The 57,671-nt window shown below is 55.1% G+C and carries 57 protein-coding genes (1 of these 57 running past the window's edge); 22 read left to right on the top strand and 35 right to left on the bottom strand.

The features are described 5' to 3' along the window. Both FHI25_RS09190 and FHI25_RS09185 read right to left on the bottom strand, forming a co-directional pair. On the bottom strand, positions 1-529 hold the 5' portion of the coding sequence (locus tag FHI25_RS09190) for an alpha/beta hydrolase (RefSeq protein ID WP_210517029.1). It extends 233 nt beyond the left edge of the window; the window shows 529 of its 762 coding nt (coding positions 1-529); its start codon is at positions 527-529; its stop codon lies beyond the left edge, outside the window. Next, positions 526-1,086: a hydrolase gene (locus tag FHI25_RS09185; protein WP_210518245.1), complete on the bottom strand. Its 561-nt coding sequence runs from the start codon at positions 1,084-1,086 to the stop codon at positions 526-528. Before FHI25_RS09185 ends, FHI25_RS09190 begins: the two co-directional genes overlap by 4 nt. Positions 1,087-1,297: 211 nt before the next feature. Here FHI25_RS09185 and FHI25_RS09180 point away from each other — a divergent pair, with 211 nt between their 5' ends. Beyond that, entirely contained in the window at positions 1,298-3,172 is a 1,875-nt protein-coding gene (locus FHI25_RS09180) for a DEAD/DEAH box helicase (RefSeq protein WP_210517027.1), read from the top strand. Positions 3,173-3,263: 91 nt separating this feature from the next. Here FHI25_RS09180 and FHI25_RS09175 read toward each other — a convergent pair whose 3' ends face one another. Continuing rightward, complete coding sequence (locus FHI25_RS09175; protein ID WP_008891472.1) at positions 3,264-3,710, bottom strand: Rrf2 family transcriptional regulator; 447 nt, start codon at positions 3,708-3,710, stop codon at positions 3,264-3,266. A 4-nt stretch (positions 3,711-3,714) separates the two neighbouring features. Further along, entirely contained in the window at positions 3,715-4,215 is a 501-nt protein-coding gene (locus FHI25_RS09170; protein ID WP_063087257.1) for a GNAT family N-acetyltransferase, read from the bottom strand. A gap of 473 nt (positions 4,216-4,688) precedes the next feature. Here FHI25_RS09170 and FHI25_RS09165 point away from each other — a divergent pair, with 473 nt between their 5' ends. Next, complete coding sequence (locus FHI25_RS09165; RefSeq protein WP_008891470.1) at positions 4,689-5,168, top strand: Lrp/AsnC family transcriptional regulator; 480 nt, start codon at positions 4,689-4,691, stop codon at positions 5,166-5,168. 113 nt (positions 5,169-5,281) lie between these two features. Here the strand turns inward: FHI25_RS09165 and FHI25_RS09160 are convergent, their stop codons facing one another. Next, complete coding sequence (locus FHI25_RS09160; RefSeq protein ID WP_210517025.1) at positions 5,282-6,619, bottom strand: MATE family efflux transporter; 1,338 nt, start codon at positions 6,617-6,619, stop codon at positions 5,282-5,284. 540 nt (positions 6,620-7,159) lie between these two features. Here FHI25_RS09160 and FHI25_RS09155 point away from each other — a divergent pair. From FHI25_RS09155 to FHI25_RS09145, 3 genes are all read left to right on the top strand, one after another. After that, positions 7,160-7,858 carry an alpha/beta fold hydrolase gene (locus tag FHI25_RS09155; RefSeq protein ID WP_210517023.1) on the top strand — a complete coding sequence of 233 codons (699 nt, stop codon included), beginning with the start codon at positions 7,160-7,162 and terminating at the stop codon, positions 7,856-7,858. Between the two features lie 299 nt (positions 7,859-8,157). Further along, positions 8,158-9,858: a cache domain-containing protein gene (locus FHI25_RS09150; RefSeq protein ID WP_064790433.1), complete on the top strand. Its 1,701-nt coding sequence runs from the start codon at positions 8,158-8,160 to the stop codon at positions 9,856-9,858. 253 nt (positions 9,859-10,111) lie between these two features. Continuing rightward, complete coding sequence (locus FHI25_RS09145; protein ID WP_210517021.1) at positions 10,112-11,812, top strand: cache domain-containing protein; 1,701 nt, start codon at positions 10,112-10,114, stop codon at positions 11,810-11,812. Between the two features lie 96 nt (positions 11,813-11,908). Here FHI25_RS09145 and FHI25_RS09140 read toward each other — a convergent pair whose 3' ends face one another. The 7 genes from FHI25_RS09140 to FHI25_RS09110 all read right to left on the bottom strand — a co-directional run bounded on the left by FHI25_RS09140 (position 11,909) and on the right by FHI25_RS09110 (position 16,145). Then, positions 11,909-12,487 carry a YceI family protein gene (locus FHI25_RS09140; protein ID WP_210517019.1) on the bottom strand — a complete coding sequence of 193 codons (579 nt, stop codon included), beginning with the start codon at positions 12,485-12,487 and terminating at the stop codon, positions 11,909-11,911. A gap of 1 nt (position 12,488) precedes the next feature. Beyond that, on the bottom strand, positions 12,489-13,043 hold the full coding sequence (locus FHI25_RS09135) for a cytochrome b (protein WP_210517017.1): 555 nt from the start codon (positions 13,041-13,043) through the stop codon (positions 12,489-12,491). Positions 13,044-13,148: 105 nt separating this feature from the next. Beyond that, positions 13,149-13,742 (bottom strand): YceI family protein, encoded by a 594-nt coding sequence (locus FHI25_RS09130; protein ID WP_210517015.1) that lies wholly within the window; start codon positions 13,740-13,742, stop codon positions 13,149-13,151. A 302-nt stretch (positions 13,743-14,044) separates the two neighbouring features. Further along, the gene (locus FHI25_RS09125; RefSeq protein ID WP_064790408.1) at positions 14,045-14,494 is read right to left on the bottom strand and encodes a DUF2155 domain-containing protein; all 450 of its coding nucleotides are present in this window, start codon (positions 14,492-14,494) and stop codon (positions 14,045-14,047) included. Positions 14,495-14,502: 8 nt separating this feature from the next. After that, entirely contained in the window at positions 14,503-14,745 is a 243-nt protein-coding gene (locus FHI25_RS09120; protein WP_008891461.1) for a hypothetical protein, read from the bottom strand. A gap of 132 nt (positions 14,746-14,877) precedes the next feature. Continuing rightward, on the bottom strand, positions 14,878-15,330 hold the full coding sequence (mlaD, locus tag FHI25_RS09115; RefSeq protein ID WP_210517013.1) for an outer membrane lipid asymmetry maintenance protein MlaD: 453 nt from the start codon (positions 15,328-15,330) through the stop codon (positions 14,878-14,880). Positions 15,331-15,782: 452 nt separating this feature from the next. Beyond that, on the bottom strand, positions 15,783-16,145 hold the full coding sequence (locus tag FHI25_RS09110; protein ID WP_210517011.1) for an NADH:ubiquinone oxidoreductase subunit NDUFA12: 363 nt from the start codon (positions 16,143-16,145) through the stop codon (positions 15,783-15,785). A gap of 952 nt (positions 16,146-17,097) precedes the next feature. Here FHI25_RS09110 and FHI25_RS09105 point away from each other — a divergent pair. The 3 genes from FHI25_RS09105 (at position 17,098) to FHI25_RS09095 (ending at position 21,807) form a co-directional block, all read left to right on the top strand. Beyond that, positions 17,098-20,802, top strand: coding sequence for a vitamin B12-dependent ribonucleotide reductase (locus tag FHI25_RS09105; RefSeq protein WP_210517009.1), 3,705 nt, complete (start codon positions 17,098-17,100; stop codon positions 20,800-20,802). Positions 20,803-20,897: 95 nt separating this feature from the next. Beyond that, positions 20,898-21,467: an isochorismatase family protein gene (locus FHI25_RS09100; RefSeq protein WP_210517007.1), complete on the top strand. Its 570-nt coding sequence runs from the start codon at positions 20,898-20,900 to the stop codon at positions 21,465-21,467. A gap of 130 nt (positions 21,468-21,597) precedes the next feature. Further along, a complete protein-coding gene (locus FHI25_RS09095) occupies positions 21,598-21,807 on the top strand; it encodes a DUF3185 family protein (RefSeq protein WP_210517005.1) in 210 nt (69 codons plus the stop codon). Positions 21,808-21,894: 87 nt separating this feature from the next. On the opposite strand, the gene FHI25_RS09090 is transcribed toward FHI25_RS09095, so the two are convergent. After that, a complete protein-coding gene (locus FHI25_RS09090) occupies positions 21,895-22,947 on the bottom strand; it encodes a helix-turn-helix domain-containing protein (protein WP_210517003.1) in 1,053 nt (350 codons plus the stop codon). Positions 22,948-23,247: 300 nt separating this feature from the next. On the opposite strand from FHI25_RS09090, the gene FHI25_RS09085 reads away from it, so the two are divergent. Then, entirely contained in the window at positions 23,248-24,075 is an 828-nt protein-coding gene (locus tag FHI25_RS09085; RefSeq protein WP_210517001.1) for a class III extradiol ring-cleavage dioxygenase, read from the top strand. A 56-nt stretch (positions 24,076-24,131) separates the two neighbouring features. Here the strand turns inward: FHI25_RS09085 and FHI25_RS09080 are convergent, their stop codons facing one another. The 4 genes from FHI25_RS09080 to FHI25_RS09065 form a co-directional block, all read right to left on the bottom strand. Next, the gene (locus FHI25_RS09080) at positions 24,132-24,857 is read right to left on the bottom strand and encodes a copper resistance protein B (protein WP_210516999.1); all 726 of its coding nucleotides are present in this window, start codon (positions 24,855-24,857) and stop codon (positions 24,132-24,134) included. Positions 24,858-24,863: 6 nt separating this feature from the next. Continuing rightward, positions 24,864-26,651, bottom strand: a complete 1,788-nt coding sequence (locus FHI25_RS09075) for a copper resistance system multicopper oxidase (protein ID WP_210516997.1) — start codon at positions 26,649-26,651, stop codon at positions 24,864-24,866. Positions 26,652-26,730: 79 nt separating this feature from the next. Continuing rightward, positions 26,731-27,312, bottom strand: a complete 582-nt coding sequence (locus FHI25_RS09070; protein ID WP_210516995.1) for a plastocyanin/azurin family copper-binding protein — start codon at positions 27,310-27,312, stop codon at positions 26,731-26,733. 132 nt (positions 27,313-27,444) lie between these two features. Further along, positions 27,445-27,786: a hypothetical protein gene (locus FHI25_RS09065; protein WP_210516993.1), complete on the bottom strand. Its 342-nt coding sequence runs from the start codon at positions 27,784-27,786 to the stop codon at positions 27,445-27,447. A gap of 170 nt (positions 27,787-27,956) precedes the next feature. Between FHI25_RS09065 and FHI25_RS09060 the strand changes: the two genes are divergently transcribed. Then, positions 27,957-28,379 carry a secondary thiamine-phosphate synthase enzyme YjbQ gene (locus tag FHI25_RS09060; RefSeq protein WP_210516991.1) on the top strand — a complete coding sequence of 141 codons (423 nt, stop codon included), beginning with the start codon at positions 27,957-27,959 and terminating at the stop codon, positions 28,377-28,379. Positions 28,380-28,396: 17 nt separating this feature from the next. On the opposite strand, the gene FHI25_RS09055 is transcribed toward FHI25_RS09060, so the two are convergent. The 3 genes from FHI25_RS09055 to FHI25_RS09045 form a co-directional block, all read right to left on the bottom strand. Further along, positions 28,397-29,017 (bottom strand): TetR/AcrR family transcriptional regulator, encoded by a 621-nt coding sequence (locus tag FHI25_RS09055; protein WP_210516980.1) that lies wholly within the window; start codon positions 29,015-29,017, stop codon positions 28,397-28,399. 66 nt (positions 29,018-29,083) lie between these two features. Beyond that, the gene (locus FHI25_RS09050; RefSeq protein ID WP_210516977.1) at positions 29,084-30,772 is read right to left on the bottom strand and encodes a phosphoethanolamine--lipid A transferase; all 1,689 of its coding nucleotides are present in this window, start codon (positions 30,770-30,772) and stop codon (positions 29,084-29,086) included. 99 nt (positions 30,773-30,871) lie between these two features. After that, positions 30,872-31,777, bottom strand: a complete 906-nt coding sequence (locus FHI25_RS09045) for a DMT family transporter (RefSeq protein ID WP_210516974.1) — start codon at positions 31,775-31,777, stop codon at positions 30,872-30,874. 269 nt (positions 31,778-32,046) lie between these two features. On the opposite strand from FHI25_RS09045, the gene FHI25_RS09040 reads away from it, so the two are divergent. Next, positions 32,047-32,511 carry a RidA family protein gene (locus FHI25_RS09040; RefSeq protein WP_210516972.1) on the top strand — a complete coding sequence of 155 codons (465 nt, stop codon included), beginning with the start codon at positions 32,047-32,049 and terminating at the stop codon, positions 32,509-32,511. Positions 32,512-32,576: 65 nt separating this feature from the next. On the opposite strand, the gene FHI25_RS09035 is transcribed toward FHI25_RS09040, so the two are convergent. Beyond that, positions 32,577-33,431, bottom strand: coding sequence for a LysR family transcriptional regulator (locus tag FHI25_RS09035; RefSeq protein ID WP_210516970.1), 855 nt, complete (start codon positions 33,429-33,431; stop codon positions 32,577-32,579). 139 nt (positions 33,432-33,570) lie between these two features. Here FHI25_RS09035 and FHI25_RS09030 point away from each other — a divergent pair, with 139 nt between their 5' ends. Both FHI25_RS09030 and FHI25_RS09025 read left to right on the top strand, forming a co-directional pair. Then, positions 33,571-34,185, top strand: a complete 615-nt coding sequence (locus FHI25_RS09030; protein ID WP_210516967.1) for a LysE family translocator — start codon at positions 33,571-33,573, stop codon at positions 34,183-34,185. A 63-nt stretch (positions 34,186-34,248) separates the two neighbouring features. Beyond that, positions 34,249-35,166: an NAD-dependent epimerase/dehydratase family protein gene (locus FHI25_RS09025; protein WP_210516965.1), complete on the top strand. Its 918-nt coding sequence runs from the start codon at positions 34,249-34,251 to the stop codon at positions 35,164-35,166. A 5-nt stretch (positions 35,167-35,171) separates the two neighbouring features. Here FHI25_RS09025 and FHI25_RS09020 read toward each other — a convergent pair whose 3' ends face one another. Beyond that, positions 35,172-35,498: a multidrug efflux SMR transporter gene (locus FHI25_RS09020; protein ID WP_062957772.1), complete on the bottom strand. Its 327-nt coding sequence runs from the start codon at positions 35,496-35,498 to the stop codon at positions 35,172-35,174. 246 nt (positions 35,499-35,744) lie between these two features. Between FHI25_RS09020 and FHI25_RS09015 the strand changes: the two genes are divergently transcribed. Beyond that, positions 35,745-36,935, top strand: a complete 1,191-nt coding sequence (locus FHI25_RS09015; protein ID WP_210516963.1) for an FAD-dependent oxidoreductase — start codon at positions 35,745-35,747, stop codon at positions 36,933-36,935. A 16-nt stretch (positions 36,936-36,951) separates the two neighbouring features. On the opposite strand, the gene FHI25_RS09010 is transcribed toward FHI25_RS09015, so the two are convergent. From FHI25_RS09010 to FHI25_RS08975, 8 genes are all read right to left on the bottom strand, one after another. Next, positions 36,952-37,782 carry a phosphodiesterase gene (locus FHI25_RS09010; protein ID WP_210516960.1) on the bottom strand — a complete coding sequence of 277 codons (831 nt, stop codon included), beginning with the start codon at positions 37,780-37,782 and terminating at the stop codon, positions 36,952-36,954. A 49-nt stretch (positions 37,783-37,831) separates the two neighbouring features. Then, the gene (locus FHI25_RS09005) at positions 37,832-38,926 is read right to left on the bottom strand and encodes an ABC transporter ATP-binding protein (protein WP_210516958.1); all 1,095 of its coding nucleotides are present in this window, start codon (positions 38,924-38,926) and stop codon (positions 37,832-37,834) included. Beyond that, on the bottom strand, positions 38,926-39,735 hold the full coding sequence (locus FHI25_RS09000; protein ID WP_210516956.1) for an ABC transporter permease subunit: 810 nt from the start codon (positions 39,733-39,735) through the stop codon (positions 38,926-38,928). Before FHI25_RS09000 ends, FHI25_RS09005 begins: the two co-directional genes overlap by 1 nt. A gap of 1 nt (position 39,736) precedes the next feature. Continuing rightward, positions 39,737-40,642, bottom strand: coding sequence for an ABC transporter permease (locus FHI25_RS08995; protein WP_349237991.1), 906 nt, complete (start codon positions 40,640-40,642; stop codon positions 39,737-39,739). Continuing rightward, positions 40,643-41,653 (bottom strand): ABC transporter substrate-binding protein, encoded by a 1,011-nt coding sequence (locus FHI25_RS08990; protein ID WP_349237990.1) that lies wholly within the window; start codon positions 41,651-41,653, stop codon positions 40,643-40,645. It lies immediately after the preceding gene. 11 nt (positions 41,654-41,664) lie between these two features. Then, positions 41,665-42,711, bottom strand: a complete 1,047-nt coding sequence (locus tag FHI25_RS08985; RefSeq protein WP_210516954.1) for a LacI family DNA-binding transcriptional regulator — start codon at positions 42,709-42,711, stop codon at positions 41,665-41,667. Between the two features lie 236 nt (positions 42,712-42,947). Continuing rightward, on the bottom strand, positions 42,948-44,360 hold the full coding sequence (locus FHI25_RS08980) for an ATP-binding protein (RefSeq protein ID WP_210516952.1): 1,413 nt from the start codon (positions 44,358-44,360) through the stop codon (positions 42,948-42,950). Further along, on the bottom strand, positions 44,360-45,019 hold the full coding sequence (locus FHI25_RS08975; protein WP_210518237.1) for a response regulator transcription factor: 660 nt from the start codon (positions 45,017-45,019) through the stop codon (positions 44,360-44,362). Before FHI25_RS08975 ends, FHI25_RS08980 begins: the two co-directional genes overlap by 1 nt. A gap of 162 nt (positions 45,020-45,181) precedes the next feature. Here FHI25_RS08975 and FHI25_RS08970 point away from each other — a divergent pair, with 162 nt between their 5' ends. Both FHI25_RS08970 and FHI25_RS08965 read left to right on the top strand, forming a co-directional pair. Further along, positions 45,182-45,484 carry a PepSY domain-containing protein gene (locus FHI25_RS08970; RefSeq protein ID WP_210516950.1) on the top strand — a complete coding sequence of 101 codons (303 nt, stop codon included), beginning with the start codon at positions 45,182-45,184 and terminating at the stop codon, positions 45,482-45,484. Between the two features lie 146 nt (positions 45,485-45,630). Continuing rightward, a complete protein-coding gene (locus tag FHI25_RS08965; protein ID WP_210516948.1) occupies positions 45,631-46,164 on the top strand; it encodes a cytochrome b/b6 domain-containing protein in 534 nt (177 codons plus the stop codon). A gap of 120 nt (positions 46,165-46,284) precedes the next feature. Here FHI25_RS08965 and FHI25_RS08960 read toward each other — a convergent pair whose 3' ends face one another. Then, positions 46,285-46,839, bottom strand: coding sequence for a sugar O-acetyltransferase (locus FHI25_RS08960; protein ID WP_210516946.1), 555 nt, complete (start codon positions 46,837-46,839; stop codon positions 46,285-46,287). Positions 46,840-46,977: 138 nt separating this feature from the next. Next, positions 46,978-47,946, bottom strand: a complete 969-nt coding sequence (locus FHI25_RS08955; protein ID WP_210516944.1) for an alpha/beta fold hydrolase — start codon at positions 47,944-47,946, stop codon at positions 46,978-46,980. A gap of 179 nt (positions 47,947-48,125) precedes the next feature. On the opposite strand from FHI25_RS08955, the gene FHI25_RS08950 reads away from it, so the two are divergent. Next, positions 48,126-48,725: a TetR/AcrR family transcriptional regulator gene (locus FHI25_RS08950; protein WP_210516942.1), complete on the top strand. Its 600-nt coding sequence runs from the start codon at positions 48,126-48,128 to the stop codon at positions 48,723-48,725. Positions 48,726-48,737: 12 nt separating this feature from the next. Here the strand turns inward: FHI25_RS08950 and FHI25_RS08945 are convergent, their stop codons facing one another. Both FHI25_RS08945 and FHI25_RS08940 read right to left on the bottom strand, forming a co-directional pair. Continuing rightward, a complete protein-coding gene (locus FHI25_RS08945) occupies positions 48,738-49,784 on the bottom strand; it encodes a patatin-like phospholipase family protein (RefSeq protein ID WP_210516940.1) in 1,047 nt (348 codons plus the stop codon). 106 nt (positions 49,785-49,890) lie between these two features. Beyond that, positions 49,891-51,024 carry a LysR family transcriptional regulator gene (locus FHI25_RS08940; RefSeq protein WP_210516938.1) on the bottom strand — a complete coding sequence of 378 codons (1,134 nt, stop codon included), beginning with the start codon at positions 51,022-51,024 and terminating at the stop codon, positions 49,891-49,893. A gap of 161 nt (positions 51,025-51,185) precedes the next feature. On the opposite strand from FHI25_RS08940, the gene FHI25_RS08935 reads away from it, so the two are divergent. Continuing rightward, entirely contained in the window at positions 51,186-52,808 is a 1,623-nt protein-coding gene (locus tag FHI25_RS08935; RefSeq protein ID WP_210516936.1) for a hypothetical protein, read from the top strand. Between the two features lies 1 nt (position 52,809). On the opposite strand, the gene FHI25_RS08930 is transcribed toward FHI25_RS08935, so the two are convergent. Continuing rightward, complete coding sequence (locus FHI25_RS08930) at positions 52,810-53,763, bottom strand: LysR family transcriptional regulator (RefSeq protein WP_210516934.1); 954 nt, start codon at positions 53,761-53,763, stop codon at positions 52,810-52,812. Between the two features lie 147 nt (positions 53,764-53,910). Between FHI25_RS08930 and speB the strand changes: the two genes are divergently transcribed. The 4 genes from speB to FHI25_RS08910 are packed head-to-tail and all read left to right on the top strand — an operon-like array spanning position 53,911 to position 57,603. After that, positions 53,911-54,927, top strand: a complete 1,017-nt coding sequence (gene speB / locus FHI25_RS08925) for an agmatinase (RefSeq protein WP_210516932.1) — start codon at positions 53,911-53,913, stop codon at positions 54,925-54,927. Between the two features lie 57 nt (positions 54,928-54,984). Continuing rightward, a complete protein-coding gene (locus FHI25_RS08920; protein ID WP_210516930.1) occupies positions 54,985-55,962 on the top strand; it encodes an ABC transporter substrate-binding protein in 978 nt (325 codons plus the stop codon). A 31-nt stretch (positions 55,963-55,993) separates the two neighbouring features. Next, positions 55,994-56,788 carry an ABC transporter permease gene (locus FHI25_RS08915; RefSeq protein ID WP_210516928.1) on the top strand — a complete coding sequence of 265 codons (795 nt, stop codon included), beginning with the start codon at positions 55,994-55,996 and terminating at the stop codon, positions 56,786-56,788. A gap of 14 nt (positions 56,789-56,802) precedes the next feature. Beyond that, entirely contained in the window at positions 56,803-57,603 is an 801-nt protein-coding gene (locus FHI25_RS08910; RefSeq protein WP_210516925.1) for an ABC transporter ATP-binding protein, read from the top strand. Positions 57,604-57,671 lie beyond the last annotated feature (68 nt).

Raw genomic sequence — 57,671 nt, 5'->3', positions numbered from 1 at the left:
TTTGGCGTTCAAACACGCCTCCCCCGCATGCGTCACCCATTGCGGTCAACAGGGAAACCAACCCACCATCATTGCGGTTATCGGGATGTAGCATCTCATCAAGCATGCCGTCATTGACCGCGACAAACGGCGTTTTGCCCGCGACAATGCGCGACAGCAACAACCGTCGACGTCGAACCGCCTCACTGTCGGCCGTTGCCCTTGTATTGACCAGCATCAGGTGACTGACACGTTCCGGGGCCTGACGCAGGATTTCAAACGCGGCATACCCGCCCATCGACATCCCCACCAGCGCAAAGCGATCCGGCGCAGTTTCCAGAACCGCACGCGCCATATCTGCAACCGTATCCTGATCAAACAATTCACAGAATACCGGCTTAAGTGCGGGCTTGGCCGGATCGTCAAGTTCGTCATATGCGGCAACTGCGGGATGCCACATACGCTGATCGGCCAGCATGCCTGACAAAAACACACCGGGCACGCCATCACCATCGGCGTGCCCGGTGTCTTTCTTTGAGATCGAACTCATTTAATCAGCGCGCTCAGTTCCTTGAACTCCGGCGTGCCTGCCACCCGCAGCCATTCAAACATCACACTTTCGCGGGTTACGATTTTGGCGCCAGCATCGCGCATGCGCTCAAGACCGAAAATCTTGTCATGCTGGCTGCGCGATGTCACCGCATCGGAGACGACATAGACCTCCCGACCGCGTTCGATCAGGTCCATCACCGTTTGCAGCACACAGACATGGGTTTCCATGCCCGCAACCACCACCTGATCACGACCCTGATTTTCTTCCATCTTCTCGATAAAGCCATTGGCCGGAACGGCGGAAAATGCCACCTTGGAAACGACATTGCCGCCCTCAGCAGCATCACCCGGCTTTTCAAGCAGATCGACAATCGGTTTGGCCGTATGCCCAAGACCCTTGGGATACTGTTCGGTAACGATCACCGGCACCTCAAGGCGATTGGCGCATTTGATCAGAAAACAGCAATTGGCGATGATCTGATCCGGTTCCAGACAGGCCGGATAGAGTTTTTCCTGAACGTCGATTATCAGCAAACTTGAACGGGTTGCGTCCATCAGCACTGTTTTTCTCCCCGAGTATGAGCTGTTGTGGCAGATTACGCTGTCAAATTGTTGCAAACAAGCCTCTCAAAGCCTGCCGAATGGGTTTTCCAAGGCAATTAAGCGGCGTTTTTCTTGACTTAATTAAGGGTTGGCTTTACGACGCAATCAGATTTCTAGCGATCCGCTTAACCTTAACGCATTTCTTTGCGGGAAAACGAACCATATGAATTTCGCCGATCTCGGTCTGAGCGAAGATATCCTCAAAGCCGTCGCAGACGCCGGCTACGACACCCCAACCCCGATCCAGGCCCAAGCTATTCCGTCGGTGCTGATGGCACGTGACATTCTGGGCTGTGCGCAAACGGGTACGGGCAAAACGGCCAGCTTCACCCTGCCGATGCTTGATATTCTCCATCATGGTCGGGCCCGCATGCGGATGCCGCGTTCCATCATTCTGGAGCCGACCCGCGAACTGGCCACCCAGGTTGCTGCAAACTTTGACACCTATGGCAAATATATCTCGCTGTCCAAGGCGTTAATTATTGGTGGCGAATCTGCTGCCGAGCAAGGTAAGGTCCTTGAAAAAGGTGCCGATGTCATCATCGCGACCCCGGGCCGCCTGATTGATACGTTTGAGCGCGGCAAGCTGCTGTTGTCTGATTGCAAACTGCTTGTGATCGACGAAGCCGACCGCATGCTCGACATGGGCTTCATCCCCGACATCGAAAAGATCGTCAACATGCTGCCCAAGCAGCGTCAGACGCTTTTCTTCTCGGCGACCATGCCCAAGGAAATCAAACGCCTTGCCGACAAGTTCCTGTCCAATCCCAAGGAAATCACCGTATCGCCACCTTCGACGATGGCAACCACGGTTGAACACAAGCTCCTTGTCCTGGATGATTTCGACAAGCGCGAAGCCCTACGTCGCCTGATCCGCGCCGAAGATGTCCGCAACGCCTTTGTGTTCTGTAACCGCAAAAAAGACGTCGACATTCTCTATAAATCGCTGACCAAGCACGGCTTCAATGCCGGTCGCATGCATGGGGATCTGGCGCAAAGCGAACGTACCGAAACGCTGGCAAAGTTCAAAACTGGCGAGATCACCTTGCTCGTCTGCTCGGACGTGGCCGCACGCGGTATTGACGTCGCCGATGTTTCGCACGTCTTTAACTTTGACGTGCCGTTCAATGCCGAGGATTATGTCCACCGTACCGGTCGTACCGGTCGCGCAGGCCGTGATGGCAAGGCCTTTACCCTGGCCGTTCCAGAGGATGGCAAACTTGTTGCTGCGATCAACAAGTCCATCAATATGGACATCCCGCTGACCGAACTTGAAGGCATCGAGACGCTGGAGCTGGACTTTACCGGCAAGAAGCGTCGCAACAAGAAAAGCCGCAAGCCCACCAATACGCGTGACGACAAACCCGCCCGTCCGGCAAGATCGGATAAAAAGGAAGCGGTTGCTGACACCCCGTCACCGGCCAAATCCGACGCGCAACCGCAAAACGACGCCGATGCCCCCAAGGCACCGGCACGCGACGCGCGCAACAACGCGGGCAATACTGATCGCAACCGCGCTGAGCGGCCGGATCGGACCGAGCGTAATGATCGAAACGATCGCAATGATCGGAATGACCGTAACAACCGCAACAATCGCCGTGACCGTGACGACCGCGATGACAAAACAGTCATCGGCTTTGGCGATCACGTTCCAAGCTTCCTTCTGACCGAAGTGCCGGCCTCAAGCCTTGGCAAAAAGCCTTCTGACGACGAAGAAGAAGCACCGAAAAAGACCACCACGGCCAAGCGCAAGCCTGCTGCTGAAAAGTCGAAATCAACGTCGGCCAGAAAGCCGCGCCGTTCGACCAAAAAGGCCAGCGACGAAGCACCGGCAGAGGATGCTGCACCAGTAGCAACCGAGGCACCGGCTGAAACCGCAAGCGACGCAAAGTCTGACGCCGCACCGGCCAAGGAAGTCAAAAAACGCGCACCGCGCCGTCCGCGCAAGAAGGCTGCCCCAAAGGCAGAAACGGCTGACAAGGCTGCGGATACCGCCCAGGCATCAGCAGAACCGGCCCCGGCAGAAAGCGAGAGCTAAGCCCGCCGCGCGTTCGAAAATCAAAAAGGCCGTCAGAGCAATCTGACGGCCTTTTGTGTATATGGTAGGTATTTGTGCCTGGATCTGTGCGTTAAACCGCGCGGAACAATCCGGTAGATGTCGGTTTTTCCGGGCGACGTTTGCGCATCAGTTTCAGCATCGTCTCGATCGTGATCGACAGCAATGTGGCATGGGTGATCTCTTCGATCTCATCCATCACCATCGAAAGCGCCGCACCGGCATTGGTATTCTGCACAATGCTGTTGGACGGGCTTGTGCCGACCTCTTCAAACAACTGCACAACATCCAAAAGTGTCGTGCGCTTGGCATTGCCGCAGAAACGATAACCGCCACCCGCACCACGGACCGATTCAACCAGCCCCGCCCGGCCCAGATCACGCAGGACCTTTGCCAGATGGTTGGTCGAAATATTGTAACGTTCGGCAATTTCCGATGCCGAAAGCTGGCGGTCGGTATCTTCGGCCAGTTCCAGCACGGCATAGAGGGCAAACAGCGTCGCCTTTTGCAAGGACATCATCGGCTTATTCCCCCTCTTCCATATCTGTTTCCAGCTGGATGAACGGCCCGGCCATCATGCCCTGCGCGCGGAAGAACGACATCAAGTCGGTTGCATCGCGCGGGATCATGGTCCGGATTTTGGTCACCCCGGCCTTGCGGAAACAGCGGCAGATTTCGTTATAAAGGATGGTACCGATCCCGCCCATGCGCAGGTCCGGTTCGACACTAACGGTGCCAACCCAGCCGCACGGCACGGAATTGAATTCCCACGACCGGACTTCACCAAAAATGCAACCCAGAAGCGTGCCGTTTTCTTCGGCAATCAGGAAAAAACGGGAATCCTTGCGGTTGCCATAGCGGGTAAACAGATCGTCCCAATAATCCGGCTTGCGCAGTCCCGTGGTCCGGTCATCAAGATCGACAACATTGGCGAGATCTGCCTGAACCGCCGGACGAATATTGATTTTATGCTCGCCAATTGTAACCAGGTTATATCCCGGCGTGTTTTGCGCAGCGTCCACCATACGTGCCTTTCAGTATATCGGCTGCCAATGTCAGACGAGTGTCAGACAGTGCCAACCTCCCCCGGGCTCCCGGCAGGAGAATAATCACAATCGAAATAAGTAAATTGGTACGATTATACTACACTGCCCGGATGGCACACGGCAACGATAACTTCCGCTGCAGATGCTCACAACTGCAGGCGTTCCAAGGAATTGAAGGTCATACTTGCATTGCTTGCCTGTTGCAAGTCTTTGGCATGCATCATGCGGTTAAGATCTGTTGCACCGCATTGCGATCATATACAGGATTTAGACGTAAAAATTGCATCGTTTGGCGACGCAAAGATTGACAGAAACGCGAAGTCATGGCTTATCGCGCAGCAGAAATTATGTACGCCCGGTCGGGAATTTGGCAAAATCCACCCTTCCGAAAGTACGGTTCTCCGGGCGAATTTCAGCCCGTTATCTTATCGTCCAAAGGAGTGTGGCACGCTATGGCGCGCAACGGTTTCGACGCAATTGATCGCAAAATTCTTCGTGAAATTCAGGAAGACGGTCGAATCTCCATGGTCGAACTGGCTGACAAGGTCGGCCTGTCCGTTTCCCCCTGCCTGCGGCGTCTGCGCAAGCTCGAGGAAAGTGGCGTCATCCGCAAATATGTCGCCCTGCTGGACCCGGCCCATCTTCGCCTCGGTGTGAATGTCTTCGTCACCGTATCGCTGACCCAGCATGACGAACCGTCGCTGCGCCGCTTTGAAACGGCCGTGCAGGAACACCCGGAAATCGTTGATTGCTATGCCATGGTCGGCAATCAGGATTATATGATGCGCATCGTTGTGCCAGACCCGGCAGCCTATCAGCGCTTCCTGTCCGAAGTCATGATGAAGTTGCCCGGCGTCGCCAACATGAAATCAAGCTTTACGTTGCACGAAGTCAAAAACAGCACCACCCTGCCGGTTGCTGACGCTGACTAATATCGGATCAATGCCTGCCATCGCGATGTGACAGCGAAACAAGCCAATCTGCCACCGTCATCCCCGCGAAGGCGAGGACCTCTATCAGCAAGTGCCGAACCTGAAATAGCGCTCTACGCCACCGCCTGACGCTGCTTGGGAATGATCGTCGGGAACAGCACCGCCAGTGTCAGCCCGCGCAGCAGGAAGAAGCCGTTAAACGCAGCCCAAAGAAAATGGTTGCTGCCCATCACCACGGCCCACCAGGCAAAACCGGCATAGATCGCGACTGACAGCAACATCATGTTGCGCCAATGCTTGGTTTGCATCGCGCCCAGAAACACCCCGTCAAACTGAAAGCCCAAGACCCCGGTAATCGGCAATACCACCGCCCACATCAGATATTCATAGGATGCGCTGCGGACCTCGGGAATGCTGGTCAGGGCATCAATGATCCACGGTCCCGATGCGGCAAACAGGGCTGCCATCACCACGGCTGAAACAATCCCCCAAACGGTTGTCTTGCGCACCGCCCACAGGAACTGCTTGCGCTTTTCCGCGCCATAGGCCTGCCCGACAAGGGTTTCTGCCGCATGGGCAAAACCATCAAGGGCAAATGACCCAAACATCAGGAAGTTTTGCAAAACCGCATTGGCGGCAAGCGTCACCTCGCCAAACCGGGCGGAGAAACTGGTAAACAGTGCAAACGCTGATGTCAGCGCCATGGTGCGGATAAAGATATCGCCATTAATCTTCATCAGCCGGGCCATCTGCGCGCGATCAAAAAGACCAATCCCGCGCCAGGTCCCACCCAGTCTTTTCAGATGCGGCTGCATCAGGAACCAGCCCAACACCACACCCGAATAATCGGCAATCACCGTGGCACCAGCCACCCCGCGCACATCCCAACCGAACCCTTGCACAAACAGGATATCAAGGATGATGTTCAGCGAATTTAGGGCCACCTGAAAAATAAACACTGCCCGGCTGTCACGCATGGCCAGCAACCAGCCCAGCATGCAATATTGCATCAGCGTCGCAGGCGACGCCCAGATCCGGACATGGAAATAATCGCGTGCGGCGGCCTCGACCGCCGGTGTCGGCGCAATCAGGCTCATCGCCAGTTCAATGATCGGCCATTGCAACACCATCACCGCCAAACCGGCAACCACCGCAATCAGGGCCGCGCGGGCAAATACCGCACGCACGCCATTTGGATCGCGACGTCCATAGGCTTGTGCCGCAAGCCCCGTGGTGGCCATGCGCAAAAAGCCAAAGCTCCAGAACACGTAGGAAAAAATAAGCGCGCCAACCGCAACCGCCCCGATATAATGCGGGCTATCGAGATGTCCGACCACAGCCGTATCGACCGCGCCAAGCAACGGAACAGTCGCATTGGAAAGAATAATCGGCAGGGTCAGCGCCAGAACGCGTCGATCACCCTTGCCGAACCAGCGGCGCGTGCGGTTCATTTGGACCTCGGTCTATGGATCATGCTGTGGGGCATCCGGGCGAACCGGAAGAATTCTTGTGGCACAGATTACCAGGCGGCAAAAGGCACCTTTTAATGACCGGCTGTCCAAAAAATCCACATCGTTAACTTTTTGTCCCGCCTCATGCAGCTTGTGCGCGAATTGTCTTCGCAAATCGGACTCCGTAATCGGCTGCCTGCCACAGGACGTCCAAACATCAAAAACAGGGAAATCAAATAACTATTTGTTTTTATTTACTAAAATTAACTACAGAACATCTGTATCTTTTAAATTAGAAAAATCAAAAAATCTATACTGAGGAATAAGCACTCAAGACCAAAACTGCTGTTTTTGACATTTTACAGGATAATTTTCCCCAAACCTGCTTTTCCATCCACAAAGTTATCCACAGGCCATGACGGCTTGTGGGTTTCCTGTAATCACGGCAGTCCGGGAACCTTTGGTTTTGTGACAAAAAATGCTGGTGGTCAGTCGACTGCATTGCTAAGCAGGTGCAAAGGGAAATTCAGGAAAGCACGCATGAGCACCGACACATTGTTATCTGGTCCGGCCAAACCGGCTGCCTCGGGCACCACCAAAAGCGTTGTTATCTTTCTGCATGGCTATGGCGCGGATGGAAATGACCTGATCGGTTTGGCGCCGCATCTGGCACGCGCCCTGCCCGACACCACCTTTTATTCACCAAACGCGCCCTTCCCGTGCGAAATGTCGCCGTTCGGACGCCAGTGGTTCAGTCTGGCCGAATATGATCCAGAATTCCTGCGTCGTGCACCGGAAACCATGTCTGGCGCGCTTGCTGCCATGGCCGAAGGCGCACGCAAAAGTGCTGCCTATGTCGATGACTTCATCGATCACGTCATGGAAACCCATGGCGTGTCTGCGGATAAGGTCGCACTGGTCGGCTTTTCGCAAGGAACCATGATGTCCCTGCAAACTGCCCCCCGACGTGATCACGAAATTGCCGGCGTTGTCGGCTTTTCAGGTGCATTGCTGGGCGAACAGACGTTTGGTGCTGAAATCAAGTCCCGTCCGCCAATGGTGCTTGTCCATGGTACCGCCGATCCTGTCGTACCGATCGAGGCATCGCGTCTTGCCAAGGAAACGCTTGCTGCCAATGGCATTGAAGTCAGCCTTCATGAAAGGCCCGGTCTGCAACATGGCATTGACGAAGAAGGCCTTGGCATTGCCGCAGGATTTTTGACAAAGGTACTTGCCTGACCCCACGAGTTTGATCCGTCGCAAGACATTTAAAAAGGACATCTGCAATAATCGCAGATGTCCTTTTTTGATTCCTGACCGCCCCCTGTGCAACGCCGCTTGTCTGCGTCTGCGCAGGTCCGTGTTGCCGCACCGCAACAGTCACAACTTTTGATTAGTGAATTTCCTCAAAAGGGATAAATATTACTATACTTTTCGACAGGTAACTGTTTTAAAATATACGCGCATCAAGGGGTAAGGAAGGGTGCCATCCCCCTGACATCGCTGCTGAAATGGCAACATACACGGGTACAGATCACATGTTACAAAACATCAAGATCAGCAAGAAGGTTGCGAGCCTGACCTTGCTGTCACTGGTTGCACTGCTTGTAATCTCGGCGCTGGAACTTTTTGCATTGCGGGAAGCCTTGCTTGAGGACCGCAAGGACAAGGTTAAAGCCACAACCACAATGCTTGTGACCGCCGCGCAGTCCTATCAGGATCTGGTCGATAGCGGCGACCTCAGTCAGGAAGAAGCCGTAACCGAATTTTACCGGGTTGCTGCGGCATCCAAGTTCGACGATGGCACAGGTTACTTCTTTGCCTACGACAGCAAGGGCGTCAACATGATGCATGCGGCCAACCCCGCCCTTGTCGGCAAGGACCTAAGCAAGCTTCAGGACCCGAGTGGCTCCTTCATCATTCAGAACATGCTGGACGTCGCCAAGGCACCGGCGGGTGGGTACTTCACCTATCTGTGGCCAAAGCCAGGCCACCCCGAAGAAGACCTTTTTGAAAAACAGTCCTTTGCCGCGACCCTGCCCTGGGGCGACGTCATCGGCACCGGCATCTATATTGATGATGTCGATGCGGCTTTCTGGGAACAGGCGATTTTCGTTCTGGTCGTCATCGCGATTGTCATCGCGATCATGCTGGCCGTTTCCTTTGCAATTGGCCGCAACATCACAGTCGGACTAAGCAAGCTTTCAAGCCGCATGACCGAAATTGCCAGTGGCAAACTTGAAGGCGAGATCGAAGGTCAGGACCGCGGTGACGAAGTTGGGGACATGGCCCGCACTGTGGTTGCCTTCCGCCAGCAAGCGCTTGAAAACCAGAAGCTGCAAACCCGCCAGCAAGAGCTTGAGGCACAGGCCGACAAGCAACGCCGTCAGGACATCACCGATATGGCCGACAGCCTTGAATCGCGTGTCAAAGGCTTGATCCGTTCGATCTCGGGCTCGATCACCGAGATGAAAAAAGCCACGTCCTCGATGGAAGAAGCCAGCAACACCAACAGTTCTCTCTCTGCGGCTGTGGCATCTGCAACAACCCAGACCTCGACCAACGTTCAGACTGTGTCTGCCGCGACAGAGGAACTGACCGCATCCTCCGATGAGATCGCCCAACAGATCTCCCATTCCGCAGAAATCGCCAATCAGGCCAACGAACAGGCCACCCGCACGAATCAGACCGTTACTGGTTTGGCCGATGCCGCCCAGAAGATTGGCGATGTTGCCAAGCTGATCGGTGATATCGCCGAACAGACCAACCTGCTGGCCCTTAACGCCACCATCGAGGCCGCACGTGCCGGTGATGCCGGCAAAGGCTTTGCCGTGGTCGCAAGCGAGGTCAAGAACCTTGCCAACCAGACCGCCAAGGCGACCGAGGAAATCAACCAGCAGATCCTCTCGGTTCAGAATGAAACCGGCGAAGCGGTTGAGGCGATCCGTCTGATTTCCGAAACCATCGCACAGGTCGCCGATAGCTCGACCGCGATTGCGGCTGCCGTCGAAGAACAGCACGCCGCCATTGGCGAGATTTCGCGTAACGTTCAGCAGGCCGCAGACGGCACCAGCGAAGTCTCCCAACGGATCGAGACCGTCAACGAAAATGCCGGTCGCGTATCGTCTGGCACCAGCCAGTTGGCCCAGTCGGCCGAAAAACTGGTCGACGAAGCAAGGTCGCTTGATGAGGCGGTTGAACACTTCCTTGCCGATCTGCGCAAACGCGCAACCGACTGATCCGTATCGAAAGCAAAACCACCCGAAAGGCTAGGACATTTTGTCCTAGCCTTTTTTGATTGCTCAAAACCTTACAAACTGTACTCACTCAACACTTTTAAACTCATATGACACGCCCATCGGCACGTGCTATTTCGACGTTTGTCCACACACAAGACTACACTTTAGGATAATATCTATTGCATGCGATCTGAATCTACACCAATATATTCGTATATTTTGATCAACAGGCCGCGGCTGGCGGAGGAACCACATGCTTGGCAATCTAAAGATTGGTTACAAAATCGTCATCTTGTCTGTCATCGCGCTTGCGGGCGTCATCGTCGTTGGCGGGCTTCAGCTCTCCACCCTGCGCGATGCACTCCTTGAAGATCGCAAGGACAAGATCCGGTCCACCACCAACTACATCACTTCAATCGCGCAGTCCTATCAGGACAAGGTTGATGCTGGTCTTCTCAGTCAGGAAGATGCGATCAGCCAATTCTACGAGTTGGCCGGTGCTGGCAAATATGACGGCAAGATCGGATATTTCTTTGTCTTTGCGACCAACGGCATAACCGAAATGCACGGTGCCAATCCAGCACTTGTCGGCAAAAGCCTGAATGACGCGCAGGACTCCCAAGGCAATTATTTCATCCGCAATCTGATTGCGTCCGGTAACAAGGCAGGCGGTGGTTTCTCGTCCTACTACTGGCCCAAACCTGGTGAAGATGAAAAACTGACCTTCGAAAAACTGTCCTTTGCAGAACCCCTGCCATGGGGCTCAATCATCGGCACCGGCATCTATATTGATGACGTCGATGCGGCTTTCCGTGAACAGGCAACATTTGTTGTCATCATTGGCGGTGTCATTCTGTTGATCCTGACCCTTGCCGGGCTGGCCATTGGTCGCGATATTACCGGCGGACTTAAAACCCTTTCCGCCCGGATGCGGATTATCTCGTCAGGTGATCTCGAAGGCGAAATCGAAGGCCAGGGCCGCAAGGACGAAGTCGGCGACATGGCACGCACCGTGGTCTCCTTCCGCGAACAGGCGCTTGAAAACCGCAAGCTTCAGGAAAATCAGCGTGCGCTTGAAGAACAAGCCGAAGAAAATCAGCGTAAAGCCTTGATGGAAATGGCCGATTCTCTTGACGTCAAGGTCAAGGGTCTGATCAGTTCGATCTCCAGATCGATCAAGGACATGCAATCGGCCACCGATGAAATGCGCAGCGCGACCAACATGAACAGCGAACTGTCGGCTGCTGTTGCCTCGGCAACCACCCAGACATCAAGCAACGTTCAGACCGTCTCCGCCGCGACCGAGGAACTGTCTGCATCCTCCGATGAAATCGCCCAACAGATTGCAACCTCTGCAAACATCGCCAATCAGGCCAATGAACAGGCGACCCGCACCAACCAGACCGTTACCGGCCTGTCCGAGGCCGCCCAGCGGATCGGCGACGTCGCAAGTCTGATTGGTGACATTGCCGAACAAACCAACCTGCTGGCGCTGAACGCCACCATCGAGGCCGCCCGTGCGGGTGATGCAGGCAAGGGCTTTGCCGTTGTGGCAAGCGAGGTCAAAAACCTTGCCAATCAGACCGCCAAGGCGACCGAGGAAATCAACCAGCAGATTCTGGCCGTTCAGAACGAAACCACCGAGGCGGTTGATGCCATCCGTCTGATTTCCGAAACCATCGCCCAGGTCGCTGACAGCTCAACTGCGATTGCAGCCGCAGTCGAAGAACAGCACGCCGCCATCGGCGAGATTTCACGCAGCGTTCAGCAGGCAGCTGACGGCACGCGCGAAGTATCCGAACGCATCGAGACAGTTAACAGCAACGCCGGCAAAGTATCTTCGGGCACCAACCAGCTTGCCAGCACGGCCGAAAAACTGGTCTCCGAGGCGGTCGCCCTTGATGACGCTGTTGAGGCGTTCCTTGATAACTTGCGCAAAAGCGCAACCAACTAAACGTTAAGACCAAGTAATGCAGGACACGTGCAAAAAAAGTCGCCCCGGAACATCTCCGGGGCGACTTTCTTTTCGGATGGTCAGGCTTGTGCCGGTCTACGGGCGCATGGCCTCGATCTCGATTTTGATGGTCACAGCGTCACCAACCTGTGACGTGTCCTGCCATTGGCCCTGCCCGACACCAAAGTCCGTACGGTTAATCGTCACCGTCCCTTCGGCTTCGGCCTTGTTGCCTTCGATCTCAAGATCAAACGGCAAGATCACTTCGCGGGTGACATCACGGATCGTCAAATCAGCAACCGCTTCGTACTTGCCCGGTGCAATTTCGCTAAAGGACTTGGTGGCAAACTTCGCGGTCGGCCATTGTGCCGCATCAAACCAGTCTGGCGAGACGATCTGACTGTCACGGTCACCATTGCTGGTATTGACCGATGCAATATCAATCAGGACCTCGACCGACGACCCGGCAAGATCATCGGGTGAAAACACGATATCGGCTTCAAAGGATTCGAACTTACCTTCAAACGCCGCACCAAGCTGGGTGCCCGTAAATTCAATTTCGCTTTCGTTGGCGTCGACCACCCATTGGTCGGCGGCCAGTGCGGCCCCGGAAAAACCGGCGATGGTCGTGGCAATTGCCAATGCAGGCAGCATTTTGCGTTTCATCTGAAACATGTCAGTTTTCCTCGAGTTTGCCGGGCAACATACGCCGCAATGTCGCGTCGCGATCCCAAAAATGATGTTTGAGTGCCGCCAGAAAATGAACACCAACCAATCCGGCAACCGCCCATGACAACAACCAGTGCACGGTGCGCAAGGTTTCGAACAGTTCCTGATTGGGCGACACAAGATTGGGCAAGGTAAACAGGCCAAAGACGCTGACAGGGAAGTTCGCAGCCGACGACATGGTCCAGCCAGTCAACGGCATGGCAAACATCAACAAATACAACCCCAGATGACCGGCCTTTGCCGCCAGACGTTCGATCTGAAGTTTGCCAAGCTCATGCGGGCTCGTTTCACTCAACCGCCAGATAACCCGCAGGATCACCAATGCCAGTACCGTTATGCCAAGTGACTTGTGGCGCGATATCCATTGCAGCTTTTCCATCCCCAGCGGCAGGAAATCCATGTACCAGCCAATCGAAAAAACGCTGATGACAAGAAGCGCCATCACCCAGTGAAAGGTCTTGGTCACCGTGCCAAAGGCGTGCTTCGTATTGCGAATTGTCATAACCGGCTTTCCTTGCTGCCTGCCCATGTCTTGCCCGGGTCTGAAATGTGATGTGCGCCGCAGCAAATTTGCCACAGCGCACACCCGAAATCCAATAAAGCCGGATTACTTCTGCTTCAGGAATTCCGAAGAAATCTGAAGCGTTACTTCGTCACCAACGCCCGGCACGAGGAAATCCATGCCGTAATCGGTACGGGTCACAACACCATCTGCCGAGAAACCGACAACTTCGTCACCGGTCATCGGATGGGTGCCTTCACCGCTAAGGGTAACGTCAAGAACCAGCGGCTTGGTTTCGCCAAGAAGGGTCAGGTCGCCCGTGACGGTTGCCGCATTGTCACCAACCAGCTCAACCGAGGTGCTGGTAAAGGTCGCAGTCGGGAATTCTTCAACATTGAAGAAATCGGCGGATTTCATGTGGTTATCAAGCGCCTCGACACCACTGTCGATCTGGTTGAGATCAATCGTGATGGTGGCAGATGATGCCGACGGATCTTCGCGATCGAGGGTCAGCTCGCCGGTAACACCGTTAAAACGGCCCTGATAATCGGAGAAACCAAGGTGGTTCACGATGAACAGAACACTGGTGTGGGTCGGATCCAGTTTATAGGTGTCGGCCGCCTGGGCCGAGAAAGCCGCACCGGAAAGACCGGCAACGACTGCCAGCGTTGCGCCAGCTTTTTTAATCGAGTTAAACATTTTGAATTCCCTCATTTTCACAAGGTGCAAAGGCTCATTGCACCGCAATAAATCGTGAGGTGAGGATGACAGGCCTACCCGGCGCTCTCAAGCCAACGAAACCGCAACACATATTTTCTGTTTTGGAAACAATGGGAAAAAAACTTTCGCCATATTCTTGACAATATAGGCCCAATCCCGTCGAAACGGCTGGCCGCGATACCGTTGGTTTTTCGCCAATTCTGCAAAATTGCGCAGCGGCATCATAAAAAAAGCTGACCACATTTGCGGTCAGCTTGTTGCCAATCTGGATATGATCGGATTTATGGCTGCTCCGGGGCGGCCTGGCCTTGCGGGGCGGATTCGCCGCCGCTGGCATCGCCCTCGGCCGGATCAAGACATTCTTTCAGCCACACATCATAGACCGGATGTTCAAGGGCCGACAAACCGGGACTTGATGCGAACATCCAACCGGAAAACAGGTCTTTGCGGGGTGTCTTGCCATCTTCGCGAATGTCGGCAATATCAAGGAAAGTCGCACTTTCCGGGAGCTCTTCCGGGGGTGTTCGATAACACGCATCCACCCGGATTTCGAGTGTCCCGAAACGCGCAACCTGCCCTACTGGCACCTCAAAGGTCGAAATGCGGGCGGTAATTTTATCCAAGCCCTGCAACTGGGCAACCGGGGCCGGGCGATAATCAAGCGCCGAAGACGCCGTTCCGATCATTGCACATGTCGAACAAATCGCGGCAATCGCAAAGGATCGTTTCATTGTGGTCTTCAGTCCTGTTCGTCGCTTTTGTTATAGGGATTATGCAGTTCGGCAACCAGATCGCGCATCACATTACGGAACTGTTCTTCGTCACAGCCCATCAGAAGCGCATCTTCAAGCGCGTCCTGCATGATCTCGCGCAGTTCACCGAAATTGTCATTGAGAACCTTGATCTTTTCCACGCATGAAAGCGGCGAGCCATCGCTGGCCTGCCAGGTGGGAAAGTGATCAACATTTCCGGTCTTTTTCATCAACCGCTCCGACATTTGGGGCAAGGCAGGTTTCTGTACGAATTTGATCTGCACCTTGCTGCGTTCTCTGCGTCGCACCTTGCTGTGCAATCCCGGCAAAATCATGGCCGCTTGTCACCGGCCTCTGATCAATCAATTATCGCTGTTGGTCGAAGAATAGATAACCTGACCAATAAGATCTTCAAGGTTTACCGACCCTTGGGTGAACTCAATCTCGCCACCGGCCTCGATCATGTCGATATCCCCGCCCGGCTCAAGCGAAACAAATTTGCCCCCCAGCAACCCGTCAGACGCAATCTTGGCAGAACTGTCCGTCGGCAATGCGAGATCGGACCGCACCGACATCTTGACGACCGCCATATATGTATCGGGATCAAGTTCCTGGGCTGTCACCGTTCCGACGGTAACACCTGAAACACGGACGTCATTGCCAACAACAAGACCATCAATGCGATTGAAGCTGGCCATAATTTCATAGCCTTCCACCGTACTGATCCCGGCGCGTGAATAGGAATAGGCCGCAAAACCGACCGCAACAGCGATCACGGCAGCACCGGCAATGGTTTCAATCAGTCTGTTGCTCATCGACCTTATCCGTTCTGTATCTCTTTGAGACTTAGGGTCAGGACCCATCAATTTGGTTTGAATGGTTCACCGTATTTGTGCGGATACGCGGAGCAAAATCGCAGGAAGATTTATATCTTTCAAGATTTTACGACAAAGTAGCCCGTGCAAATACGATGAATCCGAAGGACAGACGTTATATGTGTAAACTCCGACGTCAAACCCCTTGGCCGGGACACAGCCCCGCCCTGCAGGTTCTTTCTTGGATTTCACAAATATAACGTCTGCCATTTAAATCAAATTGATGGGTCCTGACCCTATACTGTATTGCCCCGCCCCGAAAAACAACCACCCAAAAGACAACCGCCGCAAACGGGCCATCGGGAAACAGAATTCAGGCAAAACATATCCAAAACACAAACGGGCGCGAGTTGCCCCGCGCCCGCCTGTTAATCGGTATTCTTTCGGATCAATCAGCCTTCCGGCGACCAAGCCTGATAGTCACCGGTCGCCGGTGCACGCTTGCCACCACTATATTCATGGCCCTTCGGACGATAGGCATGCTTGGTGCCCGTTAGGTTCGCCTGGTGTTCTTTCTGCCAGTCATAACGGTCTTCGGCCTTTTCAGACAGCGGCGCATCAAGGGTGTAATGCAGCCAGGCATGCCATTCAGCCGGGACCTTCGATCCTTCGACGACACCTTTGTAAACAACCCAACGCTTGGTGCGACGACCCTTTGCCGGAGTTTTTTCGGTGTAATAGGTATTGCCGAAACGGTCTTCGCCAACGCGCTTGCCAAACAGCGCAGTATAAATACGGGTGCCGACGGTGGCCATGTTGGGTCTCTCTCCAGATCTGGTTTGTCCGCCTGCTTTACGCGATGGCGGCAAAAGGCAGTACAGCGTGTTTGGTGATACACCCTGTCAATCAAGTGACTTATATGTCGTGATGTTCGTGGAAAGTCAATGTTTCAGGGCCCCCGACCTCAACAATCCCAAGACAATTTATATCTGTTGGCAAACGGGCTCCTCGCCCTGCCCCACGCACGAATAAATCAGCGCCGGCATTTGATGGAAATTTCCATCTGAAAACAACCCACAACTGCTTGTAGGGCGACGACTCTTTGATCCATCTACATCAGGGGGCTTTGTCCACCTCCTTATCCACAATGCGCCCCATATATGTAGTAGGCCGCAAGGCTTGATACCCCTGCCTTTTCACACAGATCCGAAACAAGACTTTCATATAAATATCAAACTGTTATCATTGGTTTCCATGCTACGAAAAACCATGTGGCGCCTAGTTTTTCAGCTTGGCACTGGAAATGGAATGAAAACGGCGTTAGCTTGATCAAACGTTGGGTGGGTTTAACGCGTTCCCACACAATATGTAGTCCGAGTCTTAGGACCGACACACAATCGCGCTGCGAAACAAATCGCAGTTTTCCGGGCTTCCCGGACCGATTCAGAGATTGTTAACGAGAATCCCACCAGCATCGAATCAACAAGACAGCAATCGACCCACTACATGTTGTGGTAAAAATTACTGTCAACCACAAAGATTAGTGGACTGTGGCGAAATTTTGCCATTATAGTCTTTCCCACGGACCGGATGGTTCCAAGGGGGGGACCAAACCACCGAATACCCATATCTGCGGGCTCTGGAAATGCTGGAAAATATCGGCATCAGGGGCAGCGCAAGAGCATTGAGCAAACTATATAAAGTCAGGCGATGTTGGCGCATCACCAGATAGCGCCCTGTTACGTCTGATCAGAACCGGAGCAGACCATGCGGATTACCAGAAAATTCACTCAGGAAGGTGTCAGCCCTTACGCCGACATCGAATTTCGTAAGTTATCATCTGTCATCAAAAACCCGGATGGTTCCGTCGTTTTTGAGATGAATGACATCGACATGCCCGCCTCCTGGTCACAGGTCGCGAGTGACGTTCTGGCACAGAAATATTTCCGCAAGGCCGGTGTTCCGGTTGCCCTTAAACCGGTCAAGGAAAAGGACGTCCCGTCCTGGCTGTGGCGTCAGACCGCTGACACCGCCAAGCTTGACAAAATGCCGGCTGAAAAGCGCTACACCAGCGAAACCAGCTCGACCCAGGTCTTTGACCGTCTGGCAGGCACTTGGACCTATTGGGGCTGGAAAGGTGGCTATTTTGACGCCGAATCCGATGCGCAGGCTTTCTTTGATGAAATGCGCTATCAGCTCTCCCACCAGATGGGTGCGCCGAACTCGCCGCAGTGGTTCAACACTGGTCTGCACTGGGCGTACGGCATTGATGGCCCGGCACAGGGTCACTCCTATGTTGATTTCAAAACCGGCGAACTGACCAAATCGGCAAGCTCGTATGAGCATCCGCAGCCGCATGCCTGCTTCATTCAGTCCGTTGCCGATGATCTCGTCAACGAAGGCGGCATCATGGACCTGTGGTCACGTGAAGCCCGTCTGTTCAAATTCGGCTCCGGTACCGGTTCGAACTTCTCCAACGTACGTGGCGGCGGTGAAAGCTTGTCTGGCGGCGGTCGTTCTTCCGGCCTGATGAGCTTCCTTAAAATCGGTGACCGTGCTGCTGGCGCCATCAAATCGGGTGGCACCACCCGTCGTGCTGCCAAAATGGTTGTGGTTGATATCGACCACCCGGACATCGAAGAATATATTGATTGGAAAGTCGTCGAAGAGCAGAAAGTTGCGGCCCTCGTCGCCGGTTCCAAACTGGCTGAAAAGCACCTGACAGCTGTTCTTGCTGCGTGTACCAACTGGGACGGTGCTGCTGACTCCGAAGATCGCTTTGTACCGCGCGCCAACCCGCAGCTCAAAGAAGCTGTCTTGGCTGCCCGCGCTGTGATGATCCCGGATTCCTATATCAACAAGATCATCGAATTCGCCCGTCAGGGCTTCACCGAAATCAGCTTCAAGACCTATGACACTGACTGGGACTCCGAGGCATACCTGACCGTTTCGGGTCAGAACTCGAACAACTCTGTTCGTGTGTCGAACGACTTCCTTCAGGCTGTTCTTGATAACGGTGACTGGGAACTGATCCGCCGTACCGATGGCAAAGTTGCCAAAACCATCTCTGCCCGCGATTTGTGGGACAAGGTCGGTGAAGCTGCCTGGGCGTGCGCAGATCCGGGCATCCAGTACGACACCACGATCAACGAATGGCACACCTGCCCGAACTCGGGTCGCATCAATGCGTCCAACCCGTGCTCGGAATACATGTTCCTTGACGATACCGCATGTAACCTCGCATCGCTGAACCTGATGAACTTCCGTTCTGACGACGGCGGCGTGGATATCGAGGCCTATGAACATGCTGTCCGTCTGTGGACGGTTGTTCTCGAAATCTCGGTTCTGATGGCGCAGTTCCCGTCTGACCGTATTGCGGAACTCTCCTATCGTTACCGTACCCTTGGTCTTGGCTATGCCAACATTGGCGGCCTGCTTATGAGCATGGGCATCCCGTATGACAGCGATGAAGGCCGTGCGATTGGCGCGTCGCTCACCGCGATCATGTGTGGTGTTTCCTATGCAACCTCGGCTGAAATGGCCAGCGAACAGGGTGCGTTCCCGGGTTATGCCGACAACGCGGCTGAAATGCTGCGCGTCATGCGCAACCATCGCCGCGCTGCTTACGGCGAACAGGAAGGCTACGAAGGCCTGTCGATCAACCCGGTTCCGCTGGTTGCGGCTGACAGCCCCTATGCCGATCTTCCGGTTGCCGCCCGTGCTGCCTGGGACAAGGCGGTCGAGCTTGGCGAAAAGCATGGGTATCGTAACGCCCAGACCACCGTTATCGCGCCGACCGGCACGATCGGTCTGGTCATGGATTGCGATACCACCGGTATCGAGCCTGACTTCGCACTTGTGAAGTTCAAAAAGCTTGCTGGTGGCGGTTACTTCAAAATCATCAACCGTACCGTTCCGGTTGCGCTTGCAACGCTCGGCTATACCGAAAACCAGATCCGCGACATTGAAAAATACGCGGTTGGTCATGGCACCCTGGTTGGCTCGCCGTCCATCACCCATGATGACCTGAAAGCCAAGGGCTTTGACGACGACGCCATTGCCAAGGTTGAAGGTGCGCTGAAGAACGCATTTGATGTCAAATTCGTCTTCAACAAATACACCTTTGGCGATGATTTCTGCGTCAACCAGCTCGGTCTGGATGCCAAGGCAATCAACAGCATGGACTTTGACATGCTGGCCGCCCTTGGTTTCGACAAAAAACAGATTGAAGCAGCCAACACCTATGTTTGCGGCGCGATGACCCTTGAAGGTGCACCGCATCTGCGCGACGAAGACCTTGCTGTCTTTGATTGTGCAAACCCGTGCGGCCGTATCGGCAAGCGTTACCTCTCAGCAGAAAGCCACATCCGCATGATGGCCGCGGCACAGCCGTTCATCTCGGGTGCGATTTCCAAAACCATCAACATGCCGAGCAGCGCAAACATCCAGGATTGTAAAGACGCTTACATGCTGTCCTGGCGTCTGGGTCTTAAGGCCAATGCGCTCTATCGTGATGGCTCGAAACTCAGCCAGCCGCTGAACTCTGCTCTGGTTGAAGAAGACGATTACGCCGATCAGCCGACCGCTGCCAAGGCAGCCCAGGCGTCCGAGCAGATCGTTGAAAAAATCATCGAGCGCGTCATTCGTGGCGACCGTCGTTCCCTTCCGGGCCGCCGCAAAGGCTACACCCAGAAGGCGACCGTTGGTGGACACAAGGTATATCTCCGTACCGGTGAATACGAAGACGGCAAGCTTGGTGAAATCTTCATCGACATGCACAAGGAAGGCGCTGCATTCCGCTCGCTGATGAACAACTTCGCAATCGCGGTGTCCATCGGCCTGCAGTATGGCGTGCCGCTCGAAGAATATGTCGAAGCCTTCACCTTCACCCGCTTCGAGCCGTCCGGCATGGTTTCCGGTAACGATGCGATCAAGATGGCAACTTCCATCCTTGATTACATGTTCCGCGAACTGGCGATCTCCTATCTTGGCCGTAACGACCTCGCCCACGTTCAGCCGTCCGACATCCTGCCAGACGCCGTTGGCGAAGGTGTCAGCGAAGGTGACCTTGGTGAAGAAGCCAAGAAAACCGGCGATCAGGCGATTGAAACCATCCGCAAGGTGGCATCAAGCGGCTTCGTGCGTCGCAACCTCTATGTGGTTGATGGCGGTGTACAGACCGAAGAACGCGTCGTGGAAGTCAAATCCACCGGCACCGACGGTCATGGCCACAGCCACGAAACCACCGCAAGTGCGACCACCGCTGCACCGTCAGCACCGCAGAACAATGCGATCCTGACCACCAGCGAAGAAGTCATCGCCAAAACCGATGCCAAGATGGAACAGATCCGCGAAGCCCGCATGAAAGGCTATGAAGGTGACGGTTGCCCGGATTGCGGTAACTTCACTCTGGTGCGCAACGGCACCTGCCTGAAATGTGACTCTTGTGGCGCGACCACTGGTTGTTCCTAAGGGGTCTCCCCTTCCGAACATCTGATCTGATCAGCAAACCGGCCGGGGCTTCCCCGGCCGGTTTTGTTTTGGGATTTTGAAAAAAGGAATGCGTTATGGTCCTGTCCACGCTTGGAAAAGACACCGCCCTCATCGTCCTTGATGTGCAAAAGGCCATTGATGATCCGCGCTGGAATTCCAAAAACAATCCCGGCTATGCAGATGTGATTGCAAAGCTGTTGTCGGAATTTCGTGCAAGAAACCTGCCTGTCATTCACGTGCGCCACGAAGAAGCCAACCCGGCCTCAAGCTTCTATGTCAACGGTCCCGGACAACCGTTTAAAGACGAAGCATTGCCCATCGACGGCGAAACCGTGATTGCCAAACAGCAAAACTGTGCCTTTGTCGACACATCACTTGAAAAACATCTGCATGACCGCGGCATCAAACGCCTGATCTTTACCGGTGTGGTTATCCACAATTCCATGGATGTCACCATCCGCATGGCCCATTGCCGTGGCTTTGAAAACTGGCTGGTTCTGGATGGCACCACGGCGATTGATGTAACGGACGCCAACGGCAAGACCTTCCCGGCACAGGACGTGTTTGATCTTTATGCCGCTGTGCTGGCCTCTGAATATTGTTCGCTTACCCAGAGTTCTGATGTGATTTCCGCATTGTCCTGATCGAACGTGCCCCGTCGGGAACAAGCATCGGGATCGTGCGTTATCTTTTCTGTTCAATATGTTGGCGCCTGCCATGCCCCCTTGCACAGGACGGCGCCACCCAAAACAGATAAAGACAGGAGCAAACATCATGTCCCTTGGCCGTATTCTGGGCGTTGTCGCCCTTGTAGTCGGTGTTGCCCTTTTGGTGACGGGCTATAACGCATCCGAAAGTGCCGTCGATCAGCTTTCGGAAACTTTCCTTGGCCGCTATACCGACGAAACGGTCTGGTATCTGATTGGCGGTATTGCCAGCGTGATCGGTGGCTTGCTGTTGCTCATCATGGGTGGCAAACGATAAGACTTCCGCCACTGTCCACCGGCAAAGTCCCGTGGGCAGTGGCATCAATTCCCCGACTATCCTCCCTATGCTCCTCAGACCACCGCATTACGCCAGCGTATGCAGCCAGTTCTCGTAGCGCTTATCAACACCATCACCAGCATGGTGCGCATGCGGCCGATGTCCGGCCCTGATATCACCTGGCGTAACACCGTATTTCGCGCGGAACGCCCGGATAAACCCGGCATCGGTTTCATAGCCACATTCCAGCGCAATGTCATACATTGACCGCCGCCGTTCTTTGGGGTCGCCCAGCAGTTTCAGGGCATGGCGCAGCCGCATCTCACGCAGATAGTTTTTAACCCCGCCATGTTTTTCAAACAACTGATAAAGGCTTGATCGTGACAGGCCAAGGTCATTGGCGGCCTTGTCCGCGGTCAATTCCGCCGCGAACAGATTTTGCCGAAAATATCGCCGGATCATCACACCTTTTTCGATATCACGGCGCATTGCATCGGTGGAACGGGTCCCTCCGTCTGCGGCATTCAGGCAGGCCGACAGCATCATGACGATCGTTTTCTGCAACACCGATATTTCATGATCGGCAAGCTCGTTGATATAGCGATTAAGCGCCAGAATTTGCTGAAACAGGATGCTGACCAGCGGGTCACGCTCGGACAGGAAACGCAGATTGTGATCATCAGGATGGGTCAGATGATCCTCGACCAGATGCCGCGGCAAAAACAGATGCATCGACTTGAAGCCATCGCTGGTCTGCGCCTCAGTCCGCTGCGAAAGATCAAGCAGCAGCAACCCACCGGGTTGAAGAACATCTCCGCCAATGCCGATCTCGGATTTTACCCCGCCATCGGTGTAAAGCTGGATGTTGTAATGATCCATCCCGTCGGCGGCGATCATTTGCGATGTGCGTGAAAAGCTTTGTGAACAGCTGTGCGCCTCGATCATCAAAAGGTCGCGATGCCGCCATGAATTAAGGTTCGCCACAAAACCTGCCTCGCGGGTTTTGCGATCCATTTCGACACTGTAAATACAGTTGATGCTTTCTTTCCAGATCTCGAACTGTTTTGCGGTTGGCAGCTCGCCAAGCGAAAAACGCGACCTTTCAAGCAGCGCAGACTTGGGGTTTGTTTGATGCGTCATACCTTGACAGCCATATGTGGAAAACTCTTCCTGTTTTTACCCTGCGCCTATTTCTCCCGCTTTTCAATGGGCTTCTTATGCCAACGCATAGGGTCACCCTACTTTGCACCCCACCCAGAACTTCCCATTTTTGCGACGCGAACCCGCAGAAAATCTGGCCTCAAGGCCCCTATCAGTGTTTCGCTGAAACAAACAAAACCGGAAAATGGCAACAGACTGTTGACGAACGATGACTGGTCAAGGCCAGATGCGACACGCATATTCAATTCAAATGGTTGAATAGCCCGATGAGGTATTCCAATGACTGATCCATCAGCAAACACTGACAGCACTGCACAAAGCCTGGCGCCAATGTTTATTTCCCATGGCTCGCCAATGCTGGTGGCGCGTCAAAGCACCCCGGCTTTCCATTTCTTTGTCGATGAGCTTTCGAAACTGACCGATGGCGTGCGTGCCATTGTCATGATCTCGGCCCACTGGCAGACCGAACGCCCGACGATCTCGACCGCGCAACGCCAGGAAACCATTCATGACTTCTACGGTTTCCCGCAGCCGCTTTATCAGTTGCACTATGATGTGGCCGGTGACCCGGAACTGGCAAAACAAATAGCTGATCAAATCGGCAGTGAGACCGATGCCAAACGCGGCCTTGATCACGGGGCATGGATGCCAATGATCCTTGCCCGCCCGAATGCCGATATTCCGGTCTTTCAGCTTTCCATGCTCGGTCACGGTGGCCCGCGCGAACATTTCGAACTTGGCAAAAAGCTGCGTGGTCTGCGCGATCTGGGTGTTCTGGTCGTGGCGAGCGGCGCGATGACACACAATCTGCGTGCGCTTGATCGCAACGAAGGCCCGATTGACCCGTGGGCAAAGGAATTCACCAACTGGATGGTGGAAAAGATCAAGGCACGCGATATCGATGCCCTGCTTGATTACAGAAGCCTCGCCCCCCACGCCGCCATGGCCCATCCGGACGACGATCACCTGATGCCCTTCTATGTTGCGCTCGGTGCTGCATCGGATGATTTCGAACCCGATCTTCTCCATGACAGTTACGAGTTCGGCAACCTTGCCATGACAGCCCTTCGTTTTTATGACCAGGATGAGCTCAAAACTGCGGCCTGATCACGCTTTTTCGCAAAATCAAAAAGGCCGGGAGAATTCATCTCCCGGCCTGTTGTTTAGAACATCACGCGAAGCCCGGTGACCAGATAGGTCGCCTCGTAATCCTCGCCATCATGTTTGGCAAAGTCGGCGGTGTCACCGAACTTCCGTTCATAGGCAACACCGACATAGGGCACGATGGCGCGATCAATCAGGTCGTAGCTCAGTCGCAAACCGAACTCCGCACTTGATAAGCCTTTCCCGACCTCGATCTCACGATCTTCGGAAAAGGCGGCATTGATCTCGAACGACGGGGTCAGGGTGACCCGATTGGTCAAAAGCCCCTCATATTCGACATCAAGCCGCGCGCTGCCATCGCCCCTCTCGCTGACGAACAGGTCCGCATCGACTTCAAACCATTGCGGTGCAAGCCCGACAACACCAACCGTGCCATACCAGCGATCCGCGCCCTCGGGGGTGTCAATCCGCACACCACCCTTGGCATCGAAAAAGTCACTGATCGGGGTTTGCAGGACAAACCGGTTTTCAAGCTTTTCATAACTGTCGGCATCAAGGTCACGTTCGCCCTCTCCCTGCCAGCGCAGTTTGAGTTCGTCCGTTCCGACAAAGGCATCCGCATCCCAGACAAGGCGCTTTTCGCTTTCATCACTCATGCGGTATTCAAGCTGCTCTGCCTGAAAGCCATAGTAAACCCTGGCATCAGCTGCCAGTCCAGCACCTGGAACGGTGCCCAGTGACAATGCGACACCACTGGCGATCATCATCAATTCACGTTTTTTCATGATCGATCAATTCCCGTTCTCAAGCTGGGTGATGGCCGGACCGCCTTCGACGATGACCTTGCGGAACATGCCGGTGGCCATGTGATAGCTCAGATGACAGTGGAATGCCCATTCACCCGGTTCATCGACCTCGGTTTCCGAATAGACAGTCGTGCCCGGATTGATGCTGATTGTGTGCTTGACCGGGTTCCACTTGCCCTGCCCGGTATCAAGGATCGACCACAATCCATGCAGATGCATCGGATGGGTCATCATGGTTTCATTGACGAATTTGAACCGCACCCTTTCCCCGTATTTCAGGCGGATCGGATCGGCATCCTCGTATTTCACACCATTGATCGACCAGCTATAGCGTTCCATATTACCCGTCAGGCGCAATTCGATCTCGCGCGTTGCCGGGCGTTCTGCATAAAGCGGTTTCTGTGCTTTCAGATCCCCATAAGACAGGAACTTGCCACCATTGGCCGCCGCCGGAATAAGGCCACTGCCCGCCGCATAGAACGGATCGGCCTTGTCGGCCATGCCCATGGCGGAATGATCCGTCCCGGCCATGTTCGAATGGTCCATACCAGCCATATTCGCGTGGTCCATATTTGAGTGATCCATTCCCGGCATGTTCGAATGGTCCATGCCTGACATATTGGAATGATCCATGCCCGGCATTGCATCCTGCGATCCGTCGCCTGCGGCACCATGATCCATTCCGGCCATATCACCGTGCCCCATATCGCCATGTGCCATGCCCATATCCGCCATGGTCAGCAACGGTGAGTCGGTGCGCAGTTTTGGCATTTCAGCCCGCATTCCTTCACGCGGTGCCAGGGTGGCAAAGGCATAACCAGACCGCCCCATCGATTCCGCAAGGATCGGATAGGCCTTGTCATCCTTTGGCTGGACAATCACGTCATAGGTTTCGGCAACCGCAATGCGGAACTCGTCGACCTTGACCGGCTGGACGTTATTGCCATCTGCCTGCACCACGGTCATCTCAAGACCCGGAATACGGATATCGAAATAGGTCATCGCCGATGCATTGATGAAACGAAGCCGCACCCGTTCTTCCGGGGTAAACAACCCGGTCCAGTTCTGTTCGGGTGACATGCCGTTAATCAGGCCAACAAAGCCCTGAACATCTTCTATGTCGGTCCGCATCATCCGCATCTCGCCCCAGTCGCCACGCTCCGAAAGCGTCGCGCCCAGACCGTTTTTGGAAACGTCATCAAAGAAGTCGCCAATCGTGCGCTGTTTACGGTTGTAATAGTCCGGCATCATTTTCAGGTTGCGCAAAATGCGATCGCCCGAATGGGGATGCTTGTCTTTCAGGACCACCACATATTCGCGGTCGAACTTGAAAGGCTCGCGTTTTTCCGGCTCGATAATGATCGAACCATAGGCCCCGTCCGGTTCCTGAAAGCCGGAATGGCTGTGGAACCAGTATGTGCCGCTTTGCTTGACCGGAATGCGATAGGTAAATGTCTCGCCCGGTTCGATCCCGGGGAAACTGATGCCCGGCACCCCGTCCATCTGATAGGGCAGGATCAAGCCATGCCAATGGATCGAGGTGGCTTCTTTCAGATTATTGGTGACATTGATCACCACTTCCTCGCCTTCCTTGAAACGCAAGGTCGGACCGGGTGATGCACCGTTATAACCGATGCCTTTGGTTTTGCTTTCACCGGTATCGATGGTGACATAATCGACCGTCAGGTCATAGGTCGCCGCCCGACTGACAGTCGACAGGGCAACCATCGCCAACGCTCCCGCAAGGACGCCTTTGAGGTAGTTTGTTTTCATTTTATGGATTCCAAAAAACTTGCAGAAACGCCAGAGGCATTGGGCGTTGCCCCGCCCCTGGCACTTCAAACCAACTGGCCTATGACTGAAGACGAACCTTGCCCATCATGCCGCTTTCATAATGACCCGGGACATTGCAGGCGAATTCAAGCTCTGCATCGGCCGGGAAAGTCCAGATGATCTCGGCTGTTTTTCCGGGTTCAAGAAGGACACTGTTGGGATCGTCATGTTCCATGGTCATGCCGTTGCCCATATCCATTTTCATCCGGTCCATATGGATCTTGTCGATATCAAGCGCACCATGTTCCATCATCATCATCATTTCCTGCTGATGGCTGGCATGCATCGCCGCCGTACCGATGTTGAATTCATGGACAAACTCGCCCTTGTTCTCGATCTGGAACAGGATGGTTTCACCTGCACGGACCTCGATCGTTTCCGCATCAAAGAAGTTGTCTTCCATGACCACCTTGATGGTCCGGGTGACATCTGCGGCGTTGCCCGGTGCACCGATTTCCGAAACTGTCGATCCGACGCCATGGCCATGGCCTTGACCGTGGCTCGGGCTTGCAAACAGCGCACCCGGTGCGGCCATCAATGCACCGATCATGGTTGTCGACATGGCAATACGGGCGAAAAAGGACGTTTTGAAGTTGGGCATATCATGCTCCTGAAAATAATCATCGAACGTGATTGCCGTCGCAGCCCTGCTTAAACAGGCGCGCATGGTGCTGTCAGGTCCCGACAGGATCCGACAAGCGACGGCAAGTGTTACAAAAAGACGGGATTATTTTCAGGCGCGCGGGGGCCGGAAGTTGCCATCCGCATCCGCGGACGCAACCGGACGATCCTTGATCCAGAATGTCGCAGCCGAAACAATCGGCATAAACATCGAAAGTCCGTTCTGTTGATCAACATACGGACCGCAAACGGTCATGCCGCAAATATCGCCATGTGAAGAATGCGGATCGTGGGATATCGGTTTGGCGACCGAGGAGGTTTCAATCACCATACCATGATGGCCTGCGTCAGGTTGGCCGGACGCTGCATGCACGCTTCCCTGGCCCGACAGCAGGACTGTCAGTGCAATCAGAATAACAAGCGTGCAGGAAATAAGGCGCAAAATGGTTTCCACTCAGAAGTTCACAGGCAAATCGTTATGCCCGCCACTCGTTAACGTCAAGTGGCAATATTGTGGCACGCTGCCTGGTCGCCTGTTTCAGCCCGCGCGCTGCCCTTGTTATTAACGGCTATGGTCTTTACGATCACAGGCAATTCAACGTTATCGCAGGATGGATTGGCTCCATGCTTTCGCAAGATCAGATCACTCTTGAAATCACCACCAGCGGTCAGGGATTGTACGAAGTCACCGAACCGATCCAGTCATGGGTGGAGCAAACCGGTCTGGCGTGCGGGCAGCTGACCATCTTTGTGCGTCATACCTCGGCCAGCCTGACCATTCAGGAAAATGCCGATCCGGATGTCCGGTTTGATCTTGAAACCTTCTTTGGCCAGTTGGTGCAGGAAAATCCCAGCCTCTATCGCCATACCTGCGAGGGGCCCGATGACATGCCCGCCCACATCAAGTCGGCCCTGACCGATGTGTCGCTGACCATCCCGGTATCGAATGGCCGGGCAGTGCTTGGTACGTGGCAAGGCATCTATCTGTTTGAACATCGCCGTGCGCCCCATCATCGCAAGGTCACCCTGCATCTCATCGGCGAATAGGCTTAGCGATTATGTCGTTATGCCGCCAAGTGCGGTGCGGACGCCCAAAGCCCTCTAACTTGCACTTCAAGCAGTTCACGCAAGGTCCCGCACATATCCTCGCAGTCAAAATTCTGCGTGCTGAAATGTTCGTGGATGGTGAATAAAAACAGCGACATCAGGGTTTTCTGGATCAAAACCGGCGGCAAATCACGGTTGAGCTCGCCTGAAAGCTGCGCTTCCTCGATCAGGGCCTGAATGGCTGCAATCAATCCGCTGCTTTCCATGACGGCATGCACCGCCCCCTTTCTTGGTGAAAAGACAATCTGCTGCATGATCACCTGCCACAGGCCGGGATTAAGGCCCACCTGCGTGAAGCGATAGGACGCAACATGCATCATCTTGTCCACAAAGCACCATTCCGGGTCCATCGTATAAAGACCCTTTTCAATCGCCTCTGCCATCTGTTGCCCAACGCAGCAGATCAGAAGATCTTCCTTGGTCGGGAAGTGATTGAATATTGTTCCTTCGGCAACGCCGGCACGTTTTGCAATCTCTCGCGTGCTGACAGCGTCAAATTCCCCGGCACAGAAACAGTCACGCGCGGCATCAAGGATCTTCTGGCGCGTTTCTTCACGTCGCGCAGCTCGAATATTCATCAACGGCTCCGGTTTAAATGAGCGCACTCACTGAGTCCACTCATTTAAAGTACCGGATCACGCATGTCAATTCCTGCCTAAGCCCTTACTGTGCGCGGCGTGCATCACCGGTGCCCGACAGGCGGCAAAGATGTCTGATTCCGAACGGTAAAGTCCGGTCGTAACATGCATCGCGCCCAGCACGGTCGAAAACAGATTGTCATGCGAAAAGCGGCCGGTTTGTGCCTGTGCTCTCAGGCAATCGGTCTCGATCCGGTTGGCATCGGCATAGCCGTCCGACATCCAGATCATCATCGGCACCTTGGTTTGTTCCGAGGGGGCGAACATGTAAGGAGCACCATGCAGATACAACCCGCCCTCGCCCAGGGACTCCCCATGGTCCGACACATACAACAGCACCACGTTGTAATCGTCCTGGTAGGCTTTCAGGCGCTCGGTCAGTTGGGCGACGACAAAGTCGGTATAACGGATCGTATTGTCATAGGTATTGATCAGTTCTTCCGCGCTGCAATTTTCAATGTCACTGCGCGGGCAATCGGGGATAAAGGCCCGATGCTCATCGGGATAACGTTTATAATAGGTCGGCCCGTGGCTGCCCATCAGGTGAAAGGCAATCAATTGATCGTGCGGTTCACCAGATGCGACTTCGTCGTCAAGGCCGCGCAGCATCACCGCATCAAAACAGGTGCCAAGTGCGCAATCTTCAGGGAAATCATCGGGTGATATGTCGATATGGCGCACCCGGTCACACACCCCTTTGCAACCCTCGTCATTTTCCTTCCACAGAACGTCGATACCGGCATGTGCCAGCACATCCATCAGGCTTTCACTATGACGTGCGACGTCGCCGTCATACCCGGCATGATCCATCGGCGAAAACATGCAGGGCACCGAAACCGCAGTTGCCGTCCCACACGATGACACATCCTGAAACGCCAGCATGCCGTCAATCTGACTGGTAAAGGGCGATGTCGGGCGCGTGTACCCATTGGCCGCAACGCTTTGGGCCCGTGCGGTTTCACCGATCACCAAAAACATCAAAGTCGGCTTGTTATCGCCGTCTGGCGCGACCTTGCGGGCATCCTGCCCGATGGTTTGAAACGGCATGTCGGCATAAAGATACCGTCGCTTTACCAACTGGATCGTGCCGGCAATATAGTTCGACGGCACAAGCTCCTTGCCCAGAACCTTGTGATTGCGCCCGACCGATGCGTAGTCCTTGAAATAAAGCGACCCGATCCCGCCCAACACCAAAAGCGGCACCATCATCAAAACCACCCGCTGCCCGATCCCGCGCAAAACGGTGTTCGGGAATTTAAGCGGCACAAGGATCAGTATCGCGGCTGGCAGAAGTCCGGTCACGGCAAACCACAATCCGGCCTGCAAATTGAAATATGAAAGCGCCTCAACCTGATTGGTCTCGACCACGTTTTCGATCATGCCGCGATCAAACACGATGCCGTATTTCAACATTGCATAATGCGCCAGCGCACCCGTGATAATCAGGAAAACAAAGAACGGCTTGAACAGATAGCGCCAGGAAAACGGCGTAAAAACCACAAGTGACGCACAGATCAGAACAAACGGCGCACTGATCGCAAAGCCCGCGTCATAATCACCCAGGCCCGCCAGAATTCCGTAAAAGTGGCTTAGGACCTTCCAGTTCAGAACCAGCGTGAAATAGACCGCGAGTGTTAAAAGGCCAAATCGATAATCAATCGGTGAAAGGTGCAAAAAGGAACGAAGTCGACGCATCCGGGCATCCTTGGGGCAATGAACCATGCCCCTCGCATACCGTGCGAAGCTGACAACAAGCTGAAGTCACCCGGAATGTCTAATGATCGATCCGTCAGGTCAGGCAGCCGCCCTTGCTTGTTTGTTGGCGCGTTTACTGGCGCGCAGCCCCAAAAGGCTGTGAATGACAAGCGTGGTGATCACCACCGTCCCGCTGATCAGTGTCATTTCGTCGGGCACTTCATTGACAAACACCCAGACCAGAAACGATCCAAAGATCGCTTCATTAAGCATGATCAGGCTTACCTCGGCGGCGGGAATTTTGCGCGATGCATAGGCAATCAACAGGAACGATACCGGCAACACCCAAAAGCCCAGAATCAAAAGCCACACCCAGTCCAGACCAACTGGCGATAACGGTTCGGCACCGGGCAGCAGGATCAGGGTGACGACAAACGCACCAAACAACATGCCCTTGAGCGCGTCCACTTCGGGCCTGGCACCCAGCACATTGAAATAACCCGCCATACAGATCGCAGCCCCAAGGGCCAGCATATCGCCCAGCGCGTTTTTCCCGCCAAAACCGGCGCTGAACATGCCAAGCAAGGCAACAAACACCACGACCGAGGCCACCCATGTCCGGATCGGCTGGGAACGTTTAAAGATAAACACGCCAATCAACCCGGCCAGAAGCGGCGTGGCGGCAATAATGATCAGGGTATTGGCGGCATCGGTATTGCGTACCGAAAACATGAAAAGCGTACAGGTCCCGCCGTAAAACAGACCGGTCAGCATTTCAAACCCGTTGGGCCGGATCGATTGCACGATGCCTTCGCCCCGCTTGGCCCCGTTCCAAAGAGCCACCAGCAAAAGCGCCACGGTCAAAAAGCCCAACCGCCAGAACGCGGTTGTAAAATCATCGGCCGCAATCAGACGCAGCAAAAGCGCATCGGGCGACAGGATCACAACCCCCAAAAGGGCAATCCAGCCACCATGAACACTCCCGAACCGATCCCGCAACGTCATCTCATCCAACCCTTACGCGACTTGCACCGCATCAAATTCCCAAAAACAAGGCAGCAGGTTTTCGCCGTGCTGCCGATAACCCATTGTTACGGGCCTTTCCCCTTATGGCAATTTGATTTTATTCAACTGTTTGAAAGGATCGCACAAACAGTTGCCGCCCCGCCCCAGCACCCGATTGCATCGATACAAAGAAACTGTTTTGTTTGCCCCGCAACCCCGATAAGTTGGGGGCAAATTTGAACATCTGCCAAGCAAAAGGATGGATCATCATGGCTGGTAAAATCGACGCCCATCTTGCCGATCTCGGCATCACGCTGCCGACTGCGACCGCACCGGTTGCGAACTATGTGCCCTATGTCATCTCGGGCAATCTGGTCCATATTTCCGGTCAGATCACCATGGAAAATGGCGAGCTGAAATTTATCGGCAAACTCGGTGCCGACTATGACGTCGAAACCGGTCAGAAGGCCGCCCGTCTTTGCGCGCTCAACCTTGTCGCACAGCTCAAAGCCGCCATCGACGATCTTGATAAGGTCACCCGCGTTGTCAAACTGAATGCGTTTGTTAATTCCGCGCCGGACTTCACCGATCAGCCAAAAGTCGTCAATGGCGCGTCTGACACCATGGTCGAAATCTTTGGCGATGCGGGCAAACATGCGCGCTCCGCTGTTGGCGTCGCCGCCCTGCCGCTGGGTGTTGCGGTTGAAATTGATGGCATTTTCGAAATCGCCTGATCTTTAAATCAGCCGCCTGAATGCAACACCGATCAGCATCGCTGGTCGGTGTTTTCTTTTGGGCGTTACAACTGGTGAAAATGGGTGCGCACCATCTCGGCAAACACATCGCGCACTTCGTTATGGGCACCTGCCTTTTCCATCAGGCTGATCGCGAACTTTGGCAATTCCGGCAACGCATCATCGCGGCTCAACGCTTCAAGATCATCGGGGATCGTTCCGACCAGAAACGCCGTGATCGACAAATCCGATCGCACCGTTGCCGCCGTTGCTTCGATATTGCCGCTTTCAAATACGCTGCGCCAGGCAATCCCCGCCTGATCAAGCGCATCAATCACCGCCGGTCGAAACGCACATTCACGACTGACGAGCGACACCGGCAGCGGGCGTTTTGTCTGTGCCTTGCCCGATTTTGCCCCGACCCAGACCAGCGGCGCAATTTTCAGGAAATCACCCGTCATCTGCCCGACCGGCTCCTCAACCAGGGCAATATCAATCTCGCCACTACTGACCATGCTCCGCAATTCCTGGGAGCTATGACAACGCAGCGAAAGCTCGATCCCCGGATAGTGATCGCAAAATTTGCGAAGCGGCGTGCGCATAAACGTACCGACAAGATCATAAGGAATGCCAACGGTAAGCTTACCGACATGGCCGTCCCCGGTCATGTCCTGCCAGATCTCGTCATTCAGCAACAGCATCCTTTGCGCCTTGCGCAACAATTGCTCCCCATTCTGGGTCAGGCGCAATCCTTTGCGCGCGCGTTCAAACAACCCGCAGCCGAATGCGGTTTCAAGCCGCTTGATCTGCTGGCTTATCGCCCCTTGCGTCAGATTAAGCACCTCTGCCGCACCCGTCATGCTGCCGGTTTCCGCCACGGTCACAAAGGCGCGCAACACCGCCAAATCAAGGTTTCGCATGATATCCCCACTGATCCGGCCACGACATGACCACCAGCATTAACAAACTTAATGCTATCTATAATGAACATTCGCTTTCCTGATGCAAAGAATTGTTTTCTGATATCCCCTGCCTCACGCGCCACCACTGGATGATAGAATGCCCGAAACCCTCTTGCCCGTTTTGTCCTTTACCATGGCCGCGGCCCTGTCGCCGGGTGGGGCAACAACCCTTGCCACCGCATCGGGCGCACAGTTCGGCTTTCGCCGGTCCGTGCCATTTATCATGGGTATTTCAATCGGCATGCTGACCTTGGCCGCCGCCGGTGCCCTAGGGCTGGCAAACCTGGTGCAAGCTTTTCCGTCCATTGAACTCATTACCAAACTGATCGGCACGAGCTATCTGGTGTGGTTGGCCTTTAAAATTGCCATGGCCCCGCCACCAACACCATCGCACAAGCTTGAAACGAATAACGAAGAACAAAACAAACCGATCCCGTTTCTTGGCGCCTTTGGCTTGCTGTGGCTTAATCCCAAGGGCTGGGCTGTCACCATCGGGGCGGCGGCGTCCTTTTCTGCCATCACTCAGGACCCGACCCAGCTTGCCCTCATTCTCGGCAGCGCCTTTGCCTTTTCCGGTTTTTTATCAATGGCACTTTGGTGCGCATTGGGGTTAAGCCTGTCCCTGTTACTCACATCCGATTGGCAATGGCGCGCGGTCAATGTGACACTTGGTGTGCTTCTGGTCGCCTCTATCATTCCGATGTGGCTTTAAGCCTTGACCTCAACCGCGGTTGAGGTCCGACAAGATCGCATCACATCCGTATGGGGAAATAGAATGCGCGTCTTTGTCACTGGCGGAACCGGCCTGATCGGCTCGGCCATCGTTGAAAATCTGATCCATCATCAACACAATGTCCTGGCACTTGCCCGATCACGCGCCAGCCACAAAATGCTGGCCGATCTCGGCGCAACGCCAATCCGGGGCGATATCACAAACCCGACCGCCTGGGTCAACGACCTGCCCGATGTTGATGCCGTCATTCACACGGCCTGTGATTTTTCCGATCAGATGCCCCGAATTGACGCCAATCTGCTCGATCACTTGATCCCGGCCCTTCATCGCATGCCAGGCCAGGTGCGTTTTCTCTATACTGGCGGCGTCTGGAGCTACCCGCAAACCGAACCGGGACAGATCGGCGACGAAACACTTCCCTTTGCCGCCTTACCGGAATTTGACTGGATGATTGCCGGGTTGAACCGCATTCTTGGCGATGAAAAACTGCACGGCATCATCATTCATCCGGGATGTGTCTATGCCACTGGCCGAAATGGGCATACCGGTCTGTTTGAACGCGCCATCACATCCGCCCGAAGCAACAAGGTGATTACCATTGTCGGCGGCGACCATATTGATCAACCGATGGTCCACACCGATGATCTGGCCGATCTTTATTATCGCGCGCTTGGCAATGCCAAACCCGGTTCCAGCTATATCGGGGTTGCGATTAACGGTGTTTCAAACGCCACCGTTGCCACGCTGATCGCGAGCCACTTCGCCATTGAAGACTGCCAGTTTGAAACCATCCGCACACAAACCGCGATGGCCCGTTATGGGGATTGGGCAGACGGGCTTGGCCATCACCAACATCTCAGCAGTACGAAGGCCATGCGTGAACTGGGCTGGAACCCGAAACACCTTGATATCGAACAGGGCATCAAGGCTTGTGCTGCAGCACTGACGGGCCCAAGTTAACGCCATTAACTTTCCGTGCTAATGGTCTTGAGCCCAACCACCCCGCCAATGATCATCAGCAACAAAACCGCCTTAACCGCCGTCATCGGTTCCTTGAGGAACAACCAGCCAATCAGGGCAACCGATGCCGTGCCAAGACCGGCCCACACCGCATAGGCCGTTCCGACCGGAATGATGCGCAGCGTCATGGACAAGAACCAGAAGCTGAGGCCATAGACACCAAGGCTTAGCACCGTGAAACGCCAATCGGTAAATCCGTCGGAGAATTTCAGCGATATCGTCCCGATCACTTCAAGACTGATCGCTATAAACAGATAGACCCAGGCGAGCATGGTCTTGTTCCTTGTTTTTGGGGTGGTGGCGGCAGGCGCACCCAAAATGGCTCAATTTTCCTTATGGGGCAATCCCCGCACCCGCCTTATCGCCATCCCCCAAAATCGCCTCGCTGTAATCTGGATCAAACCCATGCCAATTTGATTGCGTATAGTATCGCAACAGGGCACATTGCCCGGCATGGATTACCGGCGATGGCATACAGTTTTGCACGCTTATTCGGCCAGAAGATGGGATAAACAGTCATGATCGAAACCGATATTCTGATTGCAGGTGGCGGGATCGCCGGAATGAGTGCTGCGGCACGCTTTGCCGCAGATGGCCATCAGATCGTGATTGTCGACCCGGCCCCCTCTGATATCGGCGAAGGCACGGATTTGCGCACCACCGCCTTTCTCGAACCGGGTATCGAGACGCTTAAAAAGGCCGGCGTCTGGGATGCCATCAAACCGACCGGGGCGGAACTTCGCGTCATGCGCATTGTCGATGCCGGGGGCACCGAACGCACCCCGCGCGAAACCGCCGACTTTGACGGTGCTGAAACCAAAAACGGCTTCTTTGGCTGGAATGTCTCGAACAAGGCCGCCCGTGTCGCCCTGATGGCGCGTCTGGCGCAGCTTGATAATGTCGATTTCCGCTTCTCGACCACGGTCACCGATTTCAAAAGCACCTCGCGCTTTGGCGAAGTCACGCTGTCTGATGGTCAAACAGTGCGCGCCAAACTGGTGGTTGCGGCGGATGGTCGCAACTCTTCTTTGCGCGAAATGGCCGGGATCAAACATAAGCGCTGGGCCTATGATCAAAGCGCGCTGGTCTTTGTCGTCACCCACGATAAACCGCATGACAGCATCTCGACCGAAATCCACCGCACTGGCGGCCCGCTGACACTCGTTCCCATGCCTGATCTGAATGGCAAGCCCTGCTCGTCCGTGGTCTGGATGGTTCCGGCCAGTCGGGTGGACGAACTTAATGCCATGACCGACGAGGCCCTGTCGGCCGAGATCACCCACGACACCATGAACCTGTTTGGCCCGCTTTCGGTCGCAAGCCCGCGCGCCGTCTGGCCAATGATTTCACAAGTGCCATCGCGCCTGATTGCCGCCCGCCTGGCCCTGATTGCCGAGGCCGCCCATGTCGTCCCGCCAATCGGCGCGCAAGGCTTGAACATGAGCCTGCATGACATCGAAACCCTGGCCGAACTGATGGCCAAGGCCAAACTGCACGGCGAGGATATCGGCGCAACCCCGCTTCTGAAATCCTACGAACGGCGCCAACTGCCCAAAACAGTCATGCGGGTCGGCGGCATTGATCTGCTCAACCGCGCATCGATGTTCGAACCCAAAACACTGCGCGACCTGCGCTATGCCGGCCTCACCGCGATTAACCGCATCGGCCCGCTTCGCAAACTCGCAATCAAGGTCGGGGTGGGCAAGTAGGCCCACCACCCTCTTTTCAGACAATCAGTTTGCCGTTCTCGTCAAAGAACGGATGTGGTCCGTCATATTGGTCGACATAGGCCAGATGGGTCAGAAGGCATTGCTGCTTTTCGTCCCAACGGTGCAAATGCATCGCGGGCGGTTCCATGGTAAAGGCCGACGGTCCGTCATCGCGCAAATCCAGCGCGACCTGATGGGCAATGGATGGCGCAACAATCAACGGCACACCTGCCCACCGTGTATGGATCGGACGGTGCAGATGGCCACACATGATCGCCTGAATGCGATCTTTATGCGCCAGCACGATCTGGGCAAATGTCTCTGCCCCGCTTAACAGTCTCTGATCATCCATATGCTTGATCCCGACCGCGACCGGCGGGTGATGGACAAACAAGACACAAGGGCGATTATCGCCATCATGCAGTGTGTGCTCCAACCAATCCAATCGGGCTGAACACAATTTACCCTCTGGCCGACCTTCATCAAGGCTATCAAGCGCGATCAGCCTGACCGGTCCGGCATCAATCACATAATTGATGAACTCCACCCCATCCTCGATGGGCATGGCATCCGCAAAGGCCGCGCGCAATGGCGCACGCTGATCATGATTACCCGGGATCATGTAAAACGGCACCTCAAGCCCGCGAAGAATGTTTTGCACCAGTGCGTATTCTTCGGGCGTTCCCAGATCACCGATATCACCGGAAAACAAGACCATGTCCGGTTTTGGCACCATGGTATTGACGCGCGCCACCGCCCGTTCAAGGGCCGTTGCCGTATCCACCTTGCGATAGGCCAGACGCCGTCCGGCACCGATATGCAGATCGGTCAATTGCGCAATAAGCATGTTTTAAAATCTCTCGTGTCTGGAAAATGTTCTTGTTGGGTTGCAAATGTCAGCGTGCGGCAAACACGGTGAGGCGTTCGGGCACCAACCGGCAATGCACCGTCTCGCCCAATACCATCTCGGCGTCGGGATCGGTATCAACCAAAACCGCTCTCTCTCCGATACCCGAGACCGTCACGCGCACACGTTCCCCCAGATAGGAAACAGCCTCCACCCTCGCGGTGAAATGCGCATCATCGGGCGCACACAGCATGAGCCCATCTGCCCGGAAATAGATCTCCGACAGGCCATCTGTGGCGGGGTTGGCATTCGACGCGGGCGACACATCAACATCAACTTTGCCCAGCAACGCCCGCCCGTTCTCGATATTGACCTTCAGGCAATTACTCGCCCCGACGAAGTCGGCCACAAACGGGGTTTTCGGCGCACGATAGATTTCCTGTGGTGTCCCGATCTGCGCGATTTCACCCTTTTGCATCACAACAATCCGGTCGCCCAGTGCCATGGCTTCTTCCTGATCATGGGTAACGTAAATCGCCGTAATGCCAAGCTTGCGCAAAAGTGCGTTGATTTCGGTCCTGAGCCGCACACGAAGCTTGGCATCAAGGGCGGTCAACGGCTCGTCGAGCAGCAAAACACGCGGGCGCGGTGCAATGGCGCGCGCAAGAGCCACACGCTGGCGCTGCCCACCGGAAAGCTGATCAACCCGACGGTCGGCCAGCATGTCGATATGCATCATTTCCAGCATCTCGCGCACGCGCTGATCGCGTTCGGCCTTGCCAACCTCTTGCACCTTAAGGCCATAGGCCACGTTTTCCGCAACTGTCATGTTCGGAAACAGCGCATAGGACTGAAACACCATGCCCACCCGACGCTGCTCAATCGACTGGCGCGTCACGTCATCTTCGCCAAAATGGATGGCACCACCCGCATCGGGGAACTCCAGCCCGGCAATCATGCGCAGAATCGTCGTTTTGCCACAGCCCGATGGCCCCAGCAAAACCAGCGTCTCGCCCGCCGTAATCGACAGATCGAACGGCATCAGCGCGCGCGTGCCATCGGCAAAAGTCTTGGCACAGTTTGTCAGCGCAATCGCAGTACCGGCGTCTTGCGCCTGCGCTGCCTGTTTTTGGGAAGTGGTCATTATTTATCCTCCGCCGTCGCGCGTGCGGGCTTGCTGCCCCGGTTTGCCAGTATTTGCATGGCAATCAGCAACGGCATGATCAGTACAAAGAAAATCAGGGTATAGGCACTGCCGATCTCAAGGCGCATGGAGGCATAAGCATCCGCGAGCCCGACTGGCAGCGTTTTGGTCAGCGGCGTATGCAACATCCAGGTCAGGTTAAACTCCCCGACCGAAAGCGTAACCACCATCAGCGCACCGGCCAGAATGCCCGGCTTGGCATTGGGCACGATGACCGTGAAAAACCGCCGCCAGAACCCCGCACCAAGGCTTGCCGCCCCTTCTTCAAGGGTTTTCATATCCATCGCCGACATCACGGCTGCAACAGACCGCACCATGAATGGCAGGGTAAACAACACATGCCCGGTCAGGATGAAAAGCCAACTGGATCGATATCCACTGACCCCGCCATACGTGATCAAAAGCGCCAAGGCCAATGCCAGACCCGGGATCGCTACCGGCAGTGTCAGCAATTCTTCAAACAACCGGGTGGCACGGCCGGGCTTGCGCACCAGAACATAGGCCAACGGCACGCCTGCAATCAGTGTGACGAACAGGCAGGCAATCGCCAGCCACAATGACAAAAAGATGCTTGATGCATAAAGGTCCCAGACCTCGAAAATCCAGCGCAGCGTCAGGCCCGAAGACAATCCCTGAAACACATTGACCGTCACCCCGGCCAAGGCCGACATCACAATCGGGATAACGATAAACAGACACAGCAATGTGGTAAGGCCGAGCTGCGCGTAAAAGATACCTGTGCGTCGCATATCATGCCCCTCCACGCACCGGCAGGCTCTTGCCCTCGCCAGTGAAACTGCGCACGGCTGCAAGGCAGGCCCATGTGATCAGACCCAAAACAATGCTGAGCGCCGCGGCCACCGGAATGTTGGCGTTTCGCGTAAACTCGGTATAGATCACCATCGGCAGCACATCGATATCGGTCGCCAGCGTAAAGGCCGTGCCAAACGCGCCCATTGCGGTTGCAAAGCAAATGGCGCCCGATGAAATCAGGCCGGGCATAAGACCTGGTAAAATCACGTCGCAAATCACACGAAACCGCGACGCACCAAGCGACCGCGCCGCTTCTTCAAGCTGCAGGTCAAGCTTCTCGGCAGATGCCATCACCGCCAAGATCACGCGCGGGATCGAAAAATACAGATAGCCTATAAAAAGACCGGCAATGTCATAGGCGAAGACAAGCTTGCTGCCAAAGGCCGCATCCGTCAGCCCGCCAATCACACCTTGGCGTCCGGCCAGCATGATCACCATGAACCCAACCACCGTGCCCGGAAAGGACAGTGGCAAGGTCAATGTCCCGATCAAAATGCTGCGCCCGGCAAATCTGTTGCGCACCAAAAACAGCCCGACAATCGCACACAGGATCAAGGCCATCATCGTAACGCCTGCCGACATCGCAAGCGTCTGGATCAGACTTTCCAGATACCGCGCATTGGTCAGGATCAGAAGATACGTCCCCCAGCCCTCCGGCCCGTTGCCGACTTCAAAGGCAACGCGCGCAAGCGGGATCAAAAAGAACGCCGCAACAATCACAAGCCCCGGGATCAGCAAGATCGACAGGATCGCCGGGCTCGCAGCAGCGGCACGCGGGGTTATAAAGGATGAAAGCAAGGAAGGGCGCGAACGCCCCTCCTTTAAATCAAGGTCGATTGACACTTAACGTACCTCGGAAAGATAACGGTCAGAGAACCCGGTCTGTACGGTTGCCATCTTGGCGTAATCAACCGGCTGGGAACGGGCATAGTCGGCTTCCGGCAGGAACTTGGATGCCGCTTCCGGCGACATTGCACTCGGGATCACCGGGCGCAGGAAGGCATTTGCCCAATGGGACTGGCCTTTGTCTGACATCACATAATCCAGAACCTTCTTGCCATTCTCGCCATGCGGGTTGTTGGCAACCAGGCTCATGACATACGGCACGGTCACCGTACCTTCGGACGGGATGACGAATTCGACATTCGCGCTGTCCTTGTATTTCGCGCGATAGGCGTTGAAATCATAATCAAGCAGGATCGGAATTTCGCCCGACAGAACACGAGCATAGGCGGTCTGTTTCGGCACAATCGGATCGTTTTCCTTCAGCTTCTTGAAGAACTCGATGCCCGGTGTGAAATCATCCAGTGATCCACCCATGGCACGGTTGATCGCAACCGCACCGGCATAGCCGACAAAGGCGCTTGATGGGTCAAGATACCCGACCATGCCGGCATATTCCGGCTTCAAAAGGTCATTCCAGCTTTGCGGGACCGGCGCACCGTCAAGGGCGTCAACATTGACAAACAGGCCAATCGTGCCGGAATGGATCGCAAACCATGCGCCGTTCGGGTCCTTCAGACCATCAGGGATGGCATCAAAATTGGTCGGTTTGTAGTTCTGGACAACACCGGCTTCATTGGCCTTGATGCCAAATGACACGCCGTAATAGGCAACGTCTGCAACCGGATTGTCTTTTTCCGCCAGAAGCTGGGACAAAGTCTGGCCGGAGTTCTTGTTGTCCTGCGGGACATCAATGCCCAGATCTTTCGAAATATTCTTGAGCTGTCCGCCCCAGTCAGCCCATTCCGGCGGGCAGTTATAGCAAATCGCTGCTTCATCAGCGAAGGCAGGCTGTGCCGCCGTGGCAGCAACCGCAAGGCTCACACCCATGACAAGTTGTTTGAAACGCACTTTTGATCTCCCTATAATCGGGGTGATGACTGATGCCGGGCGGGTCCGATCGACTCACCCGTGCTAAGTTGATGGGGCAAAAGCAAACTTTGCGGTTCTGTCTGCCCCCGTATCAGGCCCAGCAGGAATGCAAGCGCCTGCTGGCCCATCTTCTGGGTGGGTTGAACGGCCGAACACAGTTTCGGTGTGATCAGCCCACCCACCGCAATTCCGTCAATGCCCCCGACTGACACATCCCCCGGGACCGAAAGCCCATAGGTGCGGCATGCGCTGATTGCGGCAATCGCCAGCATGTCAGTCGAACAGACAAGACCCGTGACCACATCCGGCCCGGTCAGAAAACTTTCAAGGATGCCCTCAAGGTCGGTCTCGCCAAATCCGACCTGACACAGGCGCGGGGCGGCGATACTGGAAGTGCCATCTGAGGTCGCGTCACGAAGCGCCTGGCAAAAACCGTCATAACGCTGGCGCGAACGGTCCGAACTTTCAAAATGGCCGGCCACCATCGCAAGCTTGCGATGCCCCTGCGCAATCATCGCCTGCGTGATGTCATAGGCCGACTTGGCGTTATCGACACTGATGGACGCCACATCGGTTCGGCTTGGCTGGTTAAACAGCAATACGAACGGGATGTTTTCGCTGATCAAAAGGTCGATCACGCGATTATCATCGGCATTGGCCAGTGTCAGGATCAACCCGTCCACCCGGTTATTGAGCAATGTCGAAACCGCGCCCAATTCGCGTTCCGGATCATATTCCGATGATGTCAAAAGAACGGTCAGGCCATCTTCATGGGCGGCCTGCTCGATCCCCTGAACCGATGTTGCAAAAACCGGGTTGGCCATGGTTGGCACCAAAACCCCGACAGACCGCGTCTGCGCCATTTTAAGGCGTCGGCCATTCATGTTTGGCCGATATTTCAGATACGCCATGGCCGCTCGTACGCGCTCAACCGTCTCAGTCGGCACCTCATCAGGGCAATTGATCACCCGTGATACGGTTGCGATTGAAACGCCGGCCTTGGCAGCGACTGTGCGCATGGTGGGTTTGGGGGTCATCTGCAACAAAACTCCTTCGACGGGCCAAACCATACCCAACGAAGAAGTCACTTCGATAACACTTGTGTTTCCGTTTTATGAACATTTGAAACGTTTACAATGGCGGAAAACTGCCATTTATGACGTTTCGATTTCAAAACATAAAACGGTAACCCCCTGCCATGATCGCAAATCTTCAACCCGGTTTTCCGGGGCTGCATTGCAGGTCAGGCGTTTTATGGGGGCTGTTTGTCCGCTTAGCTTTGATGCAAACGAAGTTCGGCCATAAACCCGTCCGCATGATCCGGGCGCGGGGAATAAAGCTTAAGCTCTGCCTTGGCATTGCGCGCAATCGCCTCGACAATCGCCAACCCCAGTCCCGAACCATCGGCCTTGTTGCTCGATCGTTTGAACCGCGTGGTCAGTTGTTCCAGTTCATCGGGGCGAACGGGCACACCACCATTTGCCACCTGCACGATGTGCCCCTCCACCACACGGATATCGACGGGTTCGTCATCCCCGCCATATTTCAGGGCATTTTCAATCAGATTGCGCATGCAAATCGCAAAGGCATCAAGGTCGATATTGGCTGATAATGTCGCCAGATTGTCGGCATCAAAGCGGATATCGGCCCCTTCCATCCCGGCCCGCTTGAGGTCTTCAATCACCAGATTAAGCGTCGGGCCAAGGTCCTGATTATGCCCCGTCGGGCTAAAACCACCGCTTGATTCCGCGCGCGCCAGCTGCAAAAGCTTTTCGGACAGCCGCGACAGGCGTTTAAGCGCCTCTTCCGTCTGGACCGCACGTTTGCGGGCCGCGTGACCTTCGGGCAGTTCCGCCAAAAGCCTTTGTGTTTGCGCCAGCGCCACGGCAATCGGCGTGCGCAGTTCATGCGCGCTGTTGGCGGTAAAGCTGCGCTCGACACTGAGTGCCGCTTCAAGCTTTTCCATCAACCGGTTGACCGCCGTGACAATGGTGCTGATTTCTTCGATCGGATCATCCTGCTCGATAGGGGTCAGGTTGCCTTCGCCCCGCGTTTCGATCTCGTTGCGGACGTGCCGCACCGGCGCAAGCGCGTGGGTCACACTATAAACCACCGCAAGGATGGTCACCGGGATTAGGAAAATCAGCGGCGTGAACTGCGACACTATGGTTTCAATGATCGCTTCATTGCGGTGCTCGGTCGGTTCGGCCACCTGCATGAACAGATCACCATTACCGGTCCGGCTGGTATAGACGCGCACCTCATCACCATCGCTGAAACCGGGCTCAAGCGGCGCATCAAACGGCGTTTCCGGTGCATTTTGCGACCGCAGCAGCACCTCACCATTTGCATCACGCAGCTGATACTGCATGAAGTCATCGAAATCATCGAAATCGCCATCATGATCGTCATGATCGCTGTCGTCGTCATCATCGTGAACAGCGTCAAAGCCCGGTTCGGGCAAGACAACAATCCCGCCCGCGCCCTGATGGTTTTCAAGATAATTGATGATAAGGGTCGAGGTCCGCCGTGATGTCTCGATAAGGGCGGTATCCGCCCCCTCCTCCATCTCATGGCGCGCGGTATAGGCCGCAAAGGATGCGCCAATCACCCAAAACAACGCAACGATCACGGTCAGGCGTTTGGTCAGAATGTACTGAAGACTGTTTTGCGCCCTGATCTTCATTATCCCTCAACCCGATAGCCGACACCGCGCACGGTCTTGATCACATCCCGGCCAAGCTTGCGGCGCAACCGGCTGACATAAACCTCGACCGTGTTGCTTTCGATCTCGGCACCAAATTCATAAAGCGCTTCTTCAAGCTGACGTTTCGATAACGTCTGGCCCGGCCGTTTGACCATTTGATCAAACAGCGCCCATTCGCGCGATGTCAGGTCAATATGTTCGCCGTCGCGCAAAACCGACCGCCCGGCAAGATCCACCTCGACCCCGCCATCCAGTTCGACAAACGGATTGGGATTGCCGCTATAACGCCGAGACACAGCAGCCAGGCGTGCAGATAACTCATTCAGGTCAAACGGCTTGACCAGATAATCATCCGCCCCGGCATTAAGCCCCTCGATCCGGTCCGATATCTGATCCTGGGCAGTCAGGATAATGCAGGGTGTCGCCGATCCCTTGCGGCGCAAATCGCGCAGCAGATCAAGCCCCTTGCCATCGGGCAGGTTAAGGTCAAGCAGCAACACATCATAGTTGGTCCCGCGCAGCATGATCTCGGCATCGACCACGCTTGCACTGTGATCAACCGCCTCGCCGCTTGCCAGCAAATGATCGCGCACCGCGTCTGCCAGCATCAATTCATCTTCGACCAGAAGAATACGCACCCCAACCTCATACCGATGCTCTGCACAATCGACCCCGTCTAGGGACATTTCCTGACATTACGCTGAACGCACGGCACAGCCCGTTTCAGCTTGCTGTCAGTTAACCCCGACATACTCGCCGCCGATCATGAAATTTCCCCTATCTTATGAAGGAACCGAGCCGTGAAAAACACTGTTTTGAAGAAAGCCGCCTTTGGCCTGTTTGCCACAACGCTTCTTGCCACTGCCACCCTCGGCCTGACCGCGCACACCGCACAGGCCAGTGACGATTATTGCAACGTGCCGAAATCCGAATGGCAGAGCATGGATGCGCTCAAGGAAAAACTGACCGCCGAGGGCTGGGACGTCCGCAAGATCAAGGAAGATGAAGGCTGCTACGAAGTTTACGCCGTCAAGGCTGACGGCAAGAAAGTCGAAGCCTATTTCAACCCGGCGACTTTTGAGCTCGTCAAGGAAGACGACTGATCTCAATCGGTCCTCCCTCGGCTGAGTGCGGCTTTGACCGAAAGTCTGTCCCCCGCTCCGTGCCTGCCTGCACGGGCGTCCCCGGTCAGAGCCGCCTCTCCGAACCAGCCAGCTGAAAACGCATTCAACAGTCAGGAGCACGCATCATGTCTGTCAAAGTATGGGACCCGTTTGTTCGCCTGTTTCACTGGGGCTTGGCGGCAAGTTTCATCCTCGCCTGGATAACCGCTGATGAATGGGACAACCTGCATGAATGGGCGGGCTATGCCGCAGGTGCCCTGATTGCGCTGCGCCTGATCTGGGGCCTGATCGGCACCCGCTATGCCCGCTTTACCCAATTCATCAAAAGCCCGTCGGCAACGCTTCAATATCTCCGCGATATCCTGTCTGGCAGCGAACGCCGCTATCTCGGTCACAACCCGGCTGGTGCAGCAATGATCATTGCCCTGATACTCGCCATGGCGGGCTGTGCACTCACGGGATGGATGTACACTACCAATATGTTCTGGGGATCTGAATGGGTGGAAGAAACCCACGAGGCGCTGGCAAACGGCTTGCTGTTCCTGGTGCTGTTGCATATCGGCGGCGTCATCCTTGCCAGCCTGCGCCATCACGAGAATCTGGTGCGCGCCATGATCACGGGCCGCAAACGCCGCCCGGCAACAGACGACATCTCCTGACCCGAAAACTCTTTTGTCCCAACCACCTCAAGGCAACCGCGTCCACCCCTGGCCGGTTGCCTCTTTTTTTGGGCACCGTCATTCCCGCGCAGGCGGGAATCCCTGCACAGAATAAACACCTCACCGCGCAACTGGCTTTGCCGGATTGCCAACAACCGTCGCCCCGGCGGCAACATCACGCGTCACGACCGATCCGGCGCCAATGATCGCCTCATCGCCAATGGTGATGCCCGGCAGGATAATCGCCCCGCCGCCAATCCAGACATTCTCGCCAATCGTCACCGGCCTTGCGATTTCCAGATGCTGCTTGCGAAGCTCCGGATCGCGATGATGATCAGCACAATATATCTGCACATTCGGCCCCAACATCGAATGCTTGCCGATCTTCACGGGGGCTGTATCAAGGATCACGCAGCCGACATTCAAAAATACGTCTTCGGCCAAGTGGATATTAATGCCGTAGGCACAATGAAACCGCGCCTCGATCCGAACATCATCCGCACATTCGGCAAACAGGGCACGCAGTTTCGGCCCGATATTGCCACGTTCCGCCGGATAGAGCACGCTATGCTCATGACAGGCCTCAAGCGCACGATGGCGCAAGGTGCTGATTTCCGGATCAAGGCAGGAATACCAGTCACCGGACTGCATTTTTTCAAGTTCGCTTTGGGGCATGATGTTCAGGGATGTTGTTGGCGACGATCAACAGGTTACGCCCGATTGAAGGCAACCGCAATCTGCACCGCCCGCCATTGACCAACACTGACCAACACAGACCACCATGCCCGGCAAAACACGTCGTCGATACGGACTCTACTTGCCCGTCACATGGGCCAGTTCCGCACTGTGGGTCGCCAGCGCATCACACGCCTTTGTCCATGCCGGGTCGCTTTCATCAAATGCACTGCGCAAATAGGCTGCCGTCATGCGCTGGGTCACGGCAAGGCGGTCGGGATCTTCGTCATCGGTTTCCTTGGCGTCATAACTGGCAATCCCGCCAAGACCGTGCTTGCCCCCCTTAAGCGTCAGCAAAAAGTCACTGCCCGGGCTGTAATGGAACGGGTCGGTGTGCCATGCCGCCCCGCGTTTGGTCAGGTGCGGGTTATCGTCTTCATCCCCCGCCACGACAAGCGTGCGCGTCGTCATATGGGAAAAATCGGGGTTGAGTACCGTATAGTTTTCGCGCGCATGATCGCTGAGGCTATCGCCGCCATTGCCGGGGGCCGCCAGCAACACACCGACCTTGACCCTGGGCTCCTGCATGTTGACATCCTGCGCGTCCGGATCGGCGGTATCGGTCAACCGCGCGCCGAGCAACATCCCCACCGTCTGCCCGCCAAGCGAATGCCCGACCGCTGCAATCCGGTCATGGTCAAGACGCCCGTCAAGGATCGGGTGGGCTGCTTCGATGTCGGACAGATGATCAATGATATGTTTGAAATCCTCCACCCGTGACCGCCAGAAAAACGGTGCACCCGGCGCATCCGGCGCAAACCCGGCAACTTTCGAATTGCCATGGGTTGGCTGGATCACGGCAAAGCCCTGCTCGGCGTAAAACTGCGCCAACGGGCCATAGCCGTTCATCGACGGAATATAAAGCGACGGCCCATGCCCGTGCGACAACAGGATGATCGGAAAATGATCGCCCACCGCAGGCAGGGTAATCCGCATTTCAATTGGCTGCGGTCGGTTTGCGACCGGCAACATCACCGGACAGATAGAGATGGCTGTAACCGCATCACGAAGCGGAATATGGCGAGCACTGGTGATCAGGTTATTCATAGCAAACATCCTTGTTTTGCTTGGCGAAACCGTCGATTTCGCCTATAAACCAACAAACGGAACGACGTTCCTGTTGCTAATTCAAATACGGAACCACGTTCCGTTTATCAAGCATGAATTTCAACACCCGGACTCCGTCCGCGTTTGATCACGCTGGTTTATTGTGGAAAAACAAAGCGATGCAGGAAGAAACCACCGGCACAAAAAAACGCATCCGCGCCGATGCCGCCCGCAATGAAGACGCGGTACTTGAGGCCGCCAAGACGGTGTTTGCCAAATCGGGTGTTGATGCGCCGGTGCGTGAAATTGCCAAAACCGCCGGGGTGGGTGTCGGCACGCTCTATCGCCGTTTTCCCAAACGAAGCGATCTGGTCGTTGCCGTCTTCAAGCGCGAAGTTGATGCCTGTGCGACGGATGCCAAAACACTTGCCAACGACTACCCGCCGGGCGAGGCCCTGTCGCGCTGGTTGCGCCGCTATTGCCAATTCATCGTCACCAAAAAGGGATTGGCATCGGCCCTTCATTCGGGCGACCCGGCCTTTGATGCCCTGCCCGATTATTTCCGAAGCAACTTTGAACCCGCCCTTGAAAACCTGCTGGATGCCGCCGCCAAGGCAGGCGAAGCACGGTCAGACATCGACGCCTTTGATCTGTTGCGTGCGATTGGCAATCTTGCCAGCTCCGGCAGCAAATCAGCCGACGCAGAGGGCATGGAACATACCTATCGCATGGTTGATCTGATGATTGATGGCCTGCGTTTTGGAAAGCCCGCTTCGTAGCGACGAGACGCCCTAAACATAATCCGGCGCAAACTGCTCCAGATCTAGGGTCGGGCGAGTACCGATATCGCTACGATGCGCCTTAAGGAAGCTATCTGCCGCCTCGCGCCCCTTGTCGCGCAGCATCGTCATGAAATCCCATTCGGCATTCATCTTCGATGTGTGATCCAGTTCCAGCATCACATCACTGGCAATCAGATGCATGCGCATGGTGCCCCAACTGCTGGCTTCGCATTGATGGGGCGGCATGTCCTTGCGGATCACCGACATCATGCGCAATTCCTTGACGAGGCTGCTGTTAAACGAAATCTCGTTCAGCCGACTTGAAATCTCGTGCGAGGTTTTCGGGATCCCCGGCCGTTTGACCGGATTGATTTGCACCAAAACCGTGTCATTGGCCGAACACTCGCGCACCAATGGCCCAAGGCTCGGATTACCAGAATATCCCCCATCCCAATAGGGCACGCCATCAATCTCGATGGTCTTGTAGATATTGGGCAAACAGGCAGAGGCCAGCAAAACATCCAAACTGATATCAGGGTTGCGAAATACCCGCGCCTGCCCGGTTTCAACATTGGTCGCGGTGATGAAAAGCTTGGTCGGACTTTTATTCAAACGATCAAAATCAACCACATCATCCAAAAGCCCCGCCAGCGGATTATCCCCCACCGGGTTCAAATCATAGGGCGAAAACATCTTGGCCGACATATCAAGCCACTGATACATCGGCGAATTGCCAAGCGACCAGTTGCCAAACAGAACATCAATCGGGGAACGTTGCAGCGGGCTGAACCGCGCAGCCTCTGAAACCGCAGACCAGAACGCCTCAAGGTCCTCGCGCGCGCCCTTGTGCCCGCCCTTGCAAAAGCCCGATGTCACCACGGCCGCATTCATCGCCCCGGCCGATGTGCCCGAAATCGCCTCAAGCTCGATTTCCTCATCCTCAAGCAACCGGTCCAGAACGCCCCAGGTAAACGCCCCGTGCGATCCCCCGCCCTGAAGGGCAAGGTTGATCTGTTTGCGGTTGGTCGCCGTCGATTGCTTCGCACGCTCGCTCATGCCATCTCCTGCACCTGGGTCATAATGTTCGGCTTACTGGTCATGATATGTCGCAAACGGCACCATCTGCCAGCATCGATATCAAATGGCCGAAAACGGACCCGGCTCAATACCACGTCAAACTGGCCGGAAGGTCCTGCTTGGGGGCAAGCGCGATCACCTGATCAAGGAACAGACGCGCAATCGGCGACAGGCTTTTGCTTTTGCGCGTAATCACGCCGATATGGCGATGGCGCTCCGGGGTGGTCAGTGGCACAAACACCAGCTTTTCCGGGGCCGCCATGTCCGAAACCTTTGCTGCGAGTTCCGGCAGAACCGTGATCCCAACGCCCTCGGCGACCATGGCAGCCAGCGTGATGGTGTTCGATGTTTCGACAATCGGACGCGGCAGGATCGGGCCGGTCGCGCCCAGGGCAATATCGCCCTCTTCCCCTGATGCTTTACTGCCGTTCGGGTCAAGCGACCGAAGCACCCGTTCCTCGGCCCGCATGGCCTTTTGCGCGCGGGCCAGAACAGTTTTCGCCGCCGGAATGCCCGCCGCCACCGCATCGCGGACGGCCGGACTTAAAACCGGCATGGTATCCGATGACAGATCGCTGGTCACACCGGGTTGCGCCATAAGCGCCCCGGTCCCGGATTCCGGCCCCAGCCCGACAAGCTTTTGCCCCGATAAATCCGACCAGCGTAAAACAGATTTTTGGGCAAAGGCATGATCGGCCCGGCACAGCACGCCAAACCGGTCGGAAAACAACGGGCGAAAATCAATATCCGGCAACGCCTGCCATTCCCCGGCAATGCCGAAATCGGCGGCATTATTCGCCACCGCCTCATGCACCTCACCGGCATTGCGTTCGTCCAGACGAATGCGCGCATCGGGATGGGCCGCAACAAATTCGGAAATCACGGCAGGCAAAATACGCGTCAGAACCGATGGCGCCGCGGCAATCGTAATCTTGCCCCCGACCCCCTTTGACAGCGCATCCAGATCGCCAAGCGCCTCTTCAAAATCAGCCAGCAACCGACGCGCAATCGGCAAGAACCGCTCGCCTGTTTGGGTCAGCGCCACCTGCCGCGTCGTGCGATCAAAAAGGGCGGCGCCCGTCACATCCTCAAACTGGCGAATGGTCGCGGTAACCGCCGGCACTCCAAGCCCCAGAACCCCGGCCGCAGCCGTAAAATTCCCCTGATCGGCAACTGCGACAAACACACGCATATGACGGATATTTAGCGATGACAGCATGGTCTTGATCGTCCATTCCGGTGAATTACCCTGCCCGATCAAACCATAACGGCCATTCCGGTACAGACCAAACCCTATTCAGGTTTTATATCGCCAAACTCTACTTTTAAGGGCATTCTTACCCGATACACCATCCAATTTGCAGGCAAAACACCCGAAAAATGAGTAACGACAGCCCACAGGGAAAACGAAATATCTTGGAGGGGGATTCGGCACTAAAGCTTTGGCGAAAAGGTGCGGAAGCTTGGAACGCTTGGATTAACAACAACCCAGATTGGTACATCAATTTCTCGGATATAGATTTCTCTGACGAGCATGACAAAGACGGAATGCTCTCCTTTGCTGCGTACGACTTCGGCGAGGGTGACGTGAGCTTCGCTCGCACAAATTTCGGAGAAGGCGACGTAATCTTTTTTAAAGCCAAATTTAAAGGCAAGGAAATTAGTTTTCGTGAAGCCAATTTTGGCAAAGGCCAAGTAAACTTCCTAGGCACCGAATTTGGAAACAGTAATGTAAGTTTCTTTCATACCACTTTTCGAAGTGATGATGTCAGTTTCCTTGGCTGTTCATTCGGAACGGGCGCTATTGATTTTCACGGCACCGAATTTGGTAATAGCGGGGTTACATTTGCAGGGGTAAAATTCGGCGCAGGATATGTGAACTTTAACGAAGCGATCTTTGGAAATGGAGACGTGAACTTTACCAACGCAATTTTTGGAGAAGGAGAAGTACAATTCATCGACACCACCTTTGGAAATTGCGATGTCTACTTTGACGGTGCTAGGTTTGAACAGTGTAATTTGGACTTCAATGGGGCAAAATTCGGTGATGGATTCCTAAATTTCAATGGGGCCACCTTCGACGGCGGCTGGGTTGATTTTTCTGAAACTGATTTCGGAACAGGCCTCATCAATTTTACAAAGTCTCAGTTTTCCGAGGGAGATCTTATATTTACCAAGGCCCGATTTGGCGATGGCGCATTGGTTTTCAATCGAGTAACCGCCCCAGTATTATTTTTTAATCCAGAAACATTCCAATCAAGCCGCATAGAGGCTCAAGGTCTAACTATCACTAAGTTAGCGATTTTCGCCCTACCTGAGTGCGCGAATACATTGACGAGTTTTGATCTTTTCGGCTCTTCATTCGACGGACCACTGTTTTTGACTGGAAAGCTGAACATCATTCCAGATCTTCGAGCGACTAGGTCATCCAATCAAGTTGAACTGAGTGGTCTAGAAATCAAGTTGCACCGAGCTTCTCAGAAGAAGAATTTTTTAAGATGCTTTTCGGCGATTTCCAAGGATCGAAAGATCTCTGAAAGACTGCGACGTCTTAAGGAAATTGCAGAATCGAACAAGGACCATCAGGCTGCATTGCGGTTTGCTGCCGATGAAAACAGGGCGCGCCGCTGGACTGAAACATCTTGGCTTGGTTCTGGGCTTGATCTAGCGTTCAGCGGATTCTGCAATTACGGTCAAAGCATCCTCCGCCCATTTCTCTGGCTTGGCTTTTTCTTTGCCTTAGGTGTTATCCTTTATTTCTCTTTGGCAGCAGAAAAATGTCTAGGATGGTTGACCACACTGAAGCAGTCTACCCTCTTATCAATTAGCAACAGCTTGGCCTTTCTACCACAATCGCGTGACTTACGAACAGCCACGCTCGATAGGCTTTATTCCGGCGATGCAGACTTTTGGGTCGACGCCATCATGATCGGACAAGGCGCGTTAAGCTTCATCTTCCTCTTCCTTATCGGCCTTGGCTTGCGCAACCGCTTCCGCCTTTAACTCATTTCTTCTCAAGCGACGGCGGCACGGTTTTGATTGCGGTCACGGTTGGGTGCACCTCGATCAGGCATTCGCGAAACACGCGCGCCATGCGTGACATCACCGATTGCGGGAAGTTCGCCACACACATGGCGATCTTGAAGCTGAGCAGATCGGGCCGTAATGCCCGCATCTCGCCGCGCTCTACCCATTGCCGGGCGAAGTGGGTCGGCAGGAAGCTGACAAACTTGCCGCTTCGGATCAGATAGGCCAGCCCTTCCATATCATAGGCCGTCGCACTGGGCGGATGTTTGAACAGCGACTGAAACGCCAGCGCCACCGAATAGCCGCGCCGGGCGTATTTCTGCTCCGCCAGGTGTTCAATCGGCATTTTTGCGTCTGCATTATCAAACAGCGGATGGTCCTTGCCGCAATACATCGTCTGTTCTTCGTGAAAAAGCTGCTGCATCTGCACGGCGGCATTCATCGGCTGATTGGGCATGACGGCAATTTCCATCTGCCGACTGAGCAACGCATTTTCAATCTGGTTGGGGGAGACGACAACAAAGGTCGGATGCACGCCCGGTGCCCGTTCATGAAACAGCGCAATCGCGCGATCCAGTTTGCAATTGGGATTTTCGACCATCGCATCAACCACGCCAATGCGAAGTTCCCCCACCATATTGCCACGGATCGCCCCGACCTCGGCCCGAAATGAGTCGGCCGCGGCAAACAGTTTTATGACTTCGCTATAGATCTTTTGCCCATGTTCGGTCAGCGAAAAGCCCGACCGCCCGCGCCGACAAAGCTTGACGCCCAACCGGGTTTCAAGTGCGGACATCTGGGTGCTGATGGTGGATCTGGAAATGCCCAGTTCGTCCTGGGCAGCGGTAAAGCCATTGCTTTCGACGATGGTTCGGAAAATCCGCAACTGGCGGAAATCCACATCACTAAGCGGCGGAAGTGTCACTGACATCGGCGGCAGACCTTCGTGAAAGCAATAGGTTGAGAAAATCGGACGTTTAGTTTGAAAGTTTCATATTATTGAACGCGTCCCGTCATGGCAATCTCTGCGCAGTCTTTTGGAAATTTTGACACGCCACCACCGCCGGGGACCCCACAGATGAGCAACGCCACCACCAAACCTGATGCCGCATCAGGCATTTCCTTTGTTCCGCCCTCTGCCATGACCCTGCCGCGCTATGCCGGGGTGGCAAGCTTCATGCGCGCCCCGCATCTTTCACTATCCGATGCCGCCTTAAGCGACGTCGATATCGCCATGGTCGGCGTGCCATGGGATGGCGGCACCACCAACCGCCCCGGCGCGCGGCACGGCCCGCGCCAGTTGCGTGATCTCTCCACCATGATCCGCCCGAAACATCCGGCGACCGGCCAGAACCCGTTTGAAGACCGCAACATTGCCGATCTGGGCGATGCGCCGGTCAACCCGGCCGACATCATGGATACGCTTGAAAGTGTCACCGGCTTTGTTGCCGACCTGAAATCAAAGGGCATCACACCGCTAAGTGCTGGTGGCGACCATTTGCTGTCCTATCCGATCCTGAAGGCACTCGCCGTCAACGGCCCGCTTGGCATGGTGCATTTCGATGCCCATACCGATCTGTTTGACAGCTATTTCAACGGTTTCAAATACACCCACGGCACGCCGTTCCGCCGCGCGATCGAGGACGGTTACCTTGACCCCAAACGCGTGGTTCAGATCGGCATTCGCGGCACGATGTATGACGGCGAAGATGTTGAATGGGGCCTCGCCCAAGGGGTGCGCATCATCCGCATGGAAGAGGTCCTTGATCGCGGCATTGATCAGGTCATGGCCGAGGCCCGCGACATTGTTGGCCGCGATAAAACCTATGTCAGTTTTGATATTGATTCCGTCGATCCCGCCTTTGCGCCGGGCACCGGCACACCGGAAATCGGCGGTTTCACCAGTCGCGAGGCGCAAAAAATGATCCGGCATCTAGGCGACCTAAACCTTGTGGGGGCGGACCTTGTTGAAGTGTCCCCACCTTTTGATCCGTCGGGAGGAACAGCCTGGCTTGGCATCTCGCTCATGTATGAATTGCTGTGCGCCTTAGCCGGGTCAAACGCCACCAAAAACCCGAACCGAAAATCGGGCTAGGCATACCAAAAAAGACCAAAACCCATCAGAGAGCATCTCACACCGGAGACACCATCTATGAAACGCATTCTTTCGAAAATCTGCCTGTCGGGTGCGGCCCTCGCAACCGCCTTCTCGCTGTCCACCGCCGCCTCGGCCGAGGAACTGACCATTGCCCACTCCACCTGGGTTGGCTATGGCCCGCTTTATATCGCGCAGGAAGAAGGCTTCTTTGAAGACGAAGGCCTTGATGTCAAACTCGTCGTCATGGAAGACGTCAAAACCCGTATGCCGGCCCTTGCCGCTGGTCGGATTGATGTTGCGGTTACCACCATTGACACCGTGCTTGGTTTTTACACCAAAGACCATCCCCTGACCTATCTGTTTGCACTTGATGATTCACGTGGCGGCGACGGAATTGTCGCCAATGCCGACATCAAAAGCCTTGCCGACCTCAAAGGCAAAAATGTCGCCTATACCGAGGGCTCCGTTTCGCAGTTCTTCCTGAGCGTCCTTCTCAAGGAAGCCGGCATGAGTCTTTCTGACGTTAACTCGATGAACATGTCGGCCGGGGACGCCGGTGCGGCCTTTGTTGCCAAGCGTGTTGACGCCGCCGTGACGTGGGAACCATGGCTGACCCGCGGGCAGGATACCGAACATGGTCACCTGCTGATTGACAGTTCCAAGGCACCTGGCCTGATCACCGACATCGCGGTCACGACCGAGGAAACCTTGGAGGCCCGTCGTCCGGAAATGGAAGCCCTTTATCGCGCATGGGCCAAGGCCGTTGCCTGGCAGAAAGAAAACGAAGAAGCAGCCGACGTGATTATGGCCAAAGGCGTTGGTGGCTGGCTTGATGATCCGGCGGTCTTTGCCGACACCCGTTCGGGCATCGCGTTTTACGATGCTGCCATGAACAAGACCTTCATGGACCCGTCCAACCCGGATGGCATCGTTGCCACCATTGCCAATGCCATGACCCTTGGCAAGGAAAGCGGCCTGATCACGCTGGACGCTGATCCGAAAAGTCTGCTGGCTGCCGACATCGTCAAGTAACACGAACACCCAAGCTTAAAGAGCAAGCATCATGTGGACCAGATCCCTTTTCTCGCCCAAGACCGATATCGAAAGGTCGACCTATGTCACCCTGTCGCTGATTTCGGTTGCTGTTGTCCTGGCCCTGTGGTGCTTGCTCACCTATGGCGGGATCACGCCCCGGGACTTCCTTGCCGCCCCGCATGAAGTGGTTCAAGCTGGCATCAAGCGCATCGCCAATATGTCGTTGTTTGAACATATGTGGGCAAGCCTTGTTGTCATCCTGTCGGGCTTTATCCTGGCCTCCGTCTTTGCCGTACCGATCGGCATTCTGATGGGCAGTTTCCGTGCGGTTCAGGCGCTGATTGAACCGATCACCGGCTTCATGCGCTATATCCCGGTTTCCGCCCTGATCCCGCTTCTGATCCTGTGGATCGGCATCGGGGTCGAACAGAAAATCATGGTGATTTTCCTCGGCACCTTTTTCCAGCAGCTGATTTTGATTTCCGACGTTTCGGCCCGGATTTCCAAGGACCTGATTGATTGCGCCTACACGCTCGGTGCGGATCGCCGCCGTGTCGTCACCCGCGTTCTGGTGCCTGCATGCATGCCCGGCGTGATGGATAACCTGCGCGTCACCATGGGCTGGGCCTGGACCTATCTTGTGGTGGCCGAACTGGTCGCGGCTGATACCGGCCTTGGCTACATGATCCTCAACGCCATGCGCGGGCTGTTTACCGATGTGATTTTGCTCGGTGTCTTTACCATCGGCATTCTGGGACTGATCACCGATTTCTTCTTTAAATGGGCACGCCGGCGCTTGCTGCCCTGGTCTGCTGATTTTTAAGGGGCGATACCGTTATGAGCATGCTTTCCCTCCGTGACATCACGGTCCGTTTCGAGCCCAAGGGCAAACCACCGGTTCTGGCCCTGGATGACGTCTCGCTTGATGTTGCCAACGACACCTTTTCAGTGATTGTCGGCCCGTCGGGCTGTGGCAAATCCACGCTTTTGCGCCTTGTCGCCGGGCTTGAAACCCCGACATCGGGGCGGCTTGAACTCGATGGCGAACCGATCAATGGCCCGTCTGCTGATCGCGGCATGGTGTTTCAAAGCTACACCCTGTTTCCCTGGCTGACGGTGCGTGAAAACGTCATGTTCGGCCCGCAGCTTAAAAACCTTGCCAAATCCGAATGCGAAGACATCGCCGATGATCTGCTCAAGGCCGTTCATCTTGACGGGTTTGAGAAATCCTATCCCAAGGAGCTTTCAGGCGGCATGCGCCAGCGCGTGGCCCTTGCCCGCGCACTTGCCAATGATCCGCGCATTTTGCTGATGGATGAACCATTTGGCGCGCTAGACAGCCAGACCCGTCAGATGATGCAGGAACTCCTGCTTGATGTCTGGCAAAGCCGCCGCAAGACGGTCCTGTTCATCACCCATGACATTGACGAGGCAATCTTCCTTGGCGATGAAGTGCATGTGATGTCCGCCCGCCCCGGACTGATCAAACAGTCGCTTGATATCAACATCGAACGCCCCCGCCATATCGATGCGCTCACCAGCCCGGAATTCATGGATTATAAGCGCACCATTCTGTCGCTGATGCATGACGAAGCGATCAAAGCCGAAGACGCCGCCAACCAGCGCAAATCGGCCTGAGCCGTCAAAATCGCGGCAAAACAAACACCTGTCTCATGAAAAAGGGGATAGTCCCCTTTTTCGTGAAC

Source organism: Thalassospira sp. ER-Se-21-Dark, assembly GCF_017922435.1.
In the GTDB taxonomy this organism is placed as follows: Bacteria; Pseudomonadota; Alphaproteobacteria; order Rhodospirillales; family Thalassospiraceae; genus Thalassospira.
This window is presented reverse-complemented; position numbering and strand designations above follow the sequence as displayed.

Coding starts and splice junctions, on each gene's coding strand:
- FHI25_RS08950 (WP_210516942.1), top strand. CDS start 48,126: ATGCAGGAAGAAACCACCGGCACAAAAAAACGCATCCGCGCCGATGCC.
- speB (WP_210516932.1), top strand. CDS start 53,911: ATGAGCAACGCCACCACCAAACCTGATGCCGCATCAGGCATTTCCTTT.
- FHI25_RS08985 (WP_210516954.1), bottom strand. CDS start 42,711: ATGACCCCCAAACCCACCATGCGCACAGTCGCTGCCAAGGCCGGCGTT.
- FHI25_RS09000 (WP_210516956.1), bottom strand. CDS start 39,735: ATGCGACGCACAGGTATCTTTTACGCGCAGCTCGGCCTTACCACATTG.
- FHI25_RS09070 (WP_210516995.1), bottom strand. CDS start 27,312: ATGCCCAACTTCAAAACGTCCTTTTTCGCCCGTATTGCCATGTCGACA.
- FHI25_RS09100 (WP_210517007.1), top strand. CDS start 20,898: ATGGTCCTGTCCACGCTTGGAAAAGACACCGCCCTCATCGTCCTTGAT.
- FHI25_RS09075 (WP_210516997.1), bottom strand. CDS start 26,651: ATGAAAACAAACTACCTCAAAGGCGTCCTTGCGGGAGCGTTGGCGATG.
- FHI25_RS09150 (WP_064790433.1), top strand. CDS start 8,158: ATGTTACAAAACATCAAGATCAGCAAGAAGGTTGCGAGCCTGACCTTG.
- FHI25_RS09045 (WP_210516974.1), bottom strand. CDS start 31,777: ATGACGTTGCGGGATCGGTTCGGGAGTGTTCATGGTGGCTGGATTGCC.
- FHI25_RS09050 (WP_210516977.1), bottom strand. CDS start 30,772: ATGCGTCGACTTCGTTCCTTTTTGCACCTTTCACCGATTGATTATCGA.
- FHI25_RS09085 (WP_210517001.1), top strand. CDS start 23,248: ATGACTGATCCATCAGCAAACACTGACAGCACTGCACAAAGCCTGGCG.
- mlaD (WP_210517013.1), bottom strand. CDS start 15,330: ATGAGCAACAGACTGATTGAAACCATTGCCGGTGCTGCCGTGATCGCT.
- FHI25_RS09130 (WP_210517015.1), bottom strand. CDS start 13,742: ATGTTTAACTCGATTAAAAAAGCTGGCGCAACGCTGGCAGTCGTTGCC.
- FHI25_RS09165 (WP_008891470.1), top strand. CDS start 4,689: ATGGCGCGCAACGGTTTCGACGCAATTGATCGCAAAATTCTTCGTGAA.
- FHI25_RS09055 (WP_210516980.1), bottom strand. CDS start 29,017: ATGAATATTCGAGCTGCGCGACGTGAAGAAACGCGCCAGAAGATCCTT.
- FHI25_RS09175 (WP_008891472.1), bottom strand. CDS start 3,710: ATGATGTCCTTGCAAAAGGCGACGCTGTTTGCCCTCTATGCCGTGCTG.
- FHI25_RS09180 (WP_210517027.1), top strand. CDS start 1,298: ATGAATTTCGCCGATCTCGGTCTGAGCGAAGATATCCTCAAAGCCGTC.
- FHI25_RS09110 (WP_210517011.1), bottom strand. CDS start 16,145: ATGGCCACCGTCGGCACCCGTATTTATACTGCGCTGTTTGGCAAGCGC.
- FHI25_RS09125 (WP_064790408.1), bottom strand. CDS start 14,494: ATGAAACGATCCTTTGCGATTGCCGCGATTTGTTCGACATGTGCAATG.
- FHI25_RS08940 (WP_210516938.1), bottom strand. CDS start 51,024: ATGCTGTCATCGCTAAATATCCGTCATATGCGTGTGTTTGTCGCAGTT.
- FHI25_RS08930 (WP_210516934.1), bottom strand. CDS start 53,763: ATGTCAGTGACACTTCCGCCGCTTAGTGATGTGGATTTCCGCCAGTTG.
- FHI25_RS09080 (WP_210516999.1), bottom strand. CDS start 24,857: ATGAAAAAACGTGAATTGATGATGATCGCCAGTGGTGTCGCATTGTCA.
- FHI25_RS08965 (WP_210516948.1), top strand. CDS start 45,631: ATGTCTGTCAAAGTATGGGACCCGTTTGTTCGCCTGTTTCACTGGGGC.
- FHI25_RS08980 (WP_210516952.1), bottom strand. CDS start 44,360: ATGAAGATCAGGGCGCAAAACAGTCTTCAGTACATTCTGACCAAACGC.
- FHI25_RS08945 (WP_210516940.1), bottom strand. CDS start 49,784: ATGAGCGAGCGTGCGAAGCAATCGACGGCGACCAACCGCAAACAGATC.
- FHI25_RS09005 (WP_210516958.1), bottom strand. CDS start 38,926: ATGACCACTTCCCAAAAACAGGCAGCGCAGGCGCAAGACGCCGGTACT.
- FHI25_RS08915 (WP_210516928.1), top strand. CDS start 55,994: ATGTGGACCAGATCCCTTTTCTCGCCCAAGACCGATATCGAAAGGTCG.
- FHI25_RS09040 (WP_210516972.1), top strand. CDS start 32,047: ATGGCTGGTAAAATCGACGCCCATCTTGCCGATCTCGGCATCACGCTG.
- FHI25_RS08960 (WP_210516946.1), bottom strand. CDS start 46,839: ATGCCCCAAAGCGAACTTGAAAAAATGCAGTCCGGTGACTGGTATTCC.
- FHI25_RS09135 (WP_210517017.1), bottom strand. CDS start 13,043: ATGACAATTCGCAATACGAAGCACGCCTTTGGCACGGTGACCAAGACC.
- FHI25_RS09160 (WP_210517025.1), bottom strand. CDS start 6,619: ATGAACCGCACGCGCCGCTGGTTCGGCAAGGGTGATCGACGCGTTCTG.
- FHI25_RS09185 (WP_210518245.1), bottom strand. CDS start 1,086: ATGGACGCAACCCGTTCAAGTTTGCTGATAATCGACGTTCAGGAAAAA.
- FHI25_RS09090 (WP_210517003.1), bottom strand. CDS start 22,947: ATGACGCATCAAACAAACCCCAAGTCTGCGCTGCTTGAAAGGTCGCGT.
- FHI25_RS09145 (WP_210517021.1), top strand. CDS start 10,112: ATGCTTGGCAATCTAAAGATTGGTTACAAAATCGTCATCTTGTCTGTC.
- FHI25_RS09120 (WP_008891461.1), bottom strand. CDS start 14,745: ATGAAAAAGACCGGAAATGTTGATCACTTTCCCACCTGGCAGGCCAGC.
- FHI25_RS09060 (WP_210516991.1), top strand. CDS start 27,957: ATGCTTTCGCAAGATCAGATCACTCTTGAAATCACCACCAGCGGTCAG.
- FHI25_RS09015 (WP_210516963.1), top strand. CDS start 35,745: ATGATCGAAACCGATATTCTGATTGCAGGTGGCGGGATCGCCGGAATG.
- FHI25_RS09025 (WP_210516965.1), top strand. CDS start 34,249: ATGCGCGTCTTTGTCACTGGCGGAACCGGCCTGATCGGCTCGGCCATC.
- FHI25_RS08920 (WP_210516930.1), top strand. CDS start 54,985: ATGAAACGCATTCTTTCGAAAATCTGCCTGTCGGGTGCGGCCCTCGCA.
- FHI25_RS08955 (WP_210516944.1), bottom strand. CDS start 47,946: ATGAATAACCTGATCACCAGTGCTCGCCATATTCCGCTTCGTGATGCG.
- FHI25_RS09170 (WP_063087257.1), bottom strand. CDS start 4,215: ATGGTGGACGCTGCGCAAAACACGCCGGGATATAACCTGGTTACAATT.
- FHI25_RS09030 (WP_210516967.1), top strand. CDS start 33,571: ATGCCCGAAACCCTCTTGCCCGTTTTGTCCTTTACCATGGCCGCGGCC.
- FHI25_RS08910 (WP_210516925.1), top strand. CDS start 56,803: ATGAGCATGCTTTCCCTCCGTGACATCACGGTCCGTTTCGAGCCCAAG.
- FHI25_RS09095 (WP_210517005.1), top strand. CDS start 21,598: ATGTCCCTTGGCCGTATTCTGGGCGTTGTCGCCCTTGTAGTCGGTGTT.
- FHI25_RS09140 (WP_210517019.1), bottom strand. CDS start 12,487: ATGTTTCAGATGAAACGCAAAATGCTGCCTGCATTGGCAATTGCCACG.
- FHI25_RS09010 (WP_210516960.1), bottom strand. CDS start 37,782: ATGCTTATTGCGCAATTGACCGATCTGCATATCGGTGCCGGACGGCGT.
- FHI25_RS09105 (WP_210517009.1), top strand. CDS start 17,098: ATGCGGATTACCAGAAAATTCACTCAGGAAGGTGTCAGCCCTTACGCC.
- FHI25_RS09020 (WP_062957772.1), bottom strand. CDS start 35,498: ATGCTCGCCTGGGTCTATCTGTTTATAGCGATCAGTCTTGAAGTGATC.
- FHI25_RS08935 (WP_210516936.1), top strand. CDS start 51,186: ATGAGTAACGACAGCCCACAGGGAAAACGAAATATCTTGGAGGGGGAT.
- FHI25_RS09155 (WP_210517023.1), top strand. CDS start 7,160: ATGAGCACCGACACATTGTTATCTGGTCCGGCCAAACCGGCTGCCTCG.
- FHI25_RS09035 (WP_210516970.1), bottom strand. CDS start 33,431: ATGCGAAACCTTGATTTGGCGGTGTTGCGCGCCTTTGTGACCGTGGCG.